This is a genomic window from Peribacillus sp. YIM B13482, from assembly GCF_042787975.1.
Lineage (GTDB): Bacteria > Bacillota > Bacilli > Bacillales > DSM-1321 > Peribacillus > Peribacillus simplex_A.
Genome location: NZ_JBHZPF010000029.1, coordinates 1 through 57671 on the forward strand (window position 1 = coordinate 1; position 57671 = coordinate 57671).

46 protein-coding genes and 6 pseudogenes are annotated in these 57671 nt (G+C 36.9%); 20 read left to right on the forward strand and 32 right to left on the reverse strand.

From position 1 onward, the window contains the following. The first annotated feature begins 1006 nt into the window (after window positions 1–1006). The gene (locus tag ACFX4L_RS14775) at window positions 1007–2800 is read left to right on the forward strand and encodes a laminin G domain-containing metallophosphoesterase family protein (protein ID WP_377405524.1); all 1794 of its coding nucleotides are present in this window, start codon (window positions 1007–1009) and stop codon (window positions 2798–2800) included. Between the two features lie 73 nt (window positions 2801–2873). Here the strand turns inward: ACFX4L_RS14775 and ACFX4L_RS14780 are convergent, their stop codons facing one another. The 3 genes and pseudogenes from ACFX4L_RS14780 to ACFX4L_RS14790 all read right to left on the reverse strand — a co-directional run. After that, complete coding sequence (locus ACFX4L_RS14780; RefSeq protein ID WP_377405526.1) at window positions 2874–3359, reverse strand: hypothetical protein; 486 nt, start codon at window positions 3357–3359, stop codon at window positions 2874–2876. 299 nt (window positions 3360–3658) lie between these two features. Next, a complete protein-coding gene (locus tag ACFX4L_RS14785) occupies window positions 3659–4555 on the reverse strand; it encodes a DMT family transporter (protein WP_377405528.1) in 897 nt (298 codons plus the stop codon). Window positions 4556–4701: 146 nt separating this feature from the next. Continuing rightward, window positions 4702–4953 (reverse strand): annotated as a pseudogene (locus ACFX4L_RS14790) (recombinase family protein); the annotation flags it as partial. Between the two features lie 416 nt (window positions 4954–5369). Between ACFX4L_RS14790 and ACFX4L_RS14795 the strand changes: the two are divergent. Beyond that, window positions 5370–7163: a PhoX family protein gene (locus tag ACFX4L_RS14795; protein ID WP_377386921.1), complete on the forward strand. Its 1794-nt coding sequence runs from the start codon at window positions 5370–5372 to the stop codon at window positions 7161–7163. Between the two features lie 488 nt (window positions 7164–7651). Here ACFX4L_RS14795 and ACFX4L_RS14800 read toward each other — a convergent pair whose 3' ends face one another. Beyond that, window positions 7652–8392, reverse strand: coding sequence for a VCBS repeat-containing protein (locus ACFX4L_RS14800; protein ID WP_377405548.1), 741 nt, complete (start codon window positions 8390–8392; stop codon window positions 7652–7654). 499 nt (window positions 8393–8891) lie between these two features. Here ACFX4L_RS14800 and ACFX4L_RS14805 point away from each other — a divergent pair, with 499 nt between their 5' ends. Next, window positions 8892–10109, forward strand: a complete 1218-nt coding sequence (locus ACFX4L_RS14805; protein WP_377386918.1) for a cytochrome P450 — start codon at window positions 8892–8894, stop codon at window positions 10107–10109. Window positions 10110–10893: 784 nt separating this feature from the next. Here ACFX4L_RS14805 and ACFX4L_RS14810 read toward each other — a convergent pair. Beyond that, window positions 10894–11093 (reverse strand): annotated as a pseudogene (locus ACFX4L_RS14810) (recombinase family protein); the annotation flags it as partial. A 75-nt stretch (window positions 11094–11168) separates the two neighbouring features. Beyond that, window positions 11169–11750, reverse strand: a complete 582-nt coding sequence (locus ACFX4L_RS14815) for a hypothetical protein (protein ID WP_284471123.1) — start codon at window positions 11748–11750, stop codon at window positions 11169–11171. 650 nt (window positions 11751–12400) lie between these two features. Between ACFX4L_RS14815 and ACFX4L_RS14820 the strand changes: the two genes are divergently transcribed. Continuing rightward, a complete protein-coding gene (locus ACFX4L_RS14820) occupies window positions 12401–12928 on the forward strand; it encodes a cysteine hydrolase family protein (protein WP_377386915.1) in 528 nt (175 codons plus the stop codon). Between the two features lie 450 nt (window positions 12929–13378). On the opposite strand, the gene ACFX4L_RS14825 is transcribed toward ACFX4L_RS14820, so the two are convergent. Further along, window positions 13379–14125 (reverse strand): TerC family protein, encoded by a 747-nt coding sequence (locus tag ACFX4L_RS14825; RefSeq protein WP_377405530.1) that lies wholly within the window; start codon window positions 14123–14125, stop codon window positions 13379–13381. A gap of 511 nt (window positions 14126–14636) precedes the next feature. Here ACFX4L_RS14825 and ACFX4L_RS14830 point away from each other — a divergent pair. Together ACFX4L_RS14830 and ACFX4L_RS14835 are read left to right on the forward strand one after the other, a co-directional pair. Further along, window positions 14637–14792 (forward strand): hypothetical protein, encoded by a 156-nt coding sequence (locus ACFX4L_RS14830; RefSeq protein WP_377386953.1) that lies wholly within the window; start codon window positions 14637–14639, stop codon window positions 14790–14792. Between the two features lie 346 nt (window positions 14793–15138). After that, window positions 15139–15408 (forward strand): hypothetical protein, encoded by a 270-nt coding sequence (locus ACFX4L_RS14835; RefSeq protein ID WP_377386951.1) that lies wholly within the window; start codon window positions 15139–15141, stop codon window positions 15406–15408. A gap of 919 nt (window positions 15409–16327) precedes the next feature. On the opposite strand, the gene ACFX4L_RS14840 is transcribed toward ACFX4L_RS14835, so the two are convergent. From ACFX4L_RS14840 to ACFX4L_RS14850, 3 genes are all read right to left on the reverse strand, one after another. Next, on the reverse strand, window positions 16328–17125 hold the full coding sequence (locus ACFX4L_RS14840; protein WP_377386948.1) for a fumarylacetoacetate hydrolase family protein: 798 nt from the start codon (window positions 17123–17125) through the stop codon (window positions 16328–16330). A gap of 305 nt (window positions 17126–17430) precedes the next feature. After that, the gene (locus tag ACFX4L_RS14845) at window positions 17431–18864 is read right to left on the reverse strand and encodes an alanine/glycine:cation symporter family protein (protein ID WP_377405532.1); all 1434 of its coding nucleotides are present in this window, start codon (window positions 18862–18864) and stop codon (window positions 17431–17433) included. A 151-nt stretch (window positions 18865–19015) separates the two neighbouring features. Then, window positions 19016–20011 carry an asparaginase gene (locus ACFX4L_RS14850; protein WP_317778776.1) on the reverse strand — a complete coding sequence of 332 codons (996 nt, stop codon included), beginning with the start codon at window positions 20009–20011 and terminating at the stop codon, window positions 19016–19018. A 714-nt stretch (window positions 20012–20725) separates the two neighbouring features. Between ACFX4L_RS14850 and ACFX4L_RS14855 the strand changes: the two genes are divergently transcribed. Continuing rightward, complete coding sequence (locus ACFX4L_RS14855; RefSeq protein WP_061462608.1) at window positions 20726–20905, forward strand: H-type small acid-soluble spore protein; 180 nt, start codon at window positions 20726–20728, stop codon at window positions 20903–20905. Between the two features lie 327 nt (window positions 20906–21232). After that, window positions 21233–22585, forward strand: a pseudogene (locus ACFX4L_RS14860) (IS1182 family transposase). A 139-nt stretch (window positions 22586–22724) separates the two neighbouring features. Here ACFX4L_RS14860 and ACFX4L_RS14865 read toward each other — a convergent pair. The 4 genes and pseudogenes from ACFX4L_RS14865 to ACFX4L_RS14880 form a co-directional block, all read right to left on the reverse strand. After that, on the reverse strand, window positions 22725–23495 hold the full coding sequence (locus tag ACFX4L_RS14865; RefSeq protein ID WP_377386942.1) for a GH25 family lysozyme: 771 nt from the start codon (window positions 23493–23495) through the stop codon (window positions 22725–22727). Between the two features lie 693 nt (window positions 23496–24188). Beyond that, window positions 24189–25316, reverse strand: a complete 1128-nt coding sequence (locus ACFX4L_RS14870; protein ID WP_377386939.1) for a PepSY-associated TM helix domain-containing protein — start codon at window positions 25314–25316, stop codon at window positions 24189–24191. Between the two features lie 183 nt (window positions 25317–25499). Next, on the reverse strand, window positions 25500–25724 hold the full coding sequence (locus ACFX4L_RS14875; RefSeq protein ID WP_061462602.1) for a hypothetical protein: 225 nt from the start codon (window positions 25722–25724) through the stop codon (window positions 25500–25502). Between the two features lie 665 nt (window positions 25725–26389). After that, a pseudogene (locus ACFX4L_RS14880) lies at window positions 26390–26560 on the reverse strand (succinyl-CoA--3-ketoacid-CoA transferase); the annotation flags it as partial. 155 nt (window positions 26561–26715) lie between these two features. Here ACFX4L_RS14880 and ACFX4L_RS14885 point away from each other — a divergent pair. Beyond that, window positions 26716–27525, forward strand: coding sequence for a DUF2935 domain-containing protein (locus ACFX4L_RS14885; protein WP_089364543.1), 810 nt, complete (start codon window positions 26716–26718; stop codon window positions 27523–27525). A gap of 453 nt (window positions 27526–27978) precedes the next feature. Here the strand turns inward: ACFX4L_RS14885 and ACFX4L_RS14890 are convergent, their stop codons facing one another. After that, a complete protein-coding gene (locus ACFX4L_RS14890; RefSeq protein ID WP_377386936.1) occupies window positions 27979–28320 on the reverse strand; it encodes a hypothetical protein in 342 nt (113 codons plus the stop codon). Further along, window positions 28321–28641, reverse strand: coding sequence for a hypothetical protein (locus tag ACFX4L_RS14895; protein ID WP_284471132.1), 321 nt, complete (start codon window positions 28639–28641; stop codon window positions 28321–28323). Window positions 28642–29031: 390 nt separating this feature from the next. On the opposite strand from ACFX4L_RS14895, the gene mscL reads away from it, so the two are divergent. Beyond that, window positions 29032–29430 carry a large conductance mechanosensitive channel protein MscL gene (mscL, locus tag ACFX4L_RS14900; RefSeq protein ID WP_377387322.1) on the forward strand — a complete coding sequence of 133 codons (399 nt, stop codon included), beginning with the start codon at window positions 29032–29034 and terminating at the stop codon, window positions 29428–29430. A 372-nt stretch (window positions 29431–29802) separates the two neighbouring features. Here the strand turns inward: mscL and ACFX4L_RS14905 are convergent, their stop codons facing one another. Then, window positions 29803–30009, reverse strand: coding sequence for a hypothetical protein (locus tag ACFX4L_RS14905; protein ID WP_061462595.1), 207 nt, complete (start codon window positions 30007–30009; stop codon window positions 29803–29805). Between the two features lie 320 nt (window positions 30010–30329). Between ACFX4L_RS14905 and ACFX4L_RS14910 the strand changes: the two genes are divergently transcribed. Then, window positions 30330–30839, forward strand: coding sequence for a DinB family protein (locus tag ACFX4L_RS14910; protein ID WP_377405534.1), 510 nt, complete (start codon window positions 30330–30332; stop codon window positions 30837–30839). 43 nt (window positions 30840–30882) lie between these two features. Further along, window positions 30883–31053, forward strand: a complete 171-nt coding sequence (locus ACFX4L_RS14915) for a hypothetical protein (protein ID WP_284471135.1) — start codon at window positions 30883–30885, stop codon at window positions 31051–31053. A 36-nt stretch (window positions 31054–31089) separates the two neighbouring features. On the opposite strand, the gene ACFX4L_RS14920 is transcribed toward ACFX4L_RS14915, so the two are convergent. The 5 genes and pseudogenes from ACFX4L_RS14920 to ACFX4L_RS14940 all read right to left on the reverse strand — a co-directional run bounded on the left by ACFX4L_RS14920 (window position 31090) and on the right by ACFX4L_RS14940 (window position 36059). Continuing rightward, window positions 31090–31818, reverse strand: a complete 729-nt coding sequence (locus ACFX4L_RS14920) for a GntR family transcriptional regulator (RefSeq protein WP_048678490.1) — start codon at window positions 31816–31818, stop codon at window positions 31090–31092. 67 nt (window positions 31819–31885) lie between these two features. After that, window positions 31886–32668 (reverse strand): fructoselysine 6-kinase, encoded by a 783-nt coding sequence (gene frlD, locus ACFX4L_RS14925; protein ID WP_377387316.1) that lies wholly within the window; start codon window positions 32666–32668, stop codon window positions 31886–31888. A 57-nt stretch (window positions 32669–32725) separates the two neighbouring features. Further along, the gene (locus tag ACFX4L_RS14930) at window positions 32726–33739 is read right to left on the reverse strand and encodes an SIS domain-containing protein (protein WP_057276224.1); all 1014 of its coding nucleotides are present in this window, start codon (window positions 33737–33739) and stop codon (window positions 32726–32728) included. Window positions 33740–33873: 134 nt separating this feature from the next. Beyond that, the gene (locus ACFX4L_RS14935) at window positions 33874–35217 is read right to left on the reverse strand and encodes an amino acid permease (protein ID WP_377387313.1); all 1344 of its coding nucleotides are present in this window, start codon (window positions 35215–35217) and stop codon (window positions 33874–33876) included. A 24-nt stretch (window positions 35218–35241) separates the two neighbouring features. After that, window positions 35242–36059, reverse strand: a pseudogene (locus ACFX4L_RS14940) (TIM barrel protein). A 517-nt stretch (window positions 36060–36576) separates the two neighbouring features. Between ACFX4L_RS14940 and ACFX4L_RS14945 the strand changes: the two are divergent. Then, a complete protein-coding gene (locus tag ACFX4L_RS14945; RefSeq protein WP_377387310.1) occupies window positions 36577–38067 on the forward strand; it encodes a DHA2 family efflux MFS transporter permease subunit in 1491 nt (496 codons plus the stop codon). Window positions 38068–38363: 296 nt separating this feature from the next. After that, a complete protein-coding gene (locus tag ACFX4L_RS14950) occupies window positions 38364–38945 on the forward strand; it encodes a YitT family protein (RefSeq protein ID WP_317778757.1) in 582 nt (193 codons plus the stop codon). A 265-nt stretch (window positions 38946–39210) separates the two neighbouring features. Here ACFX4L_RS14950 and ACFX4L_RS14955 read toward each other — a convergent pair whose 3' ends face one another. Beyond that, on the reverse strand, window positions 39211–39495 hold the full coding sequence (locus ACFX4L_RS14955; protein WP_377386678.1) for a hypothetical protein: 285 nt from the start codon (window positions 39493–39495) through the stop codon (window positions 39211–39213). Window positions 39496–40425: 930 nt separating this feature from the next. Here ACFX4L_RS14955 and ACFX4L_RS14960 point away from each other — a divergent pair. Continuing rightward, window positions 40426–40824, forward strand: a complete 399-nt coding sequence (locus ACFX4L_RS14960) for a DoxX family protein (protein WP_377386675.1) — start codon at window positions 40426–40428, stop codon at window positions 40822–40824. A 108-nt stretch (window positions 40825–40932) separates the two neighbouring features. On the opposite strand, the gene ACFX4L_RS14965 is transcribed toward ACFX4L_RS14960, so the two are convergent. From ACFX4L_RS14965 to ACFX4L_RS14980, 4 genes are all read right to left on the reverse strand, one after another. Beyond that, entirely contained in the window at window positions 40933–41553 is a 621-nt protein-coding gene (locus ACFX4L_RS14965) for a class D sortase (RefSeq protein WP_377405536.1), read from the reverse strand. Between the two features lies 1 nt (window position 41554). Then, a complete protein-coding gene (locus tag ACFX4L_RS14970) occupies window positions 41555–42964 on the reverse strand; it encodes a processed acidic surface protein (protein WP_377405538.1) in 1410 nt (469 codons plus the stop codon). Between the two features lie 230 nt (window positions 42965–43194). Next, window positions 43195–43911, reverse strand: coding sequence for a GNAT family N-acetyltransferase (locus ACFX4L_RS14975; protein ID WP_284471145.1), 717 nt, complete (start codon window positions 43909–43911; stop codon window positions 43195–43197). Between the two features lie 14 nt (window positions 43912–43925). Then, window positions 43926–45035, reverse strand: coding sequence for a mandelate racemase/muconate lactonizing enzyme family protein (locus ACFX4L_RS14980; protein WP_377386663.1), 1110 nt, complete (start codon window positions 45033–45035; stop codon window positions 43926–43928). 104 nt (window positions 45036–45139) lie between these two features. Between ACFX4L_RS14980 and ACFX4L_RS14985 the strand changes: the two genes are divergently transcribed. After that, window positions 45140–46399, forward strand: coding sequence for a transcriptional regulator (locus ACFX4L_RS14985; protein ID WP_377405540.1), 1260 nt, complete (start codon window positions 45140–45142; stop codon window positions 46397–46399). Between the two features lie 88 nt (window positions 46400–46487). Here ACFX4L_RS14985 and nhaC read toward each other — a convergent pair whose 3' ends face one another. After that, complete coding sequence (gene nhaC / locus ACFX4L_RS14990) at window positions 46488–47909, reverse strand: Na+/H+ antiporter NhaC (protein WP_061462578.1); 1422 nt, start codon at window positions 47907–47909, stop codon at window positions 46488–46490. Between the two features lie 295 nt (window positions 47910–48204). On the opposite strand from nhaC, the pseudogene ACFX4L_RS14995 reads away from it, so the two are divergent. Together ACFX4L_RS14995 and ACFX4L_RS15000 are read left to right on the forward strand one after the other, a co-directional pair. Next, window positions 48205–48680 (forward strand): annotated as a pseudogene (locus tag ACFX4L_RS14995) (hypothetical protein). Window positions 48681–49336: 656 nt separating this feature from the next. Further along, window positions 49337–49801: a hypothetical protein gene (locus ACFX4L_RS15000; protein ID WP_061462576.1), complete on the forward strand. Its 465-nt coding sequence runs from the start codon at window positions 49337–49339 to the stop codon at window positions 49799–49801. A 271-nt stretch (window positions 49802–50072) separates the two neighbouring features. Here ACFX4L_RS15000 and ACFX4L_RS15005 read toward each other — a convergent pair whose 3' ends face one another. The 3 genes from ACFX4L_RS15005 to ACFX4L_RS15015 all read right to left on the reverse strand — a co-directional run bounded on the left by ACFX4L_RS15005 (window position 50073) and on the right by ACFX4L_RS15015 (window position 52130). Further along, window positions 50073–50267, reverse strand: a complete 195-nt coding sequence (locus ACFX4L_RS15005; RefSeq protein WP_377386655.1) for a hypothetical protein — start codon at window positions 50265–50267, stop codon at window positions 50073–50075. Window positions 50268–50385: 118 nt separating this feature from the next. Next, the gene (locus ACFX4L_RS15010; RefSeq protein ID WP_377386652.1) at window positions 50386–50907 is read right to left on the reverse strand and encodes a GrpB family protein; all 522 of its coding nucleotides are present in this window, start codon (window positions 50905–50907) and stop codon (window positions 50386–50388) included. 509 nt (window positions 50908–51416) lie between these two features. Beyond that, window positions 51417–52130, reverse strand: a complete 714-nt coding sequence (locus ACFX4L_RS15015; protein WP_377405542.1) for an SDR family oxidoreductase — start codon at window positions 52128–52130, stop codon at window positions 51417–51419. Window positions 52131–52970: 840 nt separating this feature from the next. Between ACFX4L_RS15015 and ACFX4L_RS15020 the strand changes: the two genes are divergently transcribed. Further along, window positions 52971–53309 (forward strand): winged helix-turn-helix transcriptional regulator, encoded by a 339-nt coding sequence (locus ACFX4L_RS15020; RefSeq protein ID WP_284471153.1) that lies wholly within the window; start codon window positions 52971–52973, stop codon window positions 53307–53309. A gap of 785 nt (window positions 53310–54094) precedes the next feature. Here the strand turns inward: ACFX4L_RS15020 and ACFX4L_RS15025 are convergent. After that, window positions 54095–55291 carry an FAD-dependent monooxygenase gene (locus ACFX4L_RS15025; protein WP_377386645.1) on the reverse strand — a complete coding sequence of 399 codons (1197 nt, stop codon included), beginning with the start codon at window positions 55289–55291 and terminating at the stop codon, window positions 54095–54097. 829 nt (window positions 55292–56120) lie between these two features. On the opposite strand from ACFX4L_RS15025, the gene brnQ reads away from it, so the two are divergent. Next, window positions 56121–57470, forward strand: a complete 1350-nt coding sequence (gene brnQ / locus ACFX4L_RS15030; RefSeq protein ID WP_377405544.1) for a branched-chain amino acid transport system II carrier protein — start codon at window positions 56121–56123, stop codon at window positions 57468–57470. The last annotated feature ends 201 nt before the right edge of the window (window positions 57471–57671 follow it).

Here is a 57671-nt window from a genome sequence, read left to right on the forward strand (position 1 = left end):
GGGAAAAGCGCGTCTAGGGGAGACCCCGCAGGCGAAAGCCGAGGAGGCTCCCCGACCGCCCGCGGAAAGCGAGTGCCCTACGTTCCAATCAACGGCCAAATTGTACAACTCATAAAAAATAGACAAACTCGATTTTCATCGAGTTTGTCTACAGTCTGAGGCGTTCTACTTTTGTAGAAACGCCTTTTTATACCATTTACTTGATTCAATCATTTATAAATCAATTTCTGTTACTGCTGAAATCATTTAGAACATTGGCCTCCGATTTTTATCTTTCATTTCAAGAACACTTCTTAACATTTCATCAGGGCATCGGTCCCTTTACTGCTCTTATGCTGAAACCTGCACCAATCAAGTCATTTATATATGTCGGAATTTTCAGTCAAGAAGGTTTTTTCACGCATACCTTCAGATCGATAGTTCCCAACTGGCCAAAACAGATGATTTTCTTGTTCATCTACATACCAAGTTTGCTCTTTGCGAGAAGTGAAGGTTAAATGTCAAAGTCGTCTCATACGCAAAAAAAATTGCATCAACATTTTTGTTTTGTTTCACTTTTCATACATCTCCTATAAATCAAGATAGCCTCCTAATACTACGTCAATTTCAGTAGGCTATCTTCTCCTTCTTACCATTTCATTCACCTCATTTTTCTTGATGAATCATTGTCCTTATACTTTCAAATGCTTGTTTATTTACCTTCCCATCAGAGGTTCAGATTCAATCAAACCATAACATGTAATTTTATGATTAAAGCGTTCCTTCAACAAGGTAAATCAAACGCATTAGACCTTACCTCCTAATGTGTTTTGCAGGAATAAGTCTTTTTTACTCATCCTTAATAAGTTATCAAGAAGATAAGCAAACTATATCCATATTGCAGCTTATAAGAATCTCCCTGCCTAGGCTTAGTTTTCGACAAATTATCCAGGTAGTAAATAAAGAATAAATGAATAACGGTTATTCATAAAATCGCTTAATCAATATTTAATGGGGTGAATGTTTTATGAGAATGAAAAAAGCTTTTATAGGTCTCTCACTCTTATTTATGATTGTTCCTGGTATAGCTAAGTCGGCCGATTCTTTTAATCCCGCTTCTAAAAATGATCGTAGCGGTATCGTGGCAAATTGGAAATTCACAAAACAACATGTTAAAAGCGGTTCAATCGATAAAGGTAATTTAATTTTAGAAGATACAAGCAAACAAGGAAATGATTTAAAGTTAGTGACGATAGGTGATCCTGCCTCGCCTGAATTGAAAAATATGATTCAATGGTCTAAAGAAGATTATTATGATCAACAAGAAGGGGGAAGCATGAAATTCGCAAATTACGAGAACGCGCCTTCAGGAAGATATTTCAAAACCAAAAAGGATGCACCAATAAATTCTGAGAAATTCGATAAAGGTTTTACCATTGAAGCGGTTTTTAAGTTGCCAAGGGAATCCAAGAGCGGCATGGGTCTCTTTTCCAGACAAGGACAGGCTGCCGATCTTAATAAATTGGAAGGCGAGAAGAAAATCCTTTCGGCATTAACTATATCCAGTGATCAAAAAATACATTGGACAAGCCATCCATCTAATTTAAATTATAATGTAAGCAATTGGTCCCGAGCTTTAAATCCTGATGAGTGGTACCATTTGGCGGTCGTTAATGATAGTTACACGACTACTTTAACTTTGAATGGCGTAAGTGATTACGGAAAATCAGAAAAGGTCATAGGAATTGCAGCATTAAAAGGTAAAGGCTGGAACATCGGAGCATCTGAATGGGGAAATAAGCTGGGTGGACTATTCGGGGGGAATATCCAAGAAATACGTATTGCTAATAAGGCTTTGACTGAAAAAGAATGGATTGTGCAGGATGCTCGCGATGATAAACCATTCGAAGGATCAAACAAAGCGTTACCTTTTCTAACGAATAGAAAGAATTATAATTTTCTTTTTGTTCCAGATGTCCAGAAATATTCAAGCCAAAATCCCGAGATTTTCAATAGCCAAATGAACTGGATTTCCAAAAACACTAAAAAGAACAATATCATTATGAATACATTTGTTGGGGACATAGTGGATAATGATTTAGAAGAACAATGGCAGAATTCCCTTGGAGCCATTTCCCATATGGATAAAAATGAAGTTCCATATATGATAGCGGCCGGAAATCATGACTATGCTAAAGGAGATCCTTTCTTAACACATTATGGGCCGAAGCGTTTTGTTAATAAAAAATACTATAAGGGGTCTTCTCCGTCTGGATATAGCTCTTATGCAATGGCTAAAGCAGGAAGTTATGAATACTTAATCTTAATAGTGGATATGAAAAGTCTGCATAAGGACTTGGAATGGTCAAAACAGGTTCTAGATCAACATAAAGATAAACCGACGATCCTCGTCTCACATGATATTATTTACCCTAAAGTTAAAGATGATAAAACCATTGCCGCCGAGTCTTCCAATGGCCGACTGATTTGGAGGGAACTTGTTAAGGACCACAATCAAGTGTTCATGACGGTAAATGGACATTATTTTGGAATAGCACATCAGGTCAAACAAAACTCAGCAGGAAATGATGTCATTCAAATGCTAGTCAATTACCAAACGAATTATCGAGGGGGAAATGGCTGGCTACGACTTGTAGAATTTGATGAAAAGAAAAAAGTACTGATATTCCGTACTTTTTCCCCATTTGTCGATGAAATGTCTAAGAAAGAAAAATCTTATATCGATTATAAATTTTTAACTGGCGAAAATAATTCATTTAAATTGAATTGGGACTTTAAAAATAGATTTACCTTTAATTAATTTAACTAAGATGAAGAAAAAACCCACTCCCCTAGGTGTAACCAAGCTATATCATCAACCTAGGGGGATTCCTTTATTTGGAGCCTTTTTTTCTACTAATTTTAATCGTCATGCTTATTTCATCATTTTTTTCCAAAACCAGATAATATTTAGATTTAGTAATTGATATATTTTTTTCTTTACCGTAATTCAGTATATCCTTTAAGACCTCATCTGGATTAAAACCAAAAATCCGAATATTTAGCCCTTTTTTCAAACGGATAATAACACCTTTGGTTGCCCATCCGACAGTTGTGAATTTCAACTGGATGATTTGTTCAGGGTAGATTACTTTTTTATAGATTGGCTTTGTCCAAAATTTCATTTGGTAAGATAAACAATCATTCTCCATGATAAATTCATAATGAATGAAGAATGCTGCGAGAAGAAAAACCAATATTGCAAATTGAATGTAACTTATGAATCCCATGGAGAAATCTTTTTTAATGATGTGAGGAAGGATTATACTTGACATTAAATATCCTAATAGCACCCTTTGAGTTCTTGCAATATAGATCATTCCTATCCCCTTTTAGTCTTATTGATGAAATATCTTTTTACTTTTATAGTCTTTTAGCCAGCACCTTATCAGGGATTCGAGCGACATTCTTTGTTTTAGTTTATTTGAATGAAAGTTATGATTCGCTACATGGTTACGCGGACTTAATCAAAGTCGCCCTCAAATGTAAAAAGTAGTCAGTAGATAACCTGGTTTCCCAGATACAATAAATCCCAATGTAATTACGAACTTGCCCCAGGATGTCATAATAAAACAAATAAGGGCTGGGGTATTCCTGAGTTAGAATAAACCATGAATTTTCATGCAGCTTTTTTCATCACTGATTGATACTTTCCGAACAAATTGACAACAAGGACTCCGAAAATAGCAATCACGCCGCCAATGACTGAAAGAGTACTTGGCACCTCTTGCAGCCAAACCCAGGCGACGAAAATGGCAATAACAGGTTCAATGTATAACAGACTAGAAACGGAACTGGCTTTTCCTAGCGAGAGTGCCATTGCCCATGTAACATAACCGATGGCCGCAGGGAAAATACCAACAAAAATCGCTGATAAGTGACCTTCCAGTGTAGCTTGATGAATTTCTTGAAAGAGCCCAGGAAAGAATATGAAAAAGGGTATCGTACCGATCCATGTGAAATAAGCTGTCAATTCAATCGGATTATAGCGGCTAAACAGCGGCTTTTGGAAAACAAAAAACACCGCAGAAGCAACAGCAGACATCAGCACTAAAAATGCTCCTTCAGATATATTTAATGATGGGCCTGCAGTACCTAATGTTATTAAGGTGATTCCTATGAATCCAATGCCTAAACCAATCCATCCCAATAAACCAAGGTGTTCTTTTAAAACGATTGCAGCAATGATCGCGATGAAAACAGGTGCTGAACCAATCAGCATTCCAGCGGTTCCCGCCGAAACGGTTAGTTCCCCGAATGTCACCCCGATGTGGTAAATACTAATACCAATTAATGAGAGAATCGATATCCTTAACATATCCCCTTTTTTCGGGAGTTGAAATTTCACCCCAGGCCATAGAGCATAAAGGACAAAAACCCCTGATGCTATTAAATAACGAACAAGCACCAAATGGCCAGCTGAATACCCGCCATGCAAGCCTGCACGAATAGCAGCGAATGTAGATCCCCAAATAATAACTGTAATAAATGCCAATAAAAATGCCTTTGTGTTCAAAACCTATTCCTCCCAACCATTCCCTATAAACTGAAGGTATCATGGATACGTGAGAACTTCAATAAAATTCCCAACTTGCTGTAAAGTGGCATAGTAAGTTAAAGGATTTTCATTTGCTGTCATTCTTTCCTGCTTTCCATAAATCATAGACCCACATCCATTCCTACACGCTGACATTTTTGAATTCTATCCCCTCTTCTTCCGTCATCCGTTTAAGAATCTGGCAAAACCAAAACAGTAATGAATGTATCAAAACTGAGTCGTGTCCAACAAAGGCATATCCATCACACGATGTCTGCTTGAATGTTTTTCGTGATGACATTCCATTCGTGAAGATCTTTATTTCGTCCAAAACGTTTCAGTAATGAATGTAAATCTAAACAATAAATCCTGCTAATTACGAAATAGTAAGTATATAGCTATTTGGGGATGACCAAAACATTTTATATTCTAACGAGGTTTTTTTAAAAATAAACAAAATCTTTATAGGGTTCATCCGACAGTAATACCTACAACATCTTGAACTAGTAAACGATAAAAAATGGGGCTGATACTACGGACTTCTTGGCTTTAAAAAGTCTGTATTGCTGGAACACAAGTAATTTTATTTTAAAGATATCTGCTATTTGTTTTCCTTTAGCACAGGGAAACAAGTCCATTTCAGAAAATGCCTAAAGGGTTAATATTGTTAGTCAAAAAAACTTTTAATAGTTTTATGGGGATTACTTTACATTTCCTATGCATTCACTTTACATGCGTAGTCTACTATGGGAGACAAGGTTATCAATTTGAACTAAACACGGAGGTTACTGAAATGAAAAAAGGAAAAATAGTCGCACCACTCTTGAGCCTAACTGTTTTATTGCCATCCACTACAAATGTATTCGCTCAACCAGATAAACAAGTTTCAGTACATAAAGTCGAGTTTATTGGGATGAATGCGCCTGTTACGCAAGACCAACGCTCAAAGATGTACAGTGAAGCATCAGTTAAGGTGACCTACACTAATGGTTCCCAAAAGATGCTACCTCTTGAATACAAATCACTGTTCCAACCTGGGGATGAATTTAAAAATGGCATTGCCGGTGCTGCCTATGATGCAAAAGGCAATATGATTAAGAGTCCTGAAGGCACCCCCTATATTTCCACTGCACCTGACAGCAATACGGTCATAAGCGTAAAAGGTAAATTGTATATGGTGAACCATTATGAGGCAATGCCTTCAAATGAGACTGGTAATATGCCAAAATCAATGATGTTAAATACTCTAAAGCAGAATAAAAAGACTGGGGAACTGACTGTAACAGATACAAAGCCGATTGATTTTTCAGCAGACGGTGGAATCTGGACCCCTTGTGCAGGTTCTCTATCTCCTTGGAACACCCATCTAGGCAGCGAAGAATATGAGCCCGATGCTAGGTCACATGAAGCAAATCCTGAAAATTCTGTAGTGACTCAATTTGCCCTTAACTATTATAACGATAAAACAGTCATAGGTAATCCCTATCTATACGGTCATACACCGGAGGTAACCGTTCATCCTGGAGGAAAATCCACGGCTGTGAAACATTTCAGCATGGGACGACTTTCATCTGAAAACGTTAAAGTGGCTCCAGATAACCGTACCGTTTACTTCGGTGATGATGGTGCTTACACTATGGCTTTCATGTATATAGCAGATAAAGAAAAAGACCTGTCTGCCGGAACGCTGTACGCAGCAAAATGGATTCAAACGGGACAAGAAAATGGTGGTTCCGCTGATTTAAAATGGCTTAAATTAGGTCATGGAACTGATTCAGAAATTAAAAAACTTGCTCACAAGCTGAAATTCAGCGATATGTTTGAAGCTACAAATGATGTAGAATTTGCAAAAGCGAATGGATTTAAACGAGTAAAAGCGGGTGGAAGAGATGAATGGCTAAAGTTGAAGCCTGGCATGGAAAAGGCCGCAGCTTTCTTGGAATCTCGTCGTTATGGTGCATTGCTCGGTGCGACTTCAGAGTTCAACAAAATGGAAACCGTTGAATTAAACAAGGCAGATAACAAGATCTATATGACTATGTCTACTATAGCTGGCGGGATGGAGGCTAATCCATCTGATCAAGTGGATGACATTCAGGTTCCTAAAATTAGTTCTGGCGGGATATATGAACTTTCGCTTGCCGAGGGACAAAAAGACCAGAATGGAAATACGATTAAAAGTAGATACGTAGCCAATGAGATGGCTGGTTTAATCACAGGAAAAGATCTTTCTTCTAAGGATGCCGCAGGGAATACGGCAGATTCCGAAAAAATCTCAAACCCTGATAATATCGTATTTTCTGAAAGAATGAGAACATTATTTATTGCCGAGGATGGCGGGAAACATCACAATAACTATGGCTGGGCTTATAATGTGGATACAAAGAAACTTTCTCGCATTATCTCAGCCCCTGACGGTGGAGAAGTGACAGGTATACAGGCACTTGATAATTTAAATGGGTTCACATATCTAATGGTCGGTTCTCAAAATCCAGGGAATGCAGGTTATTTATCTGGTCTACCTTCTCTTGATGATAAAGATAGTGAACGAGATGACGATGATAAAAACGATGACCATAATGATTAAAGTGGACTATCGCAACAATAACTGAGACAATAATCATAACAATAATAAAAAAGAATTATTGGAGAAATCCAATAATTCTTTTTTATATAGGTACTTTATAAATCTCAGATAACGTCTGCTTTTTTCCCATTTCGCTTATTAAGCTTAATCTTCTTTTATAGTGTTGCTTTCTATTTAAATACACCATGATTTACTTTTTAATCCTCAATAGGCCTTTGTATTGGCCACACACACGCAGAACCTCCTAGTTGCTTCTGGTAAAAACTTCAGCAGTAGACAAAAAACAATAGTGAAAAAAGCCGCGCAAATTAAGGGGTATAATGATTTGTTAGATGATAACTCCCGTACCGTTTCTGCATGAAACATGTGATAACGCCTAGAAATTTTTCCGCTCATTTTATTATTTCTTTATATTTTTTTCACTTTCTGTACCTTTGGGCAAGTTTTCGTCCCGTACCTTGTTCACAGCCTTCTTTTCCTCAATGCTGCTATATTTCCCCTCCAAAGATAGCCACATTCTGACGGTCAGGACCAAACTCTCGCCCGTTCCATTTCAATACAGTCTGTACAAATCCGAGTGAGTCGGCATTGTACCTCCCGGCTATCCTCTGATACGCTTCTAGCTCAAATATGCCGTCCCTATTAAAATCAACCGGATATAAACCAGATAAAGGATTGACCCATCCTTCTATCGGTGCCTTCAAAACACCATACTTGTTATAAATTTCAGATAAATATCCCTTATCCTTATTCGTAAGGTCAAGAATGTACTTTTCCTTCAGGTAATAACTGTTCACCATTACTTTGTATTGATTTTCATAAGTCACATCGTACTTATATGTTTCATTGAATGAATCAGAATTAAAAATATGCATAAGTTGACCATTAATATAAGAAAATACATACGCATAAATAGTACCACCGCTCCCTCCTGTATCAATGACCACTAATATGTCATCCCCCTTCTTAGCCGTGAAATCACCAAGTATAAGGGTCGGATTGTATCCAGAGTTATTTTTTATGGGGATTTGTTCATTTTGGTTAGTTCTCCCATTTTGGAAAACCAAAGTTAAATTCCTCCAAAATGGGCTATCAGGGGTTTTGTTTGCGGTAAGAAAAACATTGTCCATTATCCCGTCCCCATCAATATCGCCTCGCTTTTCAGTCACTTTGGTTGTTCTGTTCATGTTCAATTCTCTTGAAAGAACAGATTGGAGGCTCAATTGCATTTCTAGCAGTTCCTGCTTTGAAGGATAAGGATTTGGAAACGACAACGCGTTATCAATCGTTTGCAGTGCTTCGTTCGTTAATCCGGCTCTTACTTGAGTCTCAGCCAAACAGTACCAAAAATAAGGGTGATTCGTTTCTTGCATTTTTGTGAAATAGTAATGAATCATTTTTCTGATATCATTCGTAACCATCTTCCTCCCATCTGTCTCAATTAATTTCAATATAAAATTATATGCAGGAATTTGGGGTATATCCTTGGAGTTTTTTAGTGACTTTGGGTCTGGTATGATCTTAAACGATGAGCTAAGCAACTTAAAAGAGGTTTTTCTTTAGGCTGTGGATCAAACATCAGGTTTCCCGAATTATTACTTTCTTCTTATTGAAAAATATTTCATTTTATGTCAATTGAAACCGAATTACAAGTTTGTTATCTTAGAAGAATGAACCGGTTCATGACTATTTTCTGTATAAATATTAGACAATATAAGGAGAGATTCCATGACACAAGAACAGAAGTCAACGAGTGCAGTGGAGCAGTATGCTAATCTTATCCCCATGAGAGAAATTGATTCGAACGCAGATCAATTATTTCCATTTCCTATCTTTAATGATTTACGGCAAAAAAGTCCTGTAAGGTATGACGAGTCTCGAAGTTGCTGGGATGTGTTTCGATATGAAGACGTTCATTATATTCTAAAAAATCCAAAACTGTTTTCATCGGAACGAGGTTCTGGAACTTTGCAAGGAAGCATTTTGACAATGGATCCTCCTAGACATACGAAAATGAGAAACTTAGTGAACAAGGCCTTCACTCCTAAAGCAGTAAAGGATTTAACAAATAAAATCGAAGAAGTGACACTTTATCTCCTCGATCAAGTTAAAGAGAAGGGAACTATGGATCTCGTTCATGATCTTGCTGGTCCGTTGCCTGTCATAATAATTGCCGAATTATTGGGGATCCCTACTAAGGATCGAGATCTTTTTAAAACTTATTCCGATGTTCTCGTGGAAGGGGCCAAAGACAATTCTAGTGAAGCCTTCCAAAGAATGACACAAAAACGCAAGGAAGGAAACGAGTTTCTTAAAGAATATTTCAAAAAAATAATTAAAGAGAGAAAAAATAATCCTGAAGAAGATTTAATTTCGCTATTAATAGAGGCAAAAATTGATGGGGAGAAATTAACAGAAGAAGAGTTACTATCTTTCTGTGTTTTATTATTAGTTGCGGGGAATGAAACAACAACTAATTTAATTACAAATGCCGTACGCTATATGACAGAAGATAAAAAAATACAAGAACAAGCTAGGACAAATCTGCCTTTAATACCAAAATTGGTAGAAGAAACATTACGCTTTTATCCTCCAATACAGGCAATTGGCCGTATTGCAAAGGAACATGTCAAAGTTGGAGGCAAAACAATCCAAAAAGGGGAACAAGTGATTTGCTGGGTAGTTTCGGCAAACCGGGATGAACAAAAATTTGCAGAGCCTAACCGGTTTACGTTAGAAAGAAAGTTAAATCCTCATTTGAGTTTCGGGTTTGGTATTCATTTTTGTTTAGGGGCCCCACTTGCACGTCTGGAAGCTGAAGTAGCTCTCGTGACTCTATTAAGTACATTTTCCAAATTGGAAGATGTAAAAGGGACTAAGTTGGAGGCGATTCCAAGTCCGTTTGTTTTTGGAGTGAAAAGCCTTCCTTTAAAATTCACAAGATAATGGGCCTTGCTGCCTAAGAATAAAACATAGATTGGGCAATATAAAGCCTATCAATAACAAAAAATAAGGTTTTTCCATATGATCCCAATGAAATAGAGAGTGTATTAGTTACGACCTTTCCCATTGGGTTTATTTGGAAATGATTTGTCAAGTTTGAACCCTATATTTATTATTGATGTACTCGGATTTTATGACCTAAACATACAAAAACGAAAATGAAAATCACAAAATGGTTTTCACTTTCGTTTAAATACTATTTTGGGGTTTAGCGCATCTAACTTGTTCACTTCACTTTGGCATGCTTTTCTTTACCAATTATCCGTTTTATCTAATAATTGATCAATGTCAAATGTATCGAGATGGAATGGAATTGACTCCTCGGCAATTTCTTCAGTATCTAATAGCAATTGGTCAATATTAATTATAGCCAAACAATTCGCCTTCCTTTTTTTCACTTCTCATATTAAATATAATAAACATTACGTTTACTAGTTAAACCTTTTGAGGGTATTATTTGTCATTTATTTAAGTATTTAATGTAAAAATGAAAGAAGTCATGTCACAGTCCGAAGAAATAGTGAGAAAAATATTAAGTGTCTTTTTTTGTTTTATGTTCAGATAGGGATATTGTGAAGGTTTCTACTTAAACTAACAGATGCGCTAGTTCATTAAGGTACGAAAAAGATCAATCTTTTTTCAAAACATCTCCTTTCTATTTATTCATTTATCAAGGTTTCTTGTATTAACTTGATCAAACTTTGTTTCAAAGCCACACTTTTCCGATTTACTTTTTTTCTAAATAGCTATAAATCGGTGTGTCACTTTCAATGAACGATTTCATCATGTCAATATCCTCGGTCCAAACTTTTCAAGACGTCCACGCAATCTTGCAGCAGAACATCCTGCAGCCGAGCGTTCCTCAATCAAATTACGATCAAATTCCACAAACGCTGCGAACAGGTGAAACATCAATAGACCCGTTGCCATATTTGAATTTTCTTAGCGTTGTAAATCCGCATTTTTCTGACGCTGCTCCTTTTAGTAATGTTTATCATCCAATTAAAAAGACGCATGAATCATAAATAAAATAAGAAACCCAATAGCCAGTTTAAAGTGCCATTTTTTATCTTTTCTTTTGAATCGTCTAAGCCCCATAAATAGGAGGAAAATCAAAAGAAAAATAGCGAGAATTCCCGTGATATGCGTAAAGTCCCATTTAAATCCTCTAATGATCGCCAAATATCCATGAAGAAAAACGACTCCAGTAGATGCTAACGCAAGGGGAACATGCCATTTTCTTACTAACTTTCCGAGAAACTGGAGGAAACTTTTTATTTGAAAGTTCCTCCACTTTATCGTTTTCAAACGTTTCCACTTTAATAAAAGAAAAACAGGATAGATAGCAAAAACGGCAAAATATAAAATTCTTGAAATCGACCCAAATTGTTTTACGATTATCTTAAAATGTTTGTAATCTTGCATCATTAGCTGCTGATGATTAAGGGAAATAAGTAAAAGTCCTATGAAAAATAAAAAAATGGTTATGGTTAAACAGATAATGATGATTCTTAGTTCTTTTGGATTTGGAATATGGCTGGATAAAAAGTGATTGTTTTTTCTTGTATTCCGTTTTGAACTCATCGTATAGTACCCCTAGTCTTTTGAATGGAAAATATATTGTCAGTATAAATGAAAATTCAATGAAAATTGGATTATTTTTATAGAATACACGGAAATATCTAAAACTATACTTTAGGAAAACTAAAGAACCCTCCTTTATCCATCAATGGATAAAAAGGCAGGGCAGTATAGCTTATTATGATTAAAACATTTTTAGGAATTTATGGATACGGGATACCTTACTTTAATTTTTTTATATAATAGACTATAGGAGTTAAATGAATGAAGAACTTCAAAAATTAATTAAAAATTTAATACAAATTGAGCATGTTCAAGCCTCAAGATTCTGTTATTAATGTATGAAATTTTACATAATCATACATTCAAATTCAAGTGAAAGCTCCCCTTATTTGGGTAGTGTTAAAATGCCGAATATGTACAAGTTAAGAAATCTGCGGTAAAGCACCCGTCAATTGGTTTTACGTGAAATGGTGCTAGGACCCTAATCATTAGAAGCTTGAACAATCCATTCATATCTTTTTCGCAAAAAATACTTTTTAAAGGGAATACTAAATTGAAGATGTTCCTTACATAAAATATCATAAAACCATCAGATGGCAATTCTAGAAAACCCTACTTAAGTGGAAATCAAGAATGAACGGGGGATGAGTGTGAACGGGAAAAATACTGCATTACTTATAATTGACCTTCAAATAGGATCATTTTCGGATAAACTTATATATAAAAATGATGAATTATTAAAAAATATTCAATTCCTCATTTCAAAGGCCCGAATTGAGCAGGCCCCTATTTTTTTCACGAAACACAATGGTAAAGCAGGAACCCTTAATTACAAAGGAAATCCTGGATGGGAAATTCATCCGTCGCTCCCTCTTTTAAAAGAAGACGTTATAATTGAAAAGGATTATCCTGATTCATTTCAACAAACGGATTTACAGCAACAATTAGTAACCAGAAAAATAAGTCGAATTATCATTACGGGAATTCAATCGGAAATATGTGTAGATGCTACTTGTCGTCGAGCATTTAGCCAAGGTTATGAAGTTATTCTCGCAGAGGATGGTCATAGTACATGTGATTCTAACATTTTAAACGCTTCTCAAATAATCAATCACCATAACAACATACATGCCGAATGGTTTGCCAGTGTAAAAAAAAACGAAGAAATTTTCTTTTAATGATTTTATAAACAGAAAAATGTGGCAGAAAAGAAAAGGAAATCTCAGTCATCCCTCAATATAAAAGAACCTTTATTTTAGGAAGATTTTGATATCGACCTACAATTGACGGAGCTTGAATCCATTTGCTGACGGAGTGATATAACAGTAAAAAATAGCCAAACTATTGCAATTAAGCGAGCATATTATTCGTCACCTCCCGTTTTAATAAGCTCAGCTGAATCAACTGCATTTATCATTGGCTTTGCGATATCAAGTAGTTCAGAGGCATTTTTTGTTACAAGTCATTTAGTTTTACAGACTTTTTAACAAAGAAAAAACAGACCGAAATTTTGAAGTCGGTCTTTAATCCTTATTAAGTAAACATAACAGTAAACAAAATTTAACTATAAGGAACTCCTTTTATTGAAAATAAGTGAGTTAAATGAACAATTATTCAGACAACGTTACTCATTTTGCTTCATCGTTTTTTTCTGTCTTTCCAGATAAAAACCATCCACCCAAAGCAATAAGAAGCATGACTGTCCAAAAGATTATATTCCAAATGGGCCCTTCAACAAAATCATGGGGAATAATGTGCACGAAAGGATGAGCAAGAGTATGCATTAATAACTTAACCCCTACCCAACCTACGATTAACATTGCTGCTGTTTCGAGGCTAGGTCGATCTGTCAATATCTTAACGAAGTAACCTGCAGCAAACCGAATGACGATTAAGCCTGCAATTGCTCCTATTAATATAACAATGAATTTAGCCCCATCCATACCTCCAATATCGCCCATGGGGGTATCTGGCAAGGCAATGACTAGAGCGACTGCAGCTAAAATGGAATCAATGGCAAAGGCAATATCAGCTAATGCAATTTGCGCAACGGTCATACGGTAGCTTTTCACTTTTTTTTCTTTTTCCCCGTGGTCCTTTTTTAGTAAATGTTTTAAAGAGATGAAAATCAAATACGCAGCACCAATCGCCTGGACCTGCCAAACGTGGAAAAGGTAGGAAATCGTGAAAATTGCACCAATCCTGAATATAAAAGCTAAAAGTAATCCAATATTTATTGCTTTTTTTTGCTGTTCTTTTGGTAAATGCTTCGACATAATGGCTAAAACCAATGCATTATCAGCAGATAATAAACCTTCTAAAAAAATTAAAATAATTAAAACCCAGCCATACTCCAATAATAAAGATAGTTCCATAATACCTCCCTATAAGCATGTATAAGTATGTGTAAAAGACTTCAATATCGTCTTTATACATTTAACCGGAATTATAAACCCTCCAACACTTTCTCCTCCATTATTGTCCCATTGTATCCACTTCCTTATTCAAACCTTCCGTCCCATATGCTCCATAAGAAAAAGAGCTGCCGAAGCAACTCCCTTCTTGAAGTTTGGCTCTATAATAATATTCCTTTATGCTTAAACTTAGTTCCCATTGAGGAAAATTGGGGTTTTAAACTTAGATTGACTAATCCAAAATACTTCATTAAGTTCGGCAAGCATCAACTTTGTTTAATTACCGAATCAGGAATTAATCCCCTGCCACTCCATTAAATGTAATTCCATAAAATGTCCGTTGTGATGTTCCTAGCTTCTGCTGATGTACCAGAGATATTCGTAATACTGTATTAAGAATCTATAAAAGGGATTTAATAAATAAATACTTTATCTTATTGATAGATGGTTGATAAAAGGGAGGGATACAGGTATGCATGAACTGATAGAAAAAGCGAAAGAGCTTCAAGTCTTGCAGACATCGTTGCAAGAACGATTAGATGCTACAGAAAAGAATGACATGATCCTTTTTCAGATTTTAGCGATGCAGAAATGCTCCAGTGGTTTCTTCACCGGCGAGAGCATTTAAAACAGCTACATGAAAAGTCCGCCAGCACCATACAAGCCTATGAGCGAGAACTTATTTAATTTATTGTTCAATCACTCACTTATTTGGTGGAAATCATTTTAGATTTGGAAAAAGTTGTGGAGGCTTCCCTCTTTAAATCTCTATCTACCCGGCACATTCAATGTATCAGGAAAGGTTATCAGAAAAAAGCCCCGATGTCGTAACAAAAGGAGCTTATTCTGTTGCCACATTATCCAGAAAGAAAACCATCATTAAGAGTTTATTGAAATTCCTGTTCGAAGCAGGCTATATCACTGAACCCATCTTTTTTTCGATTATTCCTCTCTAACGATGACAGGCATGCCTAATGAAGAGTTTACAAGACTCCGAATCAAGGATTACCAGCATGTATTTTCTAGAGTTCCTAGGTAAAGGAAATAAAAGAAGGCAAATACCATTGAAAGAAAAAGGAATGAATAGTATTCGAATGTTCCGTTCAGCTAGAGGAATCGAGGATATTGATGCAGCACAAGGAGCCGACCCGCTCTTTAAGACCCATACCGTCCGTGCATACTCTCCCTCTTATTTGTCTCAATACTTAACAAAAGCCATTAAAGAGAGAGGATTGCCTTTTTAAAGTTTCGTTCTTCTTCCATTCGTCCTCATACATTTAGGTAAGCTTTTGCCATCATTTCTCACTTAAATGAAGTTGATGTCCATCAGATTATGAAGAGCCTGGGCCATAAGCAGCTATCCACTACAGAAATTTATTTGGAGAGGGTTTTTGAAAAAGAACGCCATGCGATTCATTTGTTGTAATAAGATGTTTTTGGTGAGTATATATAATAGAAGAAAGTCGTCATATTTAGAGAAGTTTTTGCTGGATTTTTGACCCCATTTGAGTGGTGCACTCTTTAAAAAATTGATTCGAAAATGGTTAAAGATTGATAAGATATGAAAAAAGGTCGAGATTTAATAAAAGATACTCTCCATACCTTGCAATTCAAACGTATGATCAAAGGGGAGAACAAGTCATCTGGATGGCTTGTTCTCCCTCTTTTTTAGAATAATCCTTTTGATTCAGAAAGCCTAGCATGTATTTGCTGCATATCTTCAGCTTTATATTTTTACAATGTAATTAAACCGGCCTTCGGTAAAGACCAAATTAACTTTTAATACTCCATGAATCTTGATCCCTTTTAATATAGCCTTTTTGTTCTCATTGATAATTCTTGTGATAGGTTTAAAAGTCGGATACCAATTCTCTAGTAAAAAACGGCACAGCCAATATTATCTTACGATGAGCAGAAAAACCAAGGTTGATTTTATATTCGTATTCCCTCTACAATACCTGCCTTATGAAACCTTTTCACATTAATAGGGCAAAAACAGCATCCCGACCTTATTCCCTTCAAAAAACCATCTCTTTGCCCATGAGAGTAGCATCATAATTACTACGAAAGATAGTAGGAGATGTCCCCTGGAACATTTTAAAAAGTCGGCTCATCCATATTGGAATATTTTCATTTTTGGTTTTTTATGAATGCTTGTACATTCTACTCGACATGATTACATAACTGACCGATGTTCTCGACTTCCACAACGACCACATCCCCTGAATTAATCGAGCAGCTGCCAGATGGTGAACCCGTGGCCAAAATGTCACCTGGCTCCAGTGTCATCACCTGCGAAAGCCAGCTGATTAAAAACGGAATGCTCAGAGACATTTGATTGGTATTCCCGTCTTGGACAACGCGGCCGTTTAATGTGGTCACAATTCTCAAATTTGTAGGATCTACCCCGGTAACGATGCACGGCCCCAAAGGTCCGAATGTATCAAATCCTTTGCCCCGCGTAAACTGTGGATCTTTTTTGGTAAGGTCTCTTGCTGTGACGTCATTAAATATCGTGCAACCGAACACATAATCAAGCGCATCTTCTTCTTTAATGTTTTTTCCGCGCTTTCCAATGACAAGGGCCACTTCCCCTTCAAGTTCCACTTGGTTGGATAGATCGTTTGGAGGAAGGATAATTTTCTCCTTGTCTGCAATAAGCGAAGATAATGGCTTTAAAAATAGAAATGGTTCTACAAGGTTTGCCTCTCCCCCTGTTTCCTTCGCATGACCTGCATATGTCCAGCCGAAATTAACCACTTTCGAAGGTTTTACAGGTTCCAAAATTTTTACGTCACTATATTTCAGTTCTACCCCGTCATACTTTATTTCCTTGTTGACAAGTTCAGCAAAACTGCTAGACAGTTGTAATATCATCTCATCCTCAACAATACCGTAATGTATTTTGCCCTGTTGATTCTGATAGCGGACTATTTTTTGCGTTTTTTGTAGCACTTGCATAATGAATTAACTCCTTTGATAAGTAAGATATACTGACTTAGATAATATATAATTCGGGTCTCACATAATCGCAAACGATGAATCCAACTCCATAATAACCATAGCTCAACAATGGGCTCAGTAAGTGAAGCCCTGGTGGTAGATTGTTTTATTCGATGAAGTACGAAAACGGCTTTATACGATTTCATCGAAACGTTGAATAATGAGCAAGCAATGCAGTTGAAGCACTTACACTACTTTTAAAACAATAAGTCAGACGGAAACATATGCGGTGGATTTGTTCATATGTCTGCACATCTTTTTTATTACATGGCGTTTTTCTTTTTTAAAGTGGAAGCATCTTGAGAGTGTTCCCAACATTCAATATTTTCAAGACCTTTAATGCTGTCTTTATAAAAAACAGGATCTTGACCAGCTTTTTTCTGTTTCATATAATCACTTAATGCTGCAAAAGCTACTTTTGATAATAAGAGAACGGCAATTAGGTTTACGATAACCATCAAGCCCATAAATAAATCTGCTAAATCCCATACAAGCTCGACTTTTGCTACCGCTCCGAATACAATCATGGCGAACGCGCCTATTCGATATAGAATCAACCATACTTTACCGTTGTGTAAAAATCGAATATTTGTTTCCCCATAATAATAGTTACCAATTAACGAACCGAATGCAAATAGGAAAACAAAGATCGCAAGACAACCTGATGCCCAGGAACCGATGTGTTCAGTTAATGAAGTTTGTGTAAGTGCAATGCCAGTTAGCCCTGGTTGTTTATAAGCATCCGAAAGTAAAATAATAAATGCTGTGCTTGTACAGATGATCAGTGTATCCGTTAATACGCCAAATGCCTGAATAAGTCCTTGTTTCACCGGATGACTTGTTTTTGCCGTTGCGGCAACGTTTGGCGCACTTCCCATACCAGCTTCATTCGAGAATAAACCACGTTTAACGCCATTCATGAACGCAGCGCCGATTGAACCGCCTGCCAGTTGTTCAAAGCCAAACGCGTTATGAATAATAAGAGAAAGAATTTCCGGCATTTTGGTTATGTTCATCGCTATGACAAATAATGCCATTCCAAGGTATAACACACCTAGAATCATCACCTTGTATTCAGCAATTTTTCCAATACGCTTCACACCGCCAAAGATAATCGCAGCGAAAGCAAGTGTCATGATAATCCCTACAGTTAAACGATCTGCCCCAAATGAGTTCTTAAAAGCAATTGTAACGGTATTTGATTGTACAGAATTGAATACAAGACCGAAAGAAAGCGTAATTAAAATGGAGAATAATACTCCCATCCAACGTTTGTTTAATCCTTTTTCCATATAATAGGATGGACCGCCTCGGAAACCAGTTTTATCTTTTACTTTATATACTTGCGCTAACGTACTTTCTATAAAGCTGGTTGCCGAGCTAATAATTGCAATAATCCACATCCAGAATATCGCTCCAGGACCGCCTAACGCAATCGCAATCGCAATTCCTGTAATATTACCTGTCCCAACGCGGGCGGCCATACCAATACAGAACGCTTGAAAGGGGGAAACGCTGTCTTCAGAACCCTTTCTTCCTTCCAATAAAACACGGACCATTTCCTTTAACATTCTAACCTGTACAAATTTCAATTTAATTGTGAAATAAATCCCACAAGAAACAAGCATAATAATTAATAATTTTGACCAAAGGAAATCATTTGTTACGCCAATCACATGATGTAATAACTGTTGCATTTAAACACCTCTTATTAAAATTTAGTTAGCTTAGAAGATACTTGTTTTTTTCAATTTTAAAAAGGATCAACTTCATCAACTGATGAAGTCTGTCCAAAGACAGGAGTTTATAGTTCCTAAAAATTGGATTTAATGACTTAATGGCAGTATCTCAAAAAGATAACGTAATATCTGCTGCAATCGTTGTTTCCATCATTTCTTTTACCTTTTTTGGATCTGTTGTTTTTCCTAGCACCCACATCAATTTCGGCACAATTGCTTCTGTGTTCATATTTTTAGAACGCACTACACGATTATGGTCAATTTTCCGACCAACTTCATATATATCCATGTCTTCTCCTTCTTCTAGACATTGAGTCGTAATGACAACAGATACACCGTGCTCGGTTAATTCAATCAATTTCGCTAAAATGTTGCGCACTTGAAAAGGAATACCACCACTTCCATAGCTCTCCACAACCACTCCTTTATACAAACCTTTTAGGCAGTCAAAAAATTCTGGTTTTATCCCAGGATGTAATTTAACAACCGCCACATCTGTACAAAGTGATGTATCTAATTGAATGTGTTTATTTTTTTGGATATGAATGGATTTATTATATTCAATTATGTCATCATGTATCGATGCAACATACGGATAATTAATACTTTCAAAGGCATCATAGCTTTTCGTCCTAAGTTTAATCCCTCTTGTCCCTTGAATGACTTTGCCGTCAAATACAATATATACCCCACCTATTTCTTCACAAGCAAAACGGATGGCATCTGAAATGTTTCGTTTTGCATCTGTTTTACTATACGAAATAGGAATTTGCGAGCCTGTAATAACAATCGGTTTTGATGCATCCTGTAACATATAAGAAAGTGCAGCTGATGTGTAACCCATTGTATCGGTGCCATGCGTAATAATAAATCCATCATACTGATCGTAATGTTCGTAAATAACATTCGCCATATCTATCCAAAACTCTGGTTGCATGTTGGTGCTATCAATGTTCATTAACTCCTTCGTATCAATATGGCAACGTACATTTAATTCAGGTATGTAACTTAATAGATCATCGGCATGCAGTTCAGGTGCAAGTCCGTTTTCTCCTTCAATTGAGGCTACTGTTCCGCCAGTCGTAAACAACATTAATTTTTTCAATGATAATGGCTCCCCTATCTATTTTTTACAATAAGTTTTTCAAAAGAAAGTATTCAATCCGCGTGCATTTATTCAATTCGCGTACTTTTAATGTAATTATAGTTACATAAATATAATTATTCAAGATAAAAATATTCAATTTTCGTACACTTCCTCCACTTTTTGAATCCACAGAACAAATAATGAATATCAAAAAGGTAATTATTTCAGTAATTTTAACTTAGATGTTTAAGCATAAAAAACCATATACCTCAACGTGTTTATATGTTTTTAAAGAGAGTATTATATTTTTTTCTAAATGTTTTTATATACGTGAATCATTTCGTGAAATAATGTAGAATAATAATCTTCCAATTTTAAAATCTTTAATTGGGGGACAATTGATTTTATCCCATGTCGGATAATATACCGCCAGTCCAGATTTAAACATACAGTATCCTTAAAATTTCGTATTTTATCAACTCAACACTTTTTACAATCCTATCCATTTCAGCAGACAACCTATTATTTTTAAGTTTTAGGATTTCCATCTTATCAATAAGATTAATTGAGCTCTCGCCCTCATATAACAGGGAAAGGTGCAACATTATTGCGGCTTTTTGTTATATATTAATCCCATGAAATTAAGGCTTATTTTTTAGTACCTTTAAAAAACGAATAAAATTCAGTCTTTCCCCAAATAATAAGTAGACTAATAAGCAGGGAGGGATTTATGTGGATGTTAAACGTGTAAAACAGATTCTTTCTTCATCATCTGACATTGAGGTGAGATATAATGGCACTTCAGTATGGATTGATAATTTAAATGAAGACGGCAGAACTGCTACAGTACATCTCAGAGGACCATTAGAGGAAAAATCAGAAGTGGGCATTGATGAACTTAAAGAAATATAATGAATTTCAATTAAAAATAAGCTCCTCTCTTATAGAGAAGAGCCCAGACTGTAGACAAACTCGATGAAAATCGCGTTTGTCTACAGTTTTTTTGAGGGTTTTAAAAATTCGAACGTTGATTAGAACGTAGGGCACTCGCTTTCCGCGGGCGGTCCGGGAGCCTCCTCGGCGCCTTTGCGCCTGTGGGGTCTCCCTTGAACGCGCTTTTCCCGCAGGAGTCTCGCACACCGGCTCCAATCAACTTTGTTTTAACAATTAGATATAACCGCTTTTGCCTACAGTCTTTTTTGTTTTAAAATAGGAGTATTAAAACTTGAGGTGATGACGATGCTTTCGAAACATAATTCTATTCAGCGAGATCAACTTGAAATGATTACTTTGGATCAACTGGTGCCAGCGAACCATTTGGTTCGTAAAATTGAGGCGGCCATTGACTTCACTTTCATTTATGACTTGGTGAAAGATATGTATTCAGAGATAGGGCTCCCAAGTATTGATCCAGTTATTTTAGTTAAATTGACATTGATTCAATATACCTTCGGTATTCGTTCGATGCGTAAAACAATTGAAGAAGTTGAAACGAATATGGCTTACCGTTGGTTTTTAGGTTACGGTTTCCATGATAAAGTGCCTCACTTCTCAACGTTCGGGAAAAATTACGAGCGACGCTTTAAAGATACTGACCTGTTTGAACAGATTTTCTATCGCATCTTAATGACAGCTTCCGAAAGAAAGTTAATAAGTGCTGAGCATGTATTCGTTGATTCCACTCATGTGAAAGCCAGTGAAAATAAGCGAAAGTTCGCAAAGAAAGTCGTTCGCAAGGAAACACGAGCGTATCAAGAACGCCTTCAAGAAGAAATAAATCAAGATCGTGAAAACCATGGAAAGAAACCTTTTCCACCAGATAAATATTATAAGGAAGAAACCAAAGAGATTAAAGAAAGTACAACAGATCCTGAGAGTGGTTACTATGTGAAAGATGAACGGACAAAACAGTTTGCCTATTCATTTCACACGGCTGCAGACCGCAATGGTTTTGTGCTAGGGTCGATTGTAACACCTGGAAATACGCATGATAGCCATATGTTAGAGCCACTGGTTGAACAAGTGATTGAGAAAGTTGGAAAGCCTGAAGCCGCAGATGCAGCTTATAAAACACCAGCCATTACAAGCTAACTCTTTGACAAAGAAATCACACCGGCTTTACCCTATACACGGCCACGAACAAAAGAAGGATTCTTCCGCAAACTTGAGTATGTTTACGATGAACATTTTGACTGTTACCTTTGCCCATCGGGCGAGATTTTAAAGTACTCAACAACAAATAAAGAGGGATATCGTGAGTACAAATCTCCCAAACACATTTGTAAGACATGTTCATTTTTATCACAGTGTACAGAAAGCAAAGACCATCAAAAAGTGGTGACGCGCCATATCCGGCAAGAAAATATGGAAGAAGCAGATCACCTGCGTCATCATCAAGATGTAAAACCTATCTATGCGAAACGCAAGGAAACGATTGAGCGTGTATTCGCAGATGCAAAAGAAAAGCATGGTATGCGTTGGACTACTTTAAGGGGACTTAAAAAATTATCGATGTAGGCGATGCTTACTTTCGCTGCCATGAATGTAAAGAAGATGGCCAATTGGACATGGCAAGGTCCAAAAATGGCCTAACATAGTGGGCTCGTAGAGACCCAAGCTCTTAATCTTGAGCAAAATTCCAAGAAAATATCAAAAGGGGATCGGAATTAATACATTCCGAACCCCTTTTGTCGACAAACTGAGCTCCTCTCTTATAGAGAAGAGCCTTTTCTTATTTCAACCTTAGCTTTTGACCGATATAAATTTTGTCCGGGTTTTTAATGCTGTTAAGACTAACAAGAGATTTTACGGTTGTTTTGTTGTTTTTTGCAATCAAGCTTAGTGTGTCGCCTTTTGTTACAGTATATGTTGTGGTTGATTCAGTTTTCAATGCACGGGAGTTGGGCGTCCTAAAAGAATTTACTGTATTTGTAAAATCCCTATAAGCTATATTCAAATCCACCTTTGTGCTGATACCACTTATCTTACCAGAATCGGAATGCTGCCAAATATCTGTGCTTCGTCCCAATGAGCTGTTGTATCGGGCAATCCACAAAGCGTACTTCGTCAATCTTGATTCATCTAAAGTATTTTCGAGAAAGTATTTACCAGTATAAAGCATAGCGGTGTATCCTGCTTCATCGATAGAGTCTAAAAAAGCTATTGCTGCATCGGTTAACTTTTTTTTATTTGCACCTTTTTTATTTTCTTCAAGATCAAGAACAACAGGGTAATTTAAAGTAAAAGAGCTGATAGAATCTAAAAAATAAGCAGCCTCTGCCTTTGCCCCAGCAACAGTAGCAAACTTAGCATAGTGATAGGCCCCGACTTTCAATCCCGCTGCCAAAGCTTGAGGAGCATTTTCTTTAAAATACGAGAGCTTAGGATAATTCGTTCCCTCGGTTGCTTTAATGAATACAAACTCCATGCCGGCCTTAGCAACTTCATCCCAATTAATAGCACCTTGCCAATGTGAAACATCGATTCCCTTTACATTTTCCATATTAATATCCTCCTCTTTTTTCAAAAGGAAACCAACTCTATGTTGCATGATTATAATCCTTTTTCAAATATTTTGATTTTATTCGTTTATTTAAATACCTCATGGTGGAAACATACAGTCCTATTGTCCAAACTATAATTGTGGGGATATTATTGCCGTCATAAATACCATTCATTGGGTATCATCTAAAATTTTTTTCAGTGAAAGCATTTAAAGTCGTTAAAAATCAGATTGAAAGTAAAGTGCTTTAGTTTTCAACGTTTATTGTATGGCTATTCTGATTTTATTAATATTAGAAGGGGGGGGGGCCGGCCGATATTACTAATCTTTTTTTTGAAATTTGAAATCGCATATTTCAAATCATATGAAATGGATTATTCTGCCGATTCCCTATAAATTGTAGAGTTATAATGAAAATAGTTCCATAATAAAAAGGCTGCCGTAGCAACCCTGTAATTGAAGTAAGGCAATCTATAGTTGATCAAGAGCAGATAATTCAGCTCTTGTCATACCTTATTACTTTCCTAGCTCTTTTCGAAAAGGTAAATATTAAATATGTTTATTATTATCTAATTGTTATTGACTTCCTGACTAATCAATTTGAATCCAATACTCTGAGATTTTTCATCTTCAATTCTATATACAGCACTTGCTTTAACCGATGTAGAATGCAATGGATTTCAAATCAAGTGTTTATGCTGCTGCTATTGAATCGTTTTTCTGTTTCCTTTTTTTCTTGTTCTTTTTCTTATAACTCCACATATAGACACCAGTAAACATCAGAATGGATGGAGTAAGGCCACCAATGGAATACAAAATTTTTGTAATTAAGCCACCAAAACTACCCGTATGTAACGGAAGGTGCCATGTTTGATAGATAAGTCCACTATTAACATGTGGGTCTAACTTGCCCACAACTTTTCCACTATACTGATCTAACCACACTTTCACATTTCCTTTTCCTGGATCATATGAACGACTAAGACGAAATTCCACTGCGCCTTCTGGAGTTCCCCTTTCCACCTTTTCGGGCATTCTAACTTGCATAAGTTTTCCCTGTGGTATGGCTTTTTCAGCCCTATTTAACAACTCATCAAGTGGAAGCTTTCCAGTTGGAATGGTTTTTGAGATAAGCTGCTCTTCTGGAGGCATTACCTTTGCTTTTGCACCAAACCAACTAAAAATCATTTCATCATACACAAAAAGGGCCCCTGTTATCGAAACGACCAATAAAAACGGAATGGAAAATCCACCAATGACTTTATGTAAATCAAACTGCCTTACATATGGGTTGGCATTACGTCTCATTATAAACCCACGTGCCAATTTTTTAATCCCCGGCCACCATAAATATAGTCCTGATAAAGTTATAAAAAAGAAAATAAATCCAATCATACCGACGATTTTCTCACCATTGAAGTCTTTTAACAATAGCTGTTCGTGAAATTCCTTTATCTGATTAAATAATGCTTTATCCCCTAATGTTCCATTTATGTATCCTGTTCCTGGATTGACATATATGCTTTGTTGCTCCTCTCCTTCCTTTAGGCGGAATAGATAAACTCCACGAGCATTAGGTTCACTTGGAGTGTATATACGCTCAATTTGTCCTTTTGGATGTGATTCTGATATAACCTGCACGGCTTGCTGATACGTAACTTTTTTCCCTTCTGTAACTTTATATAAATTAGGATGCAGTATACTGTTTAGTTCAGGTTCAAAGACAAGCAAACTTCCTGTTAAGCCAATCAGTACTATAAATACCCCAGCTAGCATACTAAGCCATAAATGAATTTTTGCAATGATTCTACGTGTTTTCATAAAAATGCCTGCTTTCCAATAGTAATTAATTTTGAAGGATAATCAATAATATAAAGATAATGATAATCATTGTCAATTAAAACTTTAAACAACCCCTATTGGATAATCTTTTGAGGCACTTAAGCATAAGAAAAGGGATGCACCAAAAAGCCATACATCTTGGGACATCCTCTTTTTTATAGATTAATATTCTTTTGTCCTTATTCTTTTAGCTGCATAGGCAAGGTTTTTCAAACATTCTATTCGAACTTTATCGTCACATACAAAGTCGTATAAAATTTCATTTTCCAATTTTGAATATATTAATGAGATTTCATCCTCTTTTGTCCATTTTCCCATTCGATAAATTTCTAAGTGACTTAGCATTTCTTGTACAAAGTATTCGACCGTACCAAACAAAACAGTCATTTTATATACCCCACTCTTTTTCTAATTCATGATTTTCTTTGTTTCTTTTCTAAAACCTATTTCATTCTATATATCCTATAATCCAAATTCATAAAAATCATCATTATACTATTTTACAAATTTTCATTCTTAATAAAGTTCGAAAGGCTTTACTTGTTTCTACGGGTAAAGACATTATTATTTAGTTTTGAGTCAATATTCAATAGACGATTCATTACAATACATTCTATATGTACCAATTATCTAGTACTTTAAGAACCATGCAGAGTTGTCACAATCTTTGTAACAGAAAAAAGAGCAAGTAAAAAAGATTGCTTGCCCTGTTTCTCACTAGCAATTAAGAATAAGTTATACATTATCATCATCTAAATCTTGAAAGTTAAACTAAGCAAGTTCTCCAATACAGTCTATTTTCTTTAATTGAATAGGTTACTCTTATTGTCTGCCAATAAGTTTCGAGTTTAACATTTCACGGATGATTAAAGTTCAACCTGTGTACAGTAATAGATTGAATCTCTTCAATGGTATACCCTTTTTGCTAGCATTAAACCAGATTCCGTTACATCCATCACCGCTCGATCTATATTAATTGAGTTCACAACTAATTCCTGGTAGAGGCAAGGAGCACTCCTTAGGATATTCTGCTAACCATTTCTATTTATTCATTTTGCTCCATTAACATGGTCCATAATTCCTCCCTTTCCCTTAATCATTTTCCCTGGAATCATCTATACGCTTGATCTCCACTCTCGGAAACTTCCATACCTTCTAATTGCAAAAGACTCGACACTAGTGAAATAGAAAGATCCGTTCTTGAAAGTGATTGTTTCCTTTCCTCATTTATTAGGCTACGATTCAAAATACATATTTGATTTATTTGTGACTTATATGTAACTGAGTGGTATACAATTGCCCCCTTTTTAATATGATTTTAAAGATGGTAAGGATAAAGGGGGATATAGTATTGGGTGAAAACAGCCAGGAAGCTAATATGAGAAATAATTCTGGAATGTTTGTTGAACGTTCTTTAGATGAAATCCGTTTTTGGTCACGAATTATGAAGGAACACTCGTTATTTCTAAGACTGGGTTTCAGATGTGAAGATACACAGCTAATTGACGAAGCTAATCAGTTTTTTCATGTATTTGAACGGATAGAACAGCAATCTCATTCCTTTACAAATCAAACTGATCCAGAACAGATTAGAATATTTAATGCGGAAGTGCAACAAGCTGCTACGAACATATTTTTCTTTAAAAGGAAAGTGTTGGGGTTAATACTTACCTGTAAATTGCCTGGTGCAAACAATTTCCCACTTTTAGTTGACCATATAAGTAGGGAAGCCAATTATTTTAGAAAACGATTAAAAGAATTAAATGAAGGTAAATTGAAACCACTTGCTGATGCTATCATCAAAGAGAATGTTTTCTTTTTAAGGATCATGGCGGATCATGCAAAATTTATTGGACATCTCCTTGATCCATCGGAAAGAAAGCTTGTAGATATGGCGCGAAACTTTAGCAATGATTTTGATCAATTAGTCTTTCAAGCTGTAGACTTAGAGTCCATGAAGCCGCAATCTCAAACTGCCCCTCTTTTGGATCAATTTCTAGATCAGAACCGTGTTTCCGTCGTATCACTTCGAGACTTTAAGAAAACCGCCAGAGATTTAATCGAAGAATGCAAAATCAAGAGCATTATCCATCCTCTATTGGCTGATCACGTTTTCCGTGAGGCCAATCGTTTCCTTGAAATTATCGATATGTTTGAATCCCATCTTACAGGTGAAACATACAATTAATTGAGTGTGAATTATATAGAAAATTGCAATTATCGGCTAAAGAGATTATAACCTAAAATAGGCCCCTCTCGATTTAGAGAAGGGCTTTTCCTATGTTTTTGCTGTTAATAAAGTGAGTTCACCAAATTTTATCCATTCCCCCTAAGCCCATCCTTTTTGGACTCTTACTTAGCTTAACTATAAAGGATATTCAAGCACTAGCTCGATTTTAAATGGCACTCTTACCGATCATAATCTATGCCCACTTTTCTAGGACATCCAACTATTGCATTTTTGAGAATCTCAAATTCCTCGGATTTATAAAATCGGTTTACGCATTAATCCCCATTCGCTATATATATCTTTCCTCCAATAATTATCTTTACACCTAATGCAGTATTCTTGCGCCTTCAACCATTCAGGGGGAAGTTTCTCCCGGATGGAAAAATTCTCTGATTTATCGGACTATACTTTTCAGTTTAGATATTTTTTTAGTTTCTCTTTATCAGAAACATGAATCCATGGTAAATCTCGATTATCATTATTAATGCCAGGTTGGATAACTCGGCTATATAAAAGGTCATAAATACAATCATTTATTAACTGTATATCTTTTTCTGATATTTTCCGGTTATAGGTTATAGCAGCTGCTCCTGTTTGTTTAGTTACTCCTCCTATTAAGCCCCGTTGTTTTAATGAACTTCTAATAACTTCTCTGATAGCGTCTAGACAAGTCAACGGGAATACATCAAGGTGTTTAACAATCATTCTAAAAATATCCTCTTTAGATAAGTCCTGTTCAATATTTTGTCGCAATTATTCCACCCCCATCTTCAAAACATTCTTCAAACGAAACGTAATTTCCTCCTTTATCCACAAAAAGGACAAAACCCCTAATCCGATACCACCCTTTGCTTTATTCTCAATAAATAAGAACACTGATTTACGGCTTTCAGTCACAAATACAACTTCTGGAAAAACGACCCATTTGGTCTTTAAACTTTTATCGAAGATCAACAAATAATTAACCAATGCCCACAAAAAAAAGCCCTCTCGATTTTTAGAAGGCCATTTAACAATGGAGGAGTACCACTTAGGGGGTAGTACAATAATATAATTATCGCCAATCAAAAACATTTATATTCCTCCCTCCCTTATATTCAGTAACAATTTAGTGAAAGCTTCTTTACCTGCCTTCAGTGACGATTGCCCCTTAGACATTCCCCATCTGCCTTCCATAACTATTGAATTGCTTTTTAAGTACTATTTGTAAAGCTTTAATAAGGCTTGGTTCTAGGAACGTTAAATCCACCCCCGCAATAAGACGTGCTTTATAACGACTTTTTAATGTCTTGTGAAAGCTACCCCCTTTGATTGACTGCTTTCATTCTACTTATTAATGGATTTCAAAAGATTAAACGGATGCTTATTCCTATCTTTGGAAATAATAGAGGCCACTAACTCTATTCAATTTTCTCCATGTTTCTGGTATGCTTTTATCTATAAAAAATGAAAGGTGTAGTTACGATGATAAAGGAATTCAGGGAGTTTATAACTAAAGGAAACGTTCTCGATCTTGCTATAGCTGTAGTGATAGGTGCTGCATTTGGGAAAATCGTTTCATCGCTAGTCGAAAATATTATCACACCTCTAGTTGGAATTTTACTAGGAGGGGTCAATGTTTCTTCTTTAGCCCTTCCAGTTAATGGCGTGGATGTTCAATACGGTGCATTTGTTCAAGCTGTGATTGATTTCTTGATTATTTCGTTTGCGATTTTCATGTTTATGAAGATAGCGAATTCTCTTATTAGAAAAAAGCAAACGGACGAGGAAGAGGTAATTGTAGTGGTACCGGCAACCGAGCAATATTTAAAGGAAATTCGTGACCTTTTACAAAAAAATTCAAGGCAGGATGAAACATTATAATTTCATACTTTAATTCAACACACGGAACCATTTAATAATAATGGTCGCATGTCTTCTTGGAGTAACGGAAACGAAAGTTCAAGAAGACATATAAATAATTAACGATTTGGCCACTCTCAATTAAGGGAGGGCCATTCTAGAAGCAAAAATAGAACGTGAAAAAGTATTAAATGACATGGCAGAACACCCTCCTTTGATACAACCGCAAAATCAATAGATGAATTATCTAATAAAAAACTAAATGCTAATCTGCAATAAAAGGTATCCCCTCTAAATCAATGGCGTTTTCTTGTTTAATTAACGGTGAAAGTTCAAAATTACCGGATTCACCTCTCATTCTCCAAAATAAAAAGCATCCTCGAGAGGATGCCCTTACATGGACTCATAATTTTTAATTTCAAATTCATTTACAGGCCGATTAATTGACTTTCCCAATTTTTTAATAAGCTCTTGGTAATCCTTAGTATCATTAGGATCTATACCTTCTCTGACGTTTAGTATCTCATATCGATCATACTTCTCTGGAATAAGTTTTCCGTCAACATGGATATAAAGCCTATATTTAATTCTCAGATTCATATTACCATCTCCTTTACTATCAGTTCGATATAGGGAGCTAATTTCCTGCAAGAAATAGCATCCTTATATGGATGCGCCAATATCTATAATCAGAAAGATTCGCATTTTGTTTTAACATTAGTAAATTTGCAATGAAAGGTGCATGGATAAAGCAGTGGAGGAAGTATGCAATAACTTCATACTCCTCCTACCTGTCAAAAGGGAAGTGTTGTTATTTATATATAAAAATATTAATAAATATACTTTCTTGAATTCAACTGAATTTTTTTGTCATTTAGGGCATAAATTGTTCAATACGACCCAAAATGGAGGTTTTTTATATGAACCACCCCGAACAAGAATTAAATATGTACAACTACCACGTGTGGGCAAATGTAGTTATCATTGATCGTTTAACTGAACTTCCACAGCACATTTATCATAAGGATATTCGGAGTGGTTTTTCTTCGGTATCTAAAGTGTTGTCTCACATTTATCTTACAGATTACACTTGGTTTGACATTATCTCAGGTAATAGTATGGATGAAGCAATGAAGTCTTCTAATCTATTAAGAGAAGTGGTGGAAAAGAAAAGTATTGAGGAAATGAAAAAAACATTTATAGACTTATCCGAAAGAAACAAAGCCCTTCTGGAAAGTGTGGAGGATATGGAAAAGGTAATTGTCGTGGATAATCCATATGCTGGGTTGCTTGAAACTTCCATTTCCGAATCGGTATTTCATGTTGTCACTCACGGATCATATCATCGTGGTAATATAGCTACCATGTTGCGACAAATGGGGCACACTTCCGTTATGCAAGATTTTGGCCTTTACCTTTATTCAAAATAGAACACCAAACTATATACCATTTCCTGAATAGGGGGATGTATCGATGGATGAACTAGTTGGCTCTTGTGTTCGCTGTGCACATGATGTATATTGTACGGCTGGTTTTCTGAACGGTATTCTGTTAGATAACAAGAAAATCTTGTGTTTTAATTGTAAGGATATTTTAAATGCGATGATCAAAGAAGAAAGTTTGGAGGAGGAAAATCAAAACTAGATGTTTAAATAGGTCATGCCAAATTAATGGCATGACCTATTTTGCCCGATGAACAGTCAGATTGACCTTGTTGGTTTCACACATGAACGTTGAGAGGTGCACAGGCTGGTCGTTTGCATCGAAAGCAATCTTCACTATTCTAAATAAATTTGCGCCAATATCGCATTCTAAATATTTAGCATGGATTTTTGTAGCACCAATCACGTCTATAATTTTATCGTTACTGACTATTTCGGTATGGTAATCTTCCAATAGGATTTTATAAGTTGATTCATCCCTTGCAATCTTCTTTTCCAAATCCGGAAAACGAAGTAACGAATAATGAGCGGTATCGTAGAAAAGCGGACGCTCATCTACATACATGAGTCGCTCTAGTTCGAGAACGGGGCTTCCTTCTTCAATGAGGAGATGACCTGCAACATCTTTTGGTGCGGCTATGACCTCACTTCTTAAAATCCGGGAATTCGGTATCTTCCCAAGCTGATGACTAAACTCTGAGAATCCACTTATGGATAACAACTCATTATGAAACTTATTAGATGCAACAAAGGTACCCCTGCGCGGAATACGTGTAAGTGTTCCTTCCTTCACCAATTCCTCGATTGCTTTTCGAATGGTGATGCGGCTAACGTTATAAGTTTCACAAAGCTCTGCTTCGGTTGGGATTTGTTCATCTGGTTTGTATTTACCGTTCTGAATATCATTCTTCAACATTTGCCTTATTTGCATATATAGTGGCTGGGGGGTTGAAGGATTTAAATTCATATTAGATTCATCCTTATCCGTCAAAATTTATTATTTACTACCTATTATACATGATTTACAGTCCCAGTCACCACGCACCGAAATAGCTAATGGTTTTCGCAGCAGACTCTGTACCCAATTCTAAGCAATTTTCGATAGATTGGCCTTTCAATAATCCATAAATAAAACCGGAAATGAAGGAATCCCCCGCACCCATTGTATCTACCACATTCGCTTCAAGGGCACCGCATTGATAAAATTGAATGCCGTCATAGGCAAGTGAACCATTTTCTCCTAAAGTGGCGACCGCAATTTTAGATCCTTGATTTTTTACATCTTTTAAAAATTGGCGGATAAAAGCATCATCCTTCATATAAGAGAAAAAAGGATAATCAACAAACTGCGGTAAAGTCTTCACTAGATCGTGATCTAGCTGATCTGAGAAATCAAAAGACGTGAGCATTCCATTTTCTTTAAATAAGGAATAGTACTTATCCGCATGTCCCCAAATCCCTGAATGTATGAGCTGGTATGTTTGAATGTAATGGAGTTCTTCCGTCGTTAAGCGGAAATGTTTCATGACACCTTCATCGTATTCTCCAAACCTGCGGTCATTTCCTACCATTTCAACAAAGGTAACAGCTGTTTTTCCTTCTTTCCGCGAAAGATGAGAAATATCAACACCTTTTTCCTGTATCGCTTTAACCATTTTTTCACTGTATTGATCGGAGCCCACCCAGCCGATATAAGCAGATTCAGCACCTAACCCTCTTAAATAGACAGCCACATTTAAAGGATTACCGCCAGGATAGACCTCCCCGCTCTTTTGATAAACATCCATACAGTTATCTCCGACTGTAACCGTTCTCATCATTTTCCCCCGCTTTCTTTAAACTTAAGAGCACTACTAAGTAGTGCTCCACTTATCTTAATATTCCATTTGGCGATAGTATCTTCTAAGTGTTAATGGATGATTTCTTTCACGCTCAAGGTATACGCTGATTCGACTTAATACTGACCAGTTGATGCTAACTGAAAAGTGTTTTCTGAATTCTTCGCTGATGCCTTCCATTTCAAAGCTTTTGGTATCAATAACCGTTATATTTTTTGAGATTTTTTCTACAAATCTCTCTACACGGTCCATCAGCGGTCTAGTTTCATCTTCCCCTTTTAGTAAAATAACACTTGTATCTTCAACAACAAGTTCAAGCGTACCATGGAAAAACTCTGCAGCGTGGATGGATTTCGCCTGGATCCATTGCATTTCCTCTAAAATGCACATGGCATATGAATAAGTGTTTCCCCATAGGTTACCAGAACCGACCATCATGTGGTAATCCGTGTCTTTATGTGTAATGGCGAATTCCTCTGCTTTTTTGTCAAAAGATTTAACGGCATCTAGAATTGCACGCGGAAGTAGAGAAACCTCCTTCGTGAATTGTTCATATTGCGGGAATTCATTGTTGTTATGCATGAAACGGAAGACGACCATGTACAAAAGCATAAAGAAAGTATCAAAAGAGTGCGTTTCAGAACCAGTCGTTATACAGTAATCCGCAATTTGTGTTAACGGAGTATTTGGCTCTGCAACTAAAGCGATTGTAGTGGCGCCTTTTTCTTTACAATATTCAGCCGCTGCAACTGTTTCTTGAGTAGTCCCGGATACAGATGTAAAAATGCAGACTGAATCTTTGCTGAAATGCTTATGATTCATCACCATGAACTCAGCGGCAATTTCTGCATGGACATCGATGGTAGAATTTGATTTTAAAATGTATTCATATGGATACATCATGGCTATGGTGCCACCAGCACCGATAAGGAAAATATTGCTGTAGCCCCTTTTTGTGATTCCATCTACGATTTCTTCAATCTGGCCTCTAAAAGCAAGGCCCTCTTTTTCTACAAGATTTAGAAATAACTCCTCATCAAACTTTAGCATTAACAGCTTCCTCCCTTACCTTTGTTTATTTGTTATGTCTTGTATTATATCTAAACGTAATAATTCGTACAATTGTTTTATTTTAAATTTTAGTGTGTTTGTCAAAAGCAGTCCTAACTTCCCTTAAAATTCTGCTAAGCCACGATATCACTGTCGTTATTTCTCTTGGATCCATATTTCCTTTCCCAATAATAGTAAACCGGCAGACCTGTTGCGATAACGATCAATGCTGCAATCACTCCTTGAATAGGCGCCCAAGTAAATGTTCCCCAAGCCAGCCATGATGCTCCAAGAATAGCTAAAACCGTCGTTAACCTCCACAATGGCATACGATAGATTGGATTATAATCATCCCTTTTACGGCATTTATAAACAGCGGCAAAGTCCATGATGTTAATTACCAATTGAATCAGTGTGAAATAGCCAAGTAATACTGTTAAATTACTGAAGCACACAAGTATACATGCATACGTAACCTGAACGATGATAGAGAAACTTGGAGTTTCATATTTAGGATGAACTCTTGCAAAACGTTGAAAGAATAGTCCGTCCTTTGCCATTGCGTACTCAAGGCGGGGCTGAAACATTATGCAAGAACTCAGCGAACCCAAGATAACAATAATCGCCGTAATGGCCACGAATGATGATGCAATATCAGATAATCCCGGAATATATTTTACAGCTTCAGAAACAGCCGCATTGGAGTTGATTAATTCATCAAACGGCATCAAACCGATGACACAAACGGCTAACAGCGTATATAAAGCCAACACGATGAATACCGAACTAATAAGAGCTCGTGGAAGTATTTTCCCTGGATTTTTGAACTCCCCAGCCATGAAACAAATCGCAGCCATTCCCGTATATGCCCATGTGGTTGCGGATACACCACCTATTAAATTTGACTTTTGGGCACCAGGTCCTGGTGTATAAGCAAAGTTATCAGGATTCATGTACATAATTCCCAAGACAATGACAATCAGGAAAGGAATGATCTTGATAGCCGTGATAATGACTTGGAAAAGACCTCCTTCCTTCACACTTCGATAATGAATCGATGTGATGAGCAGGATGATCGCAATACCCAATAATTTCTCGGCGACCCCAGAGAAAAATGGGAAAAAGGTTGCTAAATAAGAAACGATGGCTAAGGCCATAATCGATATGGATGGAGGATCCAACGCCCAGAAAGTGGCCCATCCATATAAAAATGCCAGAGGCCTCCACCCAGCTTTATTTAAATAAACGTAACCGCTTCCATTTTGGGGGTATGCTGTCGATAACTCCGCCAGCACCATTACTTGCGGAATGGCAATCACCCCTCCTATTATCCAGGCTAGAATGGAAATGGAAGGAGTACCCGCAGTCTTTGCAACATCACCGGATGAGACAAAAATACCCGACCCTATTGTAGTTCCAACAGCAATAGCCAGAGCAGACCAAAAACCCAGTTTTCGTGTAAGTGTGCCATTACTCATAAAGAGTTCCTCCAAATTAGATGATTAAATTCCCAATTCCCTAACTTTTTCAATTGATTTTTTGATTGCATCTCTTGGATTTTGATAATAATTTGATCCCATAATCTCTAAAGTACAACTTCCTTTGTAACGATGGCTTTGAAGGCTTATTAAATATTCCCTCCAATTTAAAACCCCATCATCCAGTGCCAAATGTGCATCTGATTGACCACCCCCGTCCATTAGGTGAAAATGGCCTAATTCGGGAAGGAAGGAATAGTACTCATCAGGTGTTTCACCCGCCAGATGCATGGAAACCGTATCTATCATTCCTTTTAATGAAGTAGATTGGATTTCCTCTAACATTTTCTTTAGCCCTTTTGAGTCGATTACCAGATTGGATTCATACTTTGTCAATGGCTCTAAAACAAGAATCAAACCTTCCATCTCAGCTACTTTGGTTAATTGAAAGATTGAGTCACTTGCATATTTCCATGATTCCTCTTGTGAGACAGAAAAGTCCCCTATTCCAGAAGTGATAAGCATCATGTTTGTGTCTAACTCCAGCGCGGCATAAAGATTTTCCATAAAATATTCCATGCTTTTTTTCGCCAATGAGCATCCGAGGATGCAATGTTATAAGGATAGATACATTGTTCGGGGGTATAGCAAATGATTTTCATATTTCTAGACTTAATTTCCCTTCTCAAACTCCTTATATTTCCTAATATGTTTCGATAAACATACAAATGCGGCTCCCCAGCCCATAACTCAATGCTATTAATCCCAAGGTTGTCCATGCAATCCAAAAAATAATGAAAAGGGAAATGCCTAAAAGTTATATTCATCCCTGCAATATTCAATTATTTCACCCCCTCATAATAACTTTTTATTTGTTATGCTTTGTATTATAATCAACAAGTACATTGATTACAATAATTATTTTGAATATTAAAAATATAATCATTCGCAAAATACGGAAAAGTCGTGATTTTATTGTTCAACATTAATTAACTATTTTTTAGTGAATACGAATGGTAGAATGTTAAAGTATTATACCTAGTGCACAAATTTCTCTGGTACATTGTAAGTATTATATTGGTGATTATTGTTTGAAATATGATATACCTGTAGAATGGATGTTAACCTGGGGGATTTCCAAGAGATAATGTATCCTGAAATATTGTAAGTGAGTGGTTAATAAAGAATAAACACCTCAAAAAAGCCGTAATTGAGGTGAATCTCCTTAAATGCTGTATTTTACCGGAAAATATAGGTGGGTTTACACTAATACTTCGTGAGACGAATTAGTTTCTAAACTTTTAAAAATAGCAGGCAGTACAATTTGTACTATCCTAGCGGAAAGGACGTGCCATAATAATGAATCACGACAAAACAGCCATCACTAAAGTACGTACAGGTCCCATGTTTGCGGTGATGCTGGCTGGTGCTCTAGTCGCTTTCTTAAATCAGACTTTAATTAATATCGCATTGCCTCAATTAATGACTCATTTTGACATATCAGCTGCAACAGCGAATTGGCTTACTACTATCTTCTTATTGGTCAATGGGATTGTCATCCCGATTACCGCTTTCTTAATGGAACGATTTAATACAAGACAATTATATCTAGCTTCGATGGGACTCTTCGCCTTAGGAACTTTTTTATGTGGAATTGCCCCCAGCTTCTCCGTCTTATTGATCGGACGTGTGGTTCAAGCTGCGGGTGCGGGGATTTTGTTCCCGTTGATCACAAATGTAATTTTCACTTTATTTCCGCCTAACAGACGCGGTTTCGCAATGGGCATATTTGGTATCGCGATGAATTTTGCCCCGGCTGTAGGACCTACGCTATCAGGATGGATTATCCAAAACTATTCTTGGCGGGTTCTGTTTTTTATCATTTTCCCATTTGCCCTGCTTGACTTCATCTTTGCCATTTTCATCATTAAAAAAGTAGGGAAAACCAGCCGGCCTAAACTCGATAAACTGGGTGTAATTCTATCCACTATCGGATTCGGCGGGGTTCTATATGGATTTGCTACTGGCGGTATTAAGGGCTGGGGCAGTCCCGAAGTACTGACGATGTTCCTTGTTGGAGGAATCAGTTTAGTTTTATTTGTCTGGAGGCAATTTACTGTATCACATCCTATTTTGGAATTTAGAATTTTTCGGTATCGGATGTTCACTTTAACGACAATCATCAACATCATCGCAACCATGGGTATGTTCTCTGGAATGATCATCATGCCAATCTATATGCAGAATATCCGTGGGTTCACTCCGATGGAATCCGGTCTCATGCTATTGCCTGGCGGGATTTTAATGGGGATCATGTCCCCTATCACAGGTAAGCTGTTTGATCGATTTGGTGCGAGATGGCTTGCGGTGAGCGGACTTGCCATCACTATCATTACAACCTATCTTTTAACGCGGCTTCAAACAGATACGTCCTATTCTTATGTGGTGTGGGTATATACCATTAGAATGTTCGGAATGTCGATACTGATGATGCCTATCTTCACAGCCGGATTAAATGAATTGGCACTTAGCCTAAATAAATACGGCACAGCAATGGTCAATACATTGAGAATGGTGGCAGGTGCTGTTGGCATGGCATTCTTTGTGTCCATCATGACAAACCAAGGAACGAAACATGTTCAGGAAATCTTATCTCAAAGGAACATATCACCGGATAATACATCACAAATGGCGACGGCCATTAAACAAGGCAGCGTAATGGGAGTGGATGATGCATTCATGATAGCAACAGGTTTGACCATAGTTGCATTCATACTGGCCTTTTTTATACGGCAAACTTCACCACAAGAAGATACCATTACAAATCGCCTATCAAAAAAAACATCTTGAATTAACAAGGCTAAATCCAACCTATTTTCCAAGGTATAAAAAATTCTTTTATTATTAAACTGACTTGCCCCAAGAAAACAAGGAAAAAAAAGAGACTCTTTTAGTGTCTCTTTTTTTTGCCCTAATTACATCATGGCCTCAACGAGAATGCCTTTATTTTGATTAGCGTACTCCCATGTGAATTAAAAATATCTTATGAAGAACAAATAGCAATCGTAATTCCCAATCAGCTAAGTATATATTTAGATTCCTCTCATATATTTTAAGATAATGATTTGGACAAGGGGAATTTTTTTATGAGAAAGTTTGTTACATTGCTTTTTTCAAGTTTTTGCATTGGAGTAGGTCTTAACTTATTTATTATCCCCATTCATCTAATAAATGGCGGGATATTTGGCATAAGTTTATTAATCAAATATGTTTGGGGAATCCAGGTTGGACATACTATGATCATGATCAACATTCCCATATACCTTCTATCTCTTCTATACGATAAGACTTATTTCTTTAATGCCATCCTTGGGTTAGCGTTTACTTCAACCATTATTGATTGGCTAACACCACTAAACGGTTTGGTTCATCTACCGATCATAACGAGTGCCATTATCGGTGGAATGACGATTGGGATTGGTGTTGGTTTTATGCTGAGACAACATATTAGCCCTGGTGGAGTGGATTTGCTAGCACTATTAATCTCAAAAAGCACAGCAACTAATCCAGGAATTGTTATTTTTATTATTGATTCACTAATAGTAATTGCGGGAATTATTATATTGAAAGACTTAAAGTTAATGTATTCCATCATCACGATTTCCTGTATCGGGTTATGCGTCATTTTAATCAATTCTTTTAAGTCAATAAACTTTTTTATAAGATAAAGCCCTACCTAAAATTGCTGCAACAGGGTCAATTACAGTGTTCGCAATTTTACACTATTCATATCTGCAACACTTCAGAAAGGCAAAGCTATTCAACCTTAAAATTACCTCAATAAGGCAGTGCTAAAGTAGGCACTGCCTTTTACAATAATGTAACTCCAAAATTACCTTTAAGCGGTGGACTTTTGGACTTTCCCTTATGAAATTAAAAATCTGTGAGTAAAGTATTCTATTACACCAAGTAATATTCCTACAATAATTGCTCCTATGAAAGTGATTGAAGCATTCCATAATAGATTGAAAGAAAATGCCCAATCAAAACGGTAGCTACAAAATCCGCAACACCCATCCATAAAGTTCCACTTTTTAATATGAAATATTCCATACCAACCCCGACAATCGCTAGTACAAGACCAATAATAATTGGTTGCCAAAGAGATGAATAATTTATACCGGCACAAAAAAACCCGAAATTGGGCAAACCATAATCAAGTATATCCCCCCTTTCGATATACATTTTGCCCGGAATGTAATGAAATTTCCGCTCCATAAAAAACACGCTGTAGTTATACATTACATAATGGAGAATCTTTCAGCCTTTCCTTTTTAAACTTCTTGATTTTTTTGATTCACGCTCTAGGTAAGCTGCTCTTACAGCTTAAGAAAAATTAGGGTTACTGTTTTATGCAACCCTCACTAGACTGAAGAAATTTGCGACACTCCTGCCGAATAACTGGCAAGCTGAGACCCAGGAGTAGCTTGCAGCGGGAAGGCTTGGCAGACAGTCGCACCGTTTACTCGTGATTTCACGTCGTTTACTCGTGAGTTTGGCTGTTTTACTCGTGAATTTGAGCTATTTACTCGTGAGTTTGGCATATTTACTCGTGATTTCGTGCTGCACCCATGATTTCGCACGTTTACTCGTGATTTCGCACTGTTTACTCGTGATTTTGGCTGTTTTATTCGTGAGTTTTGGCTATTTACTCGTGAGTTTGGCTGTTTTACTCGTGATTTCGTGCTGTACCTATGATTTCGCACGTTTACTCGTGATTTCGCGCCGTTTACTCGTGAGTTTGGCTGTTTTACTCGTGAATTCAGCATATTTACTCGTGATTTCGTGCTGTACCTATGATTTCGCACGTTTACTCGTGATTTCGCACTGTTTACTCGTGAGATTGGCTGTTTTACTCGTGAATTTTGACCATTTACTCGTGAATTCAGCATATTTACTCGTGATTTCGTGCTGTACCCCATGATTTCGGCTGTTGACTCGTTGGAGCGGATTTCTGAAATCAACAGAATATTTCTCAAGAAAAAACTGTAGGCAAACAGGAGTTTTCTTCGAATCTGTCTACAGTCAAGCGATTCTTCAAGAATCGGGCCACGACTGTTAAAGTTCAATAATTTTTTATAGAATGCATTAAAAAAAGGAATGTGGAATATGATTAATATGTCAATCTAAGGGAGGGAATGAGAATAAATGAAAAAAACAAAAATTATATATTGGATCTTTACAGGGCTTTTGGTGGCATTAATGGTTTTGGGTTCTATTCCGGATATAATGTCTGCTCCCGATGCAGTCGCTTTATTTAATGATTTAGGTTATCCTACCTACCTCCTACCCTTTATTGGCATTGCCAAATTATTAGGTGTCGTGGCAATACTTATTCCTGGCTTTCCAAGAATCAAGGAATGGGCTTATGCCGGTTTTGTATTTGATTTGACGGGTGCTATGTATTCAAGCATATCAGTGGGCGATCCCGCCAGTGGATGGCTGCTTTTCATTATCGGATATATTTTGATAGCCGGCTCTTATATTTACCATCATAAAATAATAAAATCCGTTACATCGAGTACTTTGAGCACTAAGAATAGCTAAACAATATAGTGAAATATCCTTTCAACTTTGATTTCCTTTTTAAATAGAATTTGTGGAAATAATATTAATAGAGCCCCAATAGGATTTCCTTATTGGGGCTCTAGATGATTAACTTACTGTTTTTGAAGTCAAATACGCGACAAGTATATAACGTTCAGGTGCTGACCCGATATAATCAAAAGGATAACAGGTACTGACGGTAAGCGTTGCTCGTGGCTTTGGTACGATTACGGTACGATCATCCTCATCTACAATTCGAACTTTGTTGATTTTGTATGTGAATTCTCCTGCCGATGTTCTTACAATCAACAAATCTCCTTCACCTACTTGCCCCAGTTTACGGAATACCGTATCTCTATGACCGGAAAGAACGGAATTGTCATTTTCACCTGGCAGCACACTTTCAGCAAAGTGACCAACGCCTTTCTCCAATTCATCCTCGTTTGTTCCATGGAAAATGGGGAGTTTTGCTTTTAGTTTGGGTATATATAGTTCCCCGATTTCTTCACCCGTTTTAGGGCGGACAGGATATAGCTCTTTCTTTGTTGTTTCATTTCTTGGTGGTTTCTGTACAGTTTCTTTTACTTGGCTACTTGGAGCATGAGTCTTGTAAAGAAAGTAGCCTTTTGCAAACTTATACATATTGGATGTGGTAAACCAAACCCCAAATAAAATGATAGCAATTGTACAAGAAAGCAGAAGTAACCGCTTTTTCTTAAATTGTTTCATATTAAGCTTTCCTTATTTTTCGATACATCAAGCTCCCGAACAAGACAATGAATAGTCCTAAAAGGGCATTAGGGATATAATCGGAAGCGGTCTTTGGAAGTTTAGCTCCTTTTACCGTATGATGTTCCGATTTCTTAATAGTGCTGATTTTTTGTTTTACTGGTTTAGCCACTGGTGCCTTTTCAATGGTCCTTGTCACTCCTTTAGCAGAATCCTTTAATTGTTGGCCCGCATTTGTAAGAGTGTTAGAATCGACCATTTCACCCGTAATCAAAAGATCAGCCAAGAACTTCCCGTCAGTAGTGTATATGGCTATTTTCATGTTAGCACCCTTCAATTCTTCCAATTTCATTAAATCCAAAAGGGATACAGGTGATTCCGAGCCGCTTTTCACAAGGGAATAGGATACTTTTAGCTTAAAGATGGAAAGTAGTTCTTCATAGATAGATGCCATTTCAGCTATCTGTCCAGCAGTAAGCTCGGTTGCTACATCAAAATCCTCGAAAGCCATCATGCGGTTGCCCAATTCTTCAAGTCGCTTGACTGTTTCCGGATCTGAAAGATGATCTTCCAAAGTTATTAAATGGTCTTCAAGTCGCTGTAGTTCCTCTTCCGTTAGACCGAGATCCCCCTCGAAAATAGGCAGAAGATCATCGGCAACTTCTCCTTCCAAATCCCCGCCAGTAATGGTCCAAACAGTTTCTTCAAGATTATCTATGTATATATAATCGTTAAAATCTTTACCATTTTCCTTTAACAATTGAAGCAGTGGTTGTTTATCCAGTCCATAATTCTCATTAAAATAATCTAAGTTGCTTAGGTCTGCCTTTATGACGTCACCTAAGAATTCGCTAAGCTCTTCGACAGATTCAAAGTCTTCAGTACTTAAATCATAGGTGTCTAATGATACTTCGATATCGTCCTTTGTTACTGCGAAGCCTCTTTCCTTGCTGACCTTGGTTAAATATTTGACTAAATCTTGGTCAAAATTTGGATCCTGTTCAAAATCTCCCTCTTCTGTATAGAAATAAACAGCTTCATCCAGGTCCCAGATAAAGATATAATCGTCGAGTTCTTCGCCATTTTCGTGTAATAGTTTAATTAGGCCTTCATTAGTTAGGTTATAATCCTCATAAATGGTATCTAAATTACTTAAATCTGCTTTAATAACTTCGCCTAATGTTTCTTTAAGATCATCAATAGATTGAAAGTCTTTAATACTCTCATCATATGTAGAAAGAGAACTTTCAATATCATCCTTCGTTACTTCAAATCCCCTTACATTGCTTACCTTTTTTAAATACTTTGTAAGTTCCTGCTCAAAATTATTGCTTGGAGCTGCCGATGCTAATTGTGGGAACAAGCTAATTAACATCGTAATTGAAAGTAAAATGGTCAACAGTTTTTTCATACTTTTCTCCTATTCATAACATTTCTATATTTCTAGAAAATTATAAAGTATTAACCATAACTTAACAACGAGGTTATTTCTTCCAACTAGAAAAAATGATATTTTACTTACTTTGCTAAGAAAACCTCTTTTTGGGGAGGTTGATGCTAAAAAATAGCACCTCCAAGTGTAAGGTTTCACCTAACACTTGGAGGTGCAGTTCAGTAACAAACGAGAATTACGAAGAGATTTTAACTCGTATGCTTACTGCCATAAAAGACTAACTGTTTTCCTTCCTGTTCTTCCATTTTAAATCCACGCCAACCTTTTGCGAGTATTTCTTGCTGGGCTGCAATATCATTCATCTCAATGAACTGGATTTCCTGCCAATGAGATGCGTCCACTACCGACAATTCCTTGACAAATACATAACGCATTTGCCCCCCGTATTTCTCCTTTAATGCTGCAATCTCCATTCCCTGGGCAAACTTATCCTTCAAACTTGGGATGTTAAAAGGCGCAACCGTACAGCATACATATCGGTAAGTTGACTCGTGATTGTTCAGCTCCTTCATGATTAATGTTGCAAGTGTCTGTTGCAGTTTATTTCCCCTGTATGCAGGGAGTACGTTTGAAATTTCCTGATAGATAACATTCGACAGCTCGTTTTCTGTCAATCCGATATCTCTACCTAGATGATCCTCATCAATAGGAGGAGCCAGCAACGCCCGGAACGCAATTAATTCTTTACAAACGAATGCTCCAATCATCAGTCCATTTCCTTCTAGAATATATTGAAACTCTTCCTTGGTAAGCGGTTGAAGCACACCATTATCGTTCAAATGTTGAATGATCTGTTCTTGGACTTGCAATATATCGATTAAATCCTCCAACACTAATTTTCTGACCTCAAACCGCTTGTGATTTTCCCATTCCTTTTTGATGGTTCCTTCATAAATCAATTCCAAAGTGGCTCCCCCTTTTATCGGATAACATCCTGAAAAACAGTTAATTCAACTAGCGTTTCTTCATTTATCTGCACACCTAATCCTGGATTTTCAGTCAATCTTATATATGGCACATCATAGAATAGATTTCCAACATCCCTTGAGAATTTCAATGGACCGGTGAGTTCTACGCTTGTGATCACTTTCTTGGAAAAAGCTACATGGAATCCTGCTGCAGATCCAATAGAAGATTCAACCATCGAGCCTATCTGGCATTCTAACCCAGCAAGCTCCGCTTGGTGGGCAAGCTTTACCGCAGGATATATGCCACCGCATTTCATCAGTTTAATATTTACTTTATCGGCTGCTCGTTTCTGGATAATTTCACGCATTTCCCGGGTGCCCTTTAACCCCTCATCAATCATCAACGGGATCGTAGACTTCGATTTTATTTCAACCATTCCATCGATGTCATCTGCAGCTACCGGTTGTTCAAGCCAATCAAGCTCGCATTCACGCAATTGATCAATCGCTATAAGAGTTACCGCACTGTTCTGCCACCCTTGATTAACATCTGCTCGTATAGCGATATTCTCACCCACACGGGCGCGCACAGCTTGAATACGTGCCACATCCTCACTGACATTGGTGCCAACCTTCATTTTAAATGACTGATAGCCCTTATCGGCCATAGCAGCCGCTTCTTCTGCCATTTTTTCGGGAGAGGCTATACTTAAGACATGGGTAATCGGAAACTCATCATGATAACGCCCCCCTATTAACTGGTAGACTGGCTGCCCCAGTTTCTTACCCATGATATCAAAGCAAGCAATATCGATAGCCGCCTTAGCTGTAGGGGCTCCATAAATCGTTTTGTCCATCAAATCATGTAGACTTTCGATTTCAAATGGATTCTTGCCTAACAGTATGGGTCCCAGCGTATTTTTCAACACCTGGTAGGTCCCTTCCAATGTCTCACCTGTCACATGTTCGTCTGCCACACCTTCCCCGTACCCAACAATCCCTTCATCCGTCTCTATTTTTACAAGAATCGATGGCATAAATTTGTAGGTATGGTAACTAACCACAAATGGCTCTTTAAGAGGCAGATGGATCGCATATAGGTGGATCGCTGTAATTTTCATTTCTAAACTCCCTTTCGATTCACAATATTGTCAGAATTTGATATAGTTGTCGTTAATACATCGTTATTTAGGAATACATTAACTCATTCACCTGGAGGTTAACAATGAATACAAGAATTGCTGTCATTGGTTCCACTGAATTTATCGAAAGAATTGAATCCATAACATCGGAAATTGCTGAAATTGACTTTGACGCCTATATATATCAGAAACCTACTGAGGCCGGTCTGCTTATAAAAACTCTAAAGCCGTGTGATGCTGTGTTGTTTTCAGGGGCGTTGCCGTACTATTTTTCAAAAAAATATCATGAGCATCTTCCGGTTCCTTCTTTTTATTTAGCACAAGATGAGATGTCGGTCGCTTCTTCCTTACTATCCGTGCTATATCATAAAAAAATCTCTCCTCACCGAATTTCCATCGATGTTAGCCAAGCCTCCATTGTCACGAACGTATTAGCTGACCTCGAAATCGAGATGGATACAAGCTACATTATGGATTACCAGGAAATGCTTAAGGACTCATTTGACATTTCACTGATCACTTGTTATCATCAAAAACTTTGGAAAGATGGTTTCATTGATCTTGCACTAACAAGCGTACATTCTGTATTTGATCAACTGCAGCTTATTGGTGTACCTGCCATGCGCATGGTTGATCCTCAAAGTTCCATCTTTAAAACACTGCAGGATATTAAAGCCCATACAGACCTAATTAAAAGCAGGTCTTCACAAATTGCCGTTTGCTATGTCATATCGGAAGAAGCGAACGCTCATGAACTGGTAGATGGGTTGGCACATGAAATTCAAGCCTCCGTCCAGTTACTTGAAGACTGCCATTTCATACTGTACAGTACCCGTGGTGATATCGAATCATTGATGAACAGAAACGGGCTGAATCATTTTTTTGCCCAATTACAGAAAAAGGGCACGATTGGTTTCGGATATGGTTCAACTATTATGGATGCAGATCGACATGCAAAGATTGCCCTCGGTTTTGCTGAAAAACATAGTGATGACAAATGCGGATACATTTTCACAGAAGACAAAGATTTGCTTGGCCCATTTCCACAGCATGCTAAACAGCAACGCTTGAAAAACGATCATCCCGAACTTCTTCAGGTGGCCAAACAGACAAAATTGAGCCCTGCAAACATATCCAAAATCATCCAATTCAGTCATTCCCGCAAATCCGTCCAATTCACAGCTGCTGAACTAGAGGATTATTTACAGGTGACCCGTCGTACCACAGAAAGAATTCTAAAAAAACTATCCGATCATGGTCATGTGACCATCGTTGGAGAAGAAATGACCTATTCAAAAGGGCGTCCCCGAGCTGTTTATGAACTTAATTTGCCAGTATACTAAATCCAAAGAAAAGAAAGGTTCTCGTTGAGGGAACCCTCTTTTCGAAGGGCTCCTGCTTTGGAGCATGTCCCATTAAAAGTTCGGCAAGTTATATTGGAAGAGTTGCTTCCTCTTCTTTCTTGATACTTTGAATTTCAGCTTCTGTCAATTTCGTAATTGTAAAGCCAGTCATCGCATAAATAATAGAAATAACCGGGATGATAAAATTCAGAATCGCATATGGTGCATAATCGAATGCATGCACACCAAGTGTAGCTAAAATAAATACTCCGCAAGTATTCCAAGGAACAAATACCGAAGTCAATGTTCCGCCATCCTCAAGTGCGCGGGATAGGTTCTTCGAGTGTAATCCTTTATCACGATAAGCTTTTACATACATACGTGAAGGAATCACGATGGAAATATATTGTTCTGAGCATGTAATATTCGTCGCAAAGCATGATAAGACCGTTGATGCTACGATACTTCTTGATGTCTTTGCAAATTTTAATATTTGCTTTACGATTGCTTGAAGCATGCCTGTATTTTCAAGGATTCCACCAAATGTCATCGCAACAATGGTCATTGACACGGTGTACATCATTGAATCCAATCCGCCGCCGTTAAACAGCTTGTCGACCATTTTATTGCCCGTATCAATCACGAAGCCGCTTTGCAAAGCTGCTATTGCATTAGCCACGTTGCCACCTTGTATGAAAATTTGTGATAAGAAACCGAGCAAAACCCCTATTATCAATGCTGGAATGGCTGGAACCTTTTTAGCAACAAGAATAATGACGATTAACGGAATGATCAATAGGAACGGGGAAATGACAAAGCTATCCTGTAAAACACGGATCGTTTGTTCAATATTCGCAGCATCCATATCTCCTTTCCCAAAATCCCTCCCAAGAATGGCGTACACGACCAAGGCAATGATAAAGCCCGGAATCGTGGTGTAGAGCATATGGCGAATATGCACGAATAAATCTGTTCCTGTCAGCCCGGATGCAAGATTCGTCGTGTCTGAAAGCGGTGACATTTTATCCCCAAAATATGAGCCTGAAATAATGGCCCCAGCAATCATTGGCGCAGGTATCCCCATACTTAGTCCAATCCCCATCCCAGCAACACCGATAGTCCCCATAGTTGACCACGAACTACCGATAGCCAATGATACCACTGCACAAATAACCGAGATGCTTACAAGAAAAAACGAAGGTGTGAGGATTTTGAGACCATAATATATCATGGTGGCAACAATTCCTCCGCCCATCCAAGCCCCAATCACCATTCCTACCAGAATAATGATGACGACTGCTGGCAGAGCGAGACGTATCCCCTTGTACATAGACTCTTCAATTTCACTCCACTTATATCCAGAACACAAAGCAACAATAGCTGCAACTGATGTTCCTAAAATAAGTGGAATATGTGGACCCTGTTCCAGCCAGACAACCGTAATTGCCATCATTACAATCATGACGATGAGCGGTATTATTGCAACACCGAATGACATTTCTTTTTTCATAAAGCATCCCCTTTGTTTTTAAGGTTAATTGAATGACTCTAGTATTTTGATAACTATTTAAAAACAAATAACATGTCGTTAAATAGCCGTTAATAGAATTATCATAATATTTCCATGGATATTCGTCAATTAATTTTTTTGAAAATTGAGTCTCTTTAGAGAATCGTTTGAACATCCCCTATCGTTACCAAACAAAACCCTGCAGTAACAACAGCAGTTTAAGAATTGATCTTCTAAGTCTTCGGAAAATTTACTTTCTCAAGATAAGGACTTACAATACGAAGCCTACAATCATATTCTTGCATCTACCAAAGAAGAGCTGGACTGGGCTTATGAAGTATGGGAACAATTGAAGTTGGATTTAACACATTCTGATAGCCATCGAGGATCGAGGGCTGTCCAGTTTCTTTCTGGTTTGGCAAAAAGTGACCCTGAGAAAAGAATGCTAGGGGATTTCCCATTGGTTTTTGGAAGTGACAAAAGATAAAAAATTCGTCACAGCAAGACATAGCCTACAATCTATATGGAAAATAAGTCTAGCTGGCACTGAGCAAAAAGAGATGGTAATAAAAAGTCTTGTTGATCGGTTTATAAATTGTGTTCATGAAAAAAACTACACCTTAATTCATTTTTGATATTATTCAAGGACTTAGGAATTTGTTTAATGAAATAAAAGATGAGGAAATAAAGCAAATCGCATTGGATTTTGTTGAAAAAGAAGAGGATACAAAATATCAAAGGAAGTATGCAACTGAATGGAGAAATACGTAGATAATCTACGGATTTGTTGAATAGTCTGTCATGCTACGAGTCCATACAACCGTATTTGTTAATAGGATTGTCCAAGTGTTAACCTTCCTTCTATGAAGTTATTGACCTAATTTTTACTATAATTATCAACGTGATTGTAATCTCCGTGTTAATCATTATTTATAAAAAGAGAAGTAGAGAAGATTTTGGTTTTTTCTTACCCTTTTTTAGCTTAACGATTCCACTATTTTTACGTAGCAACTTATGGTCAATACCTTTATTTTTCATTGCTTATACATATATTGAAATTTTCGCTCCCTATCATTTTCTATGGATGAAAATAATCTGATCGATATAATAATGTTTGCAATAGTCAAAATCGTTATTAGCATAATGAATGTTCATTACTTTAAAACGATATACATTGAAAAAGCGGCTTTTAGATGCTTTTTAATTTGACTTCACAATTTTACTCCCTTTCTATCAGCTCCATCCACACACCTTAAAGGTATCACGATTCATTCCCATCAACTCCTTAACATCTTTAATACTAATTCTTCTTACATTTAGTTAAACGAGAAGCTAAAATAAAAAAATTTGCCTCTTATCAGGTTCTTAGTACTAATCTCTTTTTCTCCTAATAAACTTAATAAAATAACTATTTTAGGAGGGGCGCAATGTTTAATAAATCCACGAATAAAAAACCGAATGGTGATAATCCACTTATTTGTAAAATTAATGACGTCACTTATCAAAAGTACCATCTATATAAGAAATCATATGAGCGGGAAGTATTGGTCATAAAAGATTACGGTGAAGATAGCGGTGTTACCAATAAAAGTATTGCTTTATTCGAAGCAGTTAAAGATCAATTTGACCGTTTTAAAATTGCAAAAATTGTTAAAGAAATTAATAAAGACAATATTTTGGTCGATAGCGATCTCATCCTTATAGACAAAAAAGGAAATGAGTTACACCTATCTGGTTGTAGTTGCGGGTATGCTGGAACTGGTTCACAGGGGACAGTTAAAATTTTGAATAAAGCTGGATTCGAGATAGATAGAAGGTTTGTGTTTTGTTCAAAAGGATTCACTCTTTTTCATCCAAATGAAGAAAAAGAACTTTATGGCGAACGTTTATAAGTTCCAATGAATCTAGAATAAATATTGGATCCACTTTAAATGTCATATTGAGATAAGATTCTCTACACAATTGTTGTCAAATTGTGTTCAGCCTGCTATCCTATTTCCCTTTTATTATGCAAAAAAGCCTTGGTACTGATAAACTCAGCGATACCAAGGCTTTAAGGCTATTAGAACAATACATGTATTACATTTATTCACCATAAACCAACAGCTTCTAGTTGAAGTAAGAGGCCTTCAAGACAGCTCTGATCATCAGCTAACACACCCGTTAGCTGAATAAAGTTTTTCTTTCATAAACATGAAAATCGTAGTAATAAGGATTTTTGTCGTTCATAACCCCTTTTCCAACAGATACCCCTAAAGATCCGGTACCTGGGACCGAAATTGCTGCAAATATACCCTCAGCGACTTGATTCAGCCGGAAATGCTTTGATCCCTTGAATGTTTCCATTCGATTTTTCATGAGTTACCTCTCCTCCTACCTAAAATTACCAAATGTCACTAGAAATGAACCAAATACATTTCTTTCCACTAGTTTATTTTCAAAAATAAAGTAAAGCAATTGTTAATGACAGAAGGTTTTATTTATTTTTTTGTTCTTCTTTTGCTTTTTCAAGGACATTTTGTATAAACGGTTCTTTTGCTTGAGTATATCCAGTTCTGTCTAAGTAATGCTCTACAGCTAAATCCTTTTTTAATTGATGATATTGTTTTAGTACATCAGAATGAGTTCTTAAATAATTTCTAAACAAAATATTATTATTCCAATATCTACTTTCAAACTTGTATATATGTAAATGGTGTGTTCCTGCTCTCCAATGTCCTCTTCTAAAAAACCTCCTTTCTGGAAATTCCTTATGAGCTACAAATTCATACCCTATTTGTTTTAAGGGTTCAATAAATTTGTCCACTTCTTCTAAATTATTAACGCCAACCATTATATCCAAAATGGGTTTTGCTCCTAATCCAATAACCGATGTACTCCCAATATGTTCAATGCAAATATTGTTCTTTTTTAAGACCCCCATTATCTTCTTTTTTTCCTGCTCGTATTCCTTCGACCAATTTGGATTATAATTTTCGATTACAACTGGTTTTTCCATATTCCACATCCATATCATTTAATAGGAATTATTATATCTTGTTCTTGTACTTTACTGCCCCTTTAGTTCTATGAGAAAAGAGCTGTCACAGCACCCCCCCTACCTAATTTCAGCATATACCGTGTAACTCCTAGCTTTTACTATGTCATTTACACTCTTTCCGTGTGTTTCACGTTCATTATTAGCAAAATAGCTCGAGGGATAAATTACGGTATAATTCCTGGGTAATGAGTTGTAGTTGTTAATGAAGCCCATAAAAAAACGCCTTCCTTTCGTATTGATGCTACAAAAAGAATAGCGTTTTTCTTGTTTTGAGGATAGGATTTTTCCTTGGCTTGATGGACGCGTGGCGGGCTCCCGTCTAATATTACTAATACCATTAGATTCTTTTTGAGGAACGCCGGAAATCCCTTGGGATAACGGCTGTTTGACATTTTTATACTCAAAACACGGCCTTTCAATGAAAAGCCGCTTTACAATCTGATTTAACAAACAATTTTACTGCTGGCTTAAGCTAAAATATGACCGCCTTCCACATGAAGAACGGTTCCAGTCACGAAACTATTTTGGAGCAAGTATAGTACACTTTGTCCAACGTCTTCAGCTCTTCCTATTCGTTTCACAGGAAGTTTGTTTCCCACCGTAGCATAGAAGTTATTGCGAGTTTCTTCTGGCATTTTGCTGCGGGAAGGTGTATCAATGATACCGGGCGAAACGATATTCACTCGGATCGGAGCAAGTTCTAATGCCAAGGTCTGACCTAGATTCGAAACGGCCGCATTGACTGCACCTAGAATTGATGAACCGACCATCGATTTGTAGGCAACAACCCCAGAGAATAAAATGATCGATCCGTGTGGTAAAATTTTAGGAGCACCGTATTTAGCCGCGTAGTATTGGCCCCAAAATTTGTTTTCAAACAATTGTCGAGCTTTGGCTGTATCTGTTTGGAGGAATGACCCTCCGGATGTTTCTGCCGCGCTCACCACAAGATGGTCGAACTGGCCGACTCTTTCAAAGAAGGACTGAACTTGCTGTTCTTGTGTTGTATCTAGTATTAAAGCCGTAGCTCTATCTCCTAGTTTCTCTTTTGCATTCTGTAATTTATCTTCGGAACGGCTGGCAATAATCACTTCTGCTCCTTGGGCTATTACTTGTTTAGCTGATTCAAAACCAATCCCCGAGCTTCCGCCTATAATCACAACTTTTTTACCTTTTAACATGTTTATACCTCCTCATGATCTTACTTAATAGATTAAAAATTCAATACTTCTTACAGATGTATATCAAGTTCAGATACAAATTTTTCAACCTTCGAATTTTTTTATTACATCATAGCAAGTGAAACCATTCCGAGGAATTTCTGTACTCGATGTAAATGAGACCCGGCACATGATCTATTACCCAACCTCCTTCGGCATTAGCTAGATTAAAAGTGCTGTGCGACCTTTTTGCTATCGACAACCTTAATGATTAAAGCGAGAATAGCTGTTAGTTGCGAAGGACGCGGATTTCATGACGAATAATCCTAAATAACCTCTCCCTGGATGCGTGGAACGAGGCTGGCAATCCTGATGAGAAATACGATGTCTAGATCCGAGGCCGGGCATTGGAACTTGATAACTGTGAGGTACTGCTGCCAGTAGATTCCCTGCAACAAAGATTAGCACGAAACAGAACAGTAACGATTTACCTGACAAACGTCCGGTAAATGCGATGATAATTTGACCTCCGATTATGACACCTAGAGCAGAGCCAGTTACCAATAACCCTTTTTCGCTTAAGTAACAATCAAATCATTTGCTACATCCGGAAGAATACCCATGATGACGAACTCTGTGCTACCGATAGCAAAGCACTGATTAAGAGTGCAATGAGCCGTTGATTTCTCGCCTGAGCACTGCCTCAATATTGTGATAGAATAATATGCACATCGATATTATATATATAGTAAGTTCATTTTCGGAAGTAGTGTTATTTATTTCATAAAGTTTCTGAAAGTATACTATTGTGATAGAATAAGGTAAAATAGTCCAAAAAAAATTTCAGGGAGGATGTGTCAGATGAGTGTTACTGAGCCGGTCGTACTGACCAAAGGAACCTCAGGTGAGCCTTGCCCCATTGCTAGAACAATTGACGTGATCAGTACTAAATGGACCTTTTTAATTATTCGGGATCTGCTTATCGAAGGAACGATGCGATTCCGTGATTTATTAAAATCATTGGATGGAATTAGTCCGAAAACGCTTTCATTACGCCTTAAAGAGTTGGAATATCATGGGATAGTGGAAAGAAAAGTATTTCCAGAGGTCCCTCCTCGTGTGGAATATACGTTAACAGAAAAAGGGGAACGATTGGAAAGTATCTTCATTGAATTAAAGAGATTTGGATTAAATTTATAGAAGATTAAATATAGATCATTCTTTAATTTTGGGTGCTTCAATTATGAACGATATCAGACATGATTTGATTTACAGAAAATAAATGAATCGGCTATGGTTAGTTTTTACTAGCAGACGAGTTTAAATGTCTATGCCCACGTATCAAAGGAACTCGGAGAAAAAAGTGTGGATGGTTATTCTAAATACAAGGATAAGGCTCAAGATGAAATAGTATACCAGTTCCTTTTCATTATAAAATTAAAAAAAGCCTTGATAACTGAGAAACCCAGTAATACCAAGGCTTTAAAAGTATTAATACATTGACACAAATTTTTGCGTTCCCATGGATGAACCAGTGTACAACATACTTCTTAGCATAATCAGACATCAATAAACTTTACAAATGCCTGTTTAATACATTCGTGAAAATAGACTCTGCACTATTAGGAATAAATGATTTATGGTGATTTAGCGGGCGAAATTTATTGCTGACAAATAAATCCTTATCACCACATCTCTAACTTACTGCCTTTAGAGTGGATGATTTATTTGAGAAGGAAGAAAATTTTAGAATTATTCTATTATCCATAATCTGAAAGGATAAGGGACACTTTTTTTTGTGTCCCTTATCCGGGGTATAGTTCAATAAGAAAAGCACCTTATTAAGAATCGCACCCGATTGCGGAAAATTAACAATAATATTAAAGGCTTAAGAGCCTGCTTACGCTTAGCTGCCAGGCAGAAAATTGTTCGGGTTTTGTATTGTTTTAAAGACTGGTTGAAATTCGTCTCTAAAATATCGCATATCAATAATCTTTCAGTTCAATCCCGTTGGCAGCTTTCGCTATCATTTTCGAAATCATTTTAAACGATACGATCATAAGGATGGGTACGCGAAACATTAAATTGCGTAGAAAGATTTTGAAGGTTGAGCTTTCAATCATACTCCCGGCAGCCATTAGTCCTATTTTTTGATTTTTCTCAACAAACTTTCTCATTTGTTGTTCGTAGGCAACAAAGGCACGGGTGAAATCGCAATCTGCAGCTTTGAGTTCACCAGCTAAAACAAAAGCTCCGACAAGCGCCAGGCTAGACCCTTGACCCGATAGGGGTGATGGGCCATACGCCGCATCGCCTAACAATGTAATCCGACCTTTTGACCATGTCGGCATGTGAATCTGGCAAATCTCGTCAAAATAAAAGTCTGTCGCATCTTTCATAGTTTTGAGTAGATTCGAGGTTTCCCAACCCGTGTGGCCTACGAAGGCATTTTCTACAAGTTTCTTTTGAGATTCTGTATCATAGCGGTCGTATTTCAATGCCTCTGATTGGAACAAGAACATACCCCTTGCTTCGGTATTGTTACGGGCGCTATACATACCTACAGTTTTGCCTGGTATCGTATAAAACAGCTGGCGGTGGTCGAGGTTGAGGTAATTCTCAAGGGTGAAAATTGAGATATAACAGCCAAGCGTGCGTTTAAACTGTGCTTCGTCCCCAAAAGTCAAGGTGCGTACATTAGAATGGAGACCGTCCGCTCCGATTACCAAATCGAAAGTCTGCGGCTTGCAATAAATAAATTGAACTTCTGCACCAGCTTCAGTCTCATGTATTGCGGTAATCGAATCGCCCCAAATGTATTCGACCGTATCCTTAGTTAAATCGTACAAAATGTGACAAAGATCGTCACGCATGATTTCGATGTCCAGACCCTGGTGGTTTCCCATACTCGCCTCGCTTATTTGACCTTCGATCTTCCCTTTGCTATTCACGAAGTAAACACCAGTCATGTTCGTGTCGGCTGCACGAACTTGATCGAGTATACCCATTCCCTCAAGCACCGTAATGGCTGCACCACGGATATCAACCCCGTAACCACCCGTGCGCAATGCTGGTGCACGTTCTATTACAGTCACGTCGAATCCGTGGCGGTGAAGCCAGTAAGCAAGTGCCGGACCGGCAATGCTCGCACCAGAAATAAGAACGCGCATCGTTTGTTTCATAATTGCTTATTCACTCCTCTCCTAATTAAAGTCTTAACATATCCACAGTATATTCACGGCCTATTTAACTTATTTACCACAGTAAAGTATTAGAACTTTAATTATTCAAAAAAATGGTCCAATTGTTGAATAAAGATCAAACAGCAATCTTCAACTAAACTGCCCCGATAGTCGCATAAAGAAAAGCTGCCTTAAAGACAGCTCCGATCATAGGGTATAGCACCTGTTAGTTGAATTAATCGAGTAACCTTCTATTGATAGATACGTACACAATTGTTAATAAAACCAACATAGCAATTATAAGAGTCAACTATGCTATTATATTTTTTCATTAAATCCAACTAACAACCAGGATTGTCTTTTCACAGCTACTACGTATGACACAAGTAAAAAAGTATAACCTTAGTCCGTAATCCACTTTTATACCTTCCAAAATGACAACTTTATTTCTTGTTTTTTCCTCCTTTTTATCCTTTAAAGAGTAAGCAGTATGTATTACAATATATCAATAGTTATAAAATGGTATTTTAGTTAATAATTACTGATCACTATTAGGGGGCTAAGTAATGGGAATTTCCTGTAATTCACACCGATTATCATTTGAATCGCAATCATAGTAATATTCTGCTTGTCGTTAAAATTTTAAAGAACCTTATTGCATATTTAATAAGGCCACCCAAAAAGGAGAAACTTTAAATTTATATTGAAATGAAATTAATTTTATCAGTCAGAATACGATACAATCTTATGTATTTAGGTTTGTGAGTAATTTTTTGAAAATTCTTTTTTTCGAAAAAGTAAAATTTAATTCTTTCATGGAGGTTTTAATTTGGCTAATAAAGTACCATTTTCATTTATTGTAGTTATTGGTTTAATGTTATTTGCTCTATTTTTTGGGGCAGGAAATTTAATTTTTCCACCAATGCTTGGGCAATCAGCAGGAATGAATATCTGGTCAGCAAATGCAGGGTTTTTAATAACAGGAGTTGGCTTACCGTTACTTGGTGTCTTAGCACTTGGTTTTTCGGGGAAAGATGATTTACAGTCGTTAGCAAGTCGTGTACATCCTGTATTTGGTATTGTATTCACAACCATTCTTTATTTAGCCATTGGTCCTTTATTTGCTTTGCCTAGATCAGGCAACGTTTCTTTTGAAATCGGTGTAAAACCTTTTTTGTCCGAAAATTCAGGCCCCGTTCCTTTACTTATTTTTACAATCATCTTTTTTAGCATTACGTGCCTTTTTTCGATCAATCCCGCGAAAGTTGTCGGAATTGTCGGGAAAATATTAACACCAATCAAGATAACGTTCATTGGAATCCTAGTAGTAGTTGCTTTTAATCATCCAATCGGAGATTTTCAAGCACCTATTAAGAATTATTCAGTTCAACCATTTTTTAATGGGTTTAGAGAAGGTTATTTAACAATGGATACGCTTGCATCTTTTGTTTTTGGCATCATCATCATTAATGCCATTAAAGAAAAAGGTGCTAAAACAAAAAAACAAATTATGGTTGTTTGTGCAAAAGCAACTGGAATTGCTGCCTTTTTCCTGGCAACCATGTATTCAGCTCTTGCTTATATGGGTGCTTCAAGTGTAGAAAAACTTGGGCACCTTGAAAATGGAGGCACTATCTTAGCAAAAGTCTCGGATTATTATTTTGGAGCTTATGGCGGGATATTATTAGGATTAATGATTACAGTAGCTTGTTTAACAACAAGCGTAGGACTTGTTACATCTTGTTCTTCCTTCTTCCATAAACTATTTCCAAAGGTACCTTACAAAACAATTGCCATTAGTTTATCTATTTTTAGTGCAATAGTTGCTAATATTGGGTTAACACAGTTAATTGCTGTTTCTATTCCTCTCTTAACAGCTATATATCCATTAGCCATTGTATTAATTTTCTTGACATTTTTTCATTCTTTATTTAAAGGGAAAGCTGAAGTGTATCAAGGAAGCTTACTTTTAACATTTATAATTAGTTTATTTGATGGATTAAATCGAGCTGGTATACACTTTTCATCCATTAATAATTTTTTCAATAAAATTCTTCCTATGTACGATGTGGGACTAGGATGGATTATCCCAGCAATTGTTGGAGGATTTATAGGGTTTAGCAGTAGCATACTACGAGGAAAATTTGGTCTTAATCCTCCAACTAGAATAGTTAAATAATACATATTAAAAAAAGGTCAACCAGTAATTTTTTTACTGGTTGACTTTATAATAGGCATAGCACCTGTTAGCTGCCTTGAAAAGGTGAACATGCCCTTAAAGAAAAAGCGCTGCCGAAGCAACTCTCTTATAAAGTAAAGTTCCTATTAGCATAAACCGGGCTCCATTTTCAATATAATGTGATTCATCATGTAATAACCT

Coding starts and splice junctions, on each gene's coding strand:
- ACFX4L_RS14775 (WP_377405524.1), top strand. CDS start 1,007: ATGAGAATGAAAAAAGCTTTTATAGGTCTCTCACTCTTATTTATGATT.
- ACFX4L_RS14780 (WP_377405526.1), bottom strand. CDS start 3,359: ATGATCTATATTGCAAGAACTCAAAGGGTGCTATTAGGATATTTAATG.
- ACFX4L_RS14795 (WP_377386921.1), top strand. CDS start 5,370: ATGAAAAAAGGAAAAATAGTCGCACCACTCTTGAGCCTAACTGTTTTA.
- ACFX4L_RS14800 (WP_377405548.1), bottom strand. CDS start 8,392: ATGCAATTGAGCCTCCAATCTGTTCTTTCAAGAGAATTGAACATGAAC.
- ACFX4L_RS14805 (WP_377386918.1), top strand. CDS start 8,892: ATGACACAAGAACAGAAGTCAACGAGTGCAGTGGAGCAGTATGCTAAT.
- ACFX4L_RS14815 (WP_284471123.1), bottom strand. CDS start 11,750: ATGAGTTCAAAACGGAATACAAGAAAAAACAATCACTTTTTATCCAGC.
- ACFX4L_RS14825 (WP_377405530.1), bottom strand. CDS start 14,125: ATGGAACTATCTTTATTATTGGAGTATGGCTGGGTTTTAATTATTTTA.
- ACFX4L_RS14830 (WP_377386953.1), top strand. CDS start 14,637: ATGCATGAACTGATAGAAAAAGCGAAAGAGCTTCAAGTCTTGCAGACA.
- ACFX4L_RS14835 (WP_377386951.1), top strand. CDS start 15,139: ATGAAGAGTTTACAAGACTCCGAATCAAGGATTACCAGCATGTATTTT.
- ACFX4L_RS14840 (WP_377386948.1), bottom strand. CDS start 17,125: ATGCAAGTGCTACAAAAAACGCAAAAAATAGTCCGCTATCAGAATCAA.
- ACFX4L_RS14845 (WP_377405532.1), bottom strand. CDS start 18,864: ATGCAACAGTTATTACATCATGTGATTGGCGTAACAAATGATTTCCTT.
- ACFX4L_RS14865 (WP_377386942.1), bottom strand. CDS start 23,495: ATGGAAAATGTAAAGGGAATCGATGTTTCACATTGGCAAGGTGCTATT.
- ACFX4L_RS14870 (WP_377386939.1), bottom strand. CDS start 25,316: ATGAAAACACGTAGAATCATTGCAAAAATTCATTTATGGCTTAGTATG.
- ACFX4L_RS14875 (WP_061462602.1), bottom strand. CDS start 25,724: ATGACTGTTTTGTTTGGTACGGTCGAATACTTTGTACAAGAAATGCTA.
- ACFX4L_RS14885 (WP_089364543.1), top strand. CDS start 26,716: ATGAGAAATAATTCTGGAATGTTTGTTGAACGTTCTTTAGATGAAATC.
- ACFX4L_RS14895 (WP_284471132.1), bottom strand. CDS start 28,641: ATGTTTTTGATTGGCGATAATTATATTATTGTACTACCCCCTAAGTGG.
- mscL (WP_377387322.1), top strand. CDS start 29,032: ATGATAAAGGAATTCAGGGAGTTTATAACTAAAGGAAACGTTCTCGAT.
- ACFX4L_RS14905 (WP_061462595.1), bottom strand. CDS start 30,009: ATGAATCTGAGAATTAAATATAGGCTTTATATCCATGTTGACGGAAAA.
- ACFX4L_RS14910 (WP_377405534.1), top strand. CDS start 30,330: ATGAACCACCCCGAACAAGAATTAAATATGTACAACTACCACGTGTGG.
- ACFX4L_RS14915 (WP_284471135.1), top strand. CDS start 30,883: ATGGATGAACTAGTTGGCTCTTGTGTTCGCTGTGCACATGATGTATAT.
- ACFX4L_RS14920 (WP_048678490.1), bottom strand. CDS start 31,818: ATGAATTTAAATCCTTCAACCCCCCAGCCACTATATATGCAAATAAGG.
- frlD (WP_377387316.1), bottom strand. CDS start 32,668: ATGAGAACGGTTACAGTCGGAGATAACTGTATGGATGTTTATCAAAAG.
- ACFX4L_RS14930 (WP_057276224.1), bottom strand. CDS start 33,739: ATGCTAAAGTTTGATGAGGAGTTATTTCTAAATCTTGTAGAAAAAGAG.
- ACFX4L_RS14935 (WP_377387313.1), bottom strand. CDS start 35,217: ATGAGTAATGGCACACTTACACGAAAACTGGGTTTTTGGTCTGCTCTG.
- ACFX4L_RS14945 (WP_377387310.1), top strand. CDS start 36,577: ATGAATCACGACAAAACAGCCATCACTAAAGTACGTACAGGTCCCATG.
- ACFX4L_RS14950 (WP_317778757.1), top strand. CDS start 38,364: ATGAGAAAGTTTGTTACATTGCTTTTTTCAAGTTTTTGCATTGGAGTA.
- ACFX4L_RS14955 (WP_377386678.1), bottom strand. CDS start 39,495: ATGGAGCGGAAATTTCATTACATTCCGGGCAAAATGTATATCGAAAGG.
- ACFX4L_RS14960 (WP_377386675.1), top strand. CDS start 40,426: ATGAAAAAAACAAAAATTATATATTGGATCTTTACAGGGCTTTTGGTG.
- ACFX4L_RS14965 (WP_377405536.1), bottom strand. CDS start 41,553: ATGAAACAATTTAAGAAAAAGCGGTTACTTCTGCTTTCTTGTACAATT.
- ACFX4L_RS14970 (WP_377405538.1), bottom strand. CDS start 42,964: ATGAAAAAACTGTTGACCATTTTACTTTCAATTACGATGTTAATTAGC.
- ACFX4L_RS14980 (WP_377386663.1), bottom strand. CDS start 45,035: ATGAAAATTACAGCGATCCACCTATATGCGATCCATCTGCCTCTTAAA.
- ACFX4L_RS14985 (WP_377405540.1), top strand. CDS start 45,140: ATGAATACAAGAATTGCTGTCATTGGTTCCACTGAATTTATCGAAAGA.
- nhaC (WP_061462578.1), bottom strand. CDS start 47,909: ATGAAAAAAGAAATGTCATTCGGTGTTGCAATAATACCGCTCATCGTC.
- ACFX4L_RS15000 (WP_061462576.1), top strand. CDS start 49,337: ATGTTTAATAAATCCACGAATAAAAAACCGAATGGTGATAATCCACTT.
- ACFX4L_RS15005 (WP_377386655.1), bottom strand. CDS start 50,267: ATGAAAAATCGAATGGAAACATTCAAGGGATCAAAGCATTTCCGGCTG.
- ACFX4L_RS15010 (WP_377386652.1), bottom strand. CDS start 50,907: ATGGAAAAACCAGTTGTAATCGAAAATTATAATCCAAATTGGTCGAAG.
- ACFX4L_RS15015 (WP_377405542.1), bottom strand. CDS start 52,130: ATGTTAAAAGGTAAAAAAGTTGTGATTATAGGCGGAAGCTCGGGGATT.
- ACFX4L_RS15020 (WP_284471153.1), top strand. CDS start 52,971: ATGAGTGTTACTGAGCCGGTCGTACTGACCAAAGGAACCTCAGGTGAG.
- ACFX4L_RS15025 (WP_377386645.1), bottom strand. CDS start 55,291: ATGAAACAAACGATGCGCGTTCTTATTTCTGGTGCGAGCATTGCCGGT.